Below are 54,993 nucleotides of genomic sequence, written 5' to 3'. Positions count from 1 at the left end.
AGCCGCCGGACATCTCGGCCGGGCCCAGCTTGCCTTCGCGCGCCTTCTTGGCCAGCTCGCCGCTTTCCTGCGCGATTTCGTTGACGCCCTTCTTGTCGACGTCGCGGATCACCGGCACGACCAGGCCGTTCGGCGTGTCGGCGGCGAAGCCGATGTGGAAGTACTTCTTCAGCGTGAGGTTCTCCCCGCTGGCGTCGAGCGAGGCGTTGAAGTCGGGGAATTTCTTCAGTGCCGAAACACTGGCCTTCATCAGGAAGGCGAGCATGGTGAGCTTGATGCCCGCCTTCTCGTTTTCCTTGTTCAGCGCCACCCGCAGCGCTTCCAGGTCGGTGATGTCGGCGTGGTCGTGCTGGGTGACGTGCGGGATCATCGCCCAGTTGCGCGCCAGGTTGGCGCCGGAGATCTTCTTGATGCGCGACAGCGCGACGACTTCGGTCTCGCCGAACTTGCTGAAGTCCACCTTCGGCCACGGCAGCAGGTTGAGCCCGCCACCGGCTGCGCCGGTTGCGCCCGCCGCGGCGGGCGGTGCGGCCACGCCCCCGGCCAGCGCGCCCTTGACGTACTTCTGCACGTCTTCCTTGCTGATGCGGCCACCGCGCTCGCTGCCCGTCACCTGGTTGAGGTCCACGCCCAGTTCGCGCGCGAACAGGCGCACGGCCGGGCTGGCGTAGGCGACCTTCTCCGGCAGCACGCGGTCGGCATTGAATTCGACCGGCGGCGTGCGCGGCGGCGAGGCTTCCGGGTCGATGCCCGGCTTGTCGTCCAGTACACGCGAGGCCGCGGGCGCCACGGCCGGGGCGGCGCGCTCCTGCGCGATTTCGCGCTGGGCGATCTTGTCGGGGGTCGGCGATACCGCGACCGGCTCGACCTTCGCGCCGGTTTCGGCGGTCCGCGTCGGGGCGGCCGCGGCGGCCGGCGCTGCCTCGGCCGCGCCTTCGCCGACTTCGATCAGCGCCACCACGGCGCCTTCGGCGATCTCGTCGCCCAGCTTGACCTTGATTTCCTTCACCACGCCGGCGAAGGCGGAAGGGACTTCCATCGTGGCCTTGTCCGACTCCAGCGTGACCAGGCCCTGGTCCTTCTTCACCGTGTCGCCCACGGCCACCAGGATCTCGATCACCGGCACGCCGTCGTAGTCGCCGATATCGGGGACTTTGGCTTCCTTGATGTCGGACATGGCGTTACTCCGGTGATGGCGTGAAGAAGGGGACCCCTATTGTGTCCGCAGCAGCGCCATGCGCCAACCATCCATTTCGGCCCACGGCTGTCTCCACCGGGACATCGGGCCCCGCATCATGCGCAGTGGTATCGCTTTGGTCGGGCGGCAATGTGAGTCTGCGCCGGCAGTACGCACCCGCATTGTTCATCCGCCGCGCCCTGCCGCGCGTATCTGGATGCGGCGTTCACAGGCCCGTATCTAGCATCGCCCCCCATCCGTACGAGGAGATTCCCATGCGCTGGCTTGTCCTGCTGTTGTCGCTCGCCATGCCCGCCGTGTCGTGGTTTTCCCAGCAGGGCGTATTCGGTCCCACCAATGGCGCCCTCTCGGACCGCTACCCCACGCTCATCGTCGCGGCGGGTTACGCCTTCGCCGTCTGGGGCCTGATCTTCCTGTGGGACGTCGCCTTCGGCGCCTGGCAGGCGTTTTCGAAGCGATCCAGGGCGGCCCCGCTGGATCACGTCCGCCCCTGGGCCGCAGGCGGCTTCGCGCTGACGGCGGCGTGGATGCCGGTGTTCTCGCAGCAACTGTTCTGGCTGGCGCTGCTGGTCATCTGGGCGGCGCTCGGGTGCCTGCTGGCCTGCGCGCTCCGGTTGTCGGCGGCACGAAGCGAAGTGCCCGGCCTGACCGCATGGGCCTGGGCGCCGCTGTCGCTGCATGCGGGCTGGCTGTCGATGGCCGCCTTCCTCAACACCGCGCAGGTGATCGTGGCTTACCGGCTGCTGCCGACCGATGCCATGCTGGCATGGACGCTGGTGCTGTTCGTTGCGGCCGCGGTGCTGCTGCTGTGGGCCAACCACCGCATGCGCGGCAACCTGCCGTTCGCGGCAGCCGCCCTGTGGGCATTGGCGGCGGTGTACGTGAAGCAGTCCGGCTGGCGCCTCCACGGCAGCGATACCGCCGCGCTCGTCGCGCTCGTCGTGGCCCTGGTGCTGGCGGCGCAGACCGTCTGGCTACGCCTGCGCCCGCAGCCCCGTCCCGCCGTGGGCTGATCCCTCCCGCCACGGCGCCAGCACATTCCAGGCCTCCCGCAGCGCCTCCACCCCCATCGCGGCATGCGCCGGGCTGGTGGAAGGCAGCGCGATACGCTGCACGGGCTGGCGGAGCTGGGGCAACTGCGGCTCGACATGGCGGCGGAACAGCGAGGCCGCCGTGGCGCCATTGAACGCGATCACGCGCAGTTGGCCCAACGAGGCGATCAAGGGCACGAGCGCATTGGGCCGCTCGCTGCCGCGCACGATCGCGCTGTCCAGGCTGCCGGCGCGCCGGCATTGGCCAATCACGTCCCACAGGCCGATGCCGGCCCGCTGCAGCGCGACCAGCCGTTCTTCGTACGTCGCTCCTGCCGCGACGCCGGCCAGCGTGGCCATCACCGGCCAGAAGCGGTTGCGCGGGTGCGCGTAGTAGCGGCCCGCCTGGATCGACGCCGCGCCCGGCATCGATCCCAATACCAGCACCCGACAATCGGACGCGACCACCGGCGGAAGACCGGTCAGTACCTCATCCATGCGTCAGCCGCCCGCGGCCTGCCAGGGCTTCACCACCAGCACCGCACCCGCCACCACCAACAGCAGTCCGACGATGCGGAGCGCATCGACGGGCTGTCGCGCGTGCAGCACGCCGTAATGGTCCAGAACGACGGACCCCACCAGTTGTCCGGCCACCACCAGGCAGATCAGCGACGCGGCGCCCAGACGCGGCACCAGCAAGGTGGCGGAGGCCACGAACAGCGCGCCGATCGCGCCGCCCGTCCACGCCCACCATGGCACTTTGGCCAGCGCCGCAGGCACGAACACAGGCCGCGTCAGCAGCCACCATGCCAGCAGCACGCCCGTCCCGACCATGAAGGAGGCAAGCGACGCGAACACCGGACCGAACGTCTGTCGGCCCAGCGAGGCATTGATCAGTGCCTGCAATGGCAGCAGCATGCCGATGAAGAGGGCCAGGGCCACGCCGGTCGCGTTCATGGGTCGCTCCTTGAAAGGAGCGCTACGATACGCCACCGCGTGTGATCAGCGGTGTGCGTCACCCAGGTGGCGGTCGAAGAAGCGCGCGATCAGCGTGTACGCCTCCTTCGATTCCGGCAGGTCCGGGAACACCAGGAACGCATGCCACAGGCCGTCGAAGACGACGAGGTCGGCATCGACGCCCGCGCCCAGCAAACGACGGTGCATGGTGGTCAGCGAGCTGACGGAGAAGTCGCGACTGCCCGCCATCAGCAGCGTGGGCGGGAATCGCGCCAGCAACGCGGCGTCGTTGCCGGGAAAGGCGACCGGATCATCCAGGCGCGCCGTGCGCAGGTAGGGCAGGCGCTGCAGATCGCCTTGCCGCATCGGCGCGGCGCCGGTGGCGATCTGGCCCAGCGTCAGCGCATCCCCGGAGAATGGAACGCCGGTACCGCACAGGGTGGCGACCGCGCCCGGTGCAGGAAGGCCCTGGGTGAGGATGCGCGCGACGGCCTGCGCCGCCAGCATGCCCCCGGCGGAACACCCGTACAGGCCGATGTCCTGGGCGCGGTGGTCCTTCAGCAATGCGCGATAGACGGCTTCGACATCGTCGACCGCCGCGGGATACGGATGCTCCGGCGCCAGCCGGTAGTCGACGGTGACGACGGGCATCCCCGCGACCACCGCCACCGGGATGGCCTCGACGAGGGCACCGCTGCCAGCGCCCCACATGAAACCGCCGCCGTGCAGGTTGACCAGCACACGGCCCCCTTTCGTTGCGCGATGACCGCGAGGCGTCACCCTGTGCACGGACACGCCGCCCAGCGTCGTCTCGTGCACTTCGGCGTCATACGCACGGCGTACCTCGGCGAGGCGGATGTCGTTGTAACGCTGGTAGAAGCGGCGCTGTCCGGCCAGATCACCCGGATCCGGCAGGTCGCCGGCACGCGCTTCCGCCTGCAGGGCGATGAAGCGTTCGCGCGCCGGCGCGCTGGCGAACTCGCTGAACGGCAGCGGTGTCGCCGGCAATGCCAGCGTGGCCGCATCCGGGGCCGATTCATCGCCGGCCCACGCAGGTGACACCGCGGCAACGATCAGCCACAACCCGAACGCATGCACGGCCCCTCGCCGCATCATGGCCGCGCTCCTTCCATCGTTTCCATCGGCGGCGCCAGCGCCAGGAACACCGTGCTCCACAGCTGCGCCGCGTTGGATTCGTCTTCGTGCGCGCCCTGCGCACCGAACGGCTCGACGTGGTACCGGCCGTCGCGGTAGGCCCACGTCCACAGTTCGGAGGTGCGCACCGCATCGGCACCGCGGATCGCGCGCCACAGCGCCCGCTGCGCTTCGCGGAGGCGGTCGCGCGTGGCGGCCGGCAGATCGGTGCGCGCCAGCTGCCGCTGCAGGCCGGCGGCCAGCACCGCCTGCTGCCAGGCCCACACGACGGTGCCGTGGTACGCGCTGCTGCCCAGGCGCGGCCACACCGTGCGATCCGCGTAGGCCGGATTGGCCACCAGCAGGCCGACGTCGGTCATCAGGCCGGCGGGGAACGGCCGCATCAGCGCCGCCACATCGCGATCGAGCGATGCGGCATCCGGCATGCCGAACAGCAGCCGGAAGCCCTCGTCGGAATGCAACACGGGAACCGGCGTCCCTTGCGCGTCCAGTGCGATCGCGGGGAACGCCACGCCGTCCTTGCCCAGCGCGGCGACCGCGTCCGTATCCGGTACGCCCACCTCGGCGGCATAAGCGCGCACCTGCGCGGCGGCCTGCGCCTGCGGCAGGCGGACCGCGAACAGCTTGCCGGCCTCGGTTTCCCAGCGCGTGGCCTGCGTTGCCGCTGCTCGCAGTTGCTCGCGTTGCGGCGCCGTGGTGTAAGGCTCCAGCAGGCCACTGTCGAGCAGGCCGCCGATCGCGCGCAGGGACGCCGGCATCCACACGGCATTGACGTCGTAGGGATAGCGTCCGCGTCCGATACCCTCGTTGCTGTCGCGCCACTGCCCCACCGGCTTGCCGTCCTTCAAGGCGATCAGGTGCTCGTACGAGGGCGTCTTCGCGAACGCCGTGCTCCGGCCGGCGACGAACAACAGATTGCGCGCCAACGCCGCGCCCCGCGTTTCCCCGCCCTGCGTCGCCTGCAGGAAGGCCTCGGCCCGGGCGCGGCCACGGGCGTCGTCGAGCAGCCACGCGGCTGCCACCGGCGGCAGCATGTAGTCGTCGTCGATCATCCCGTAGTCGAAGATCGGCGTGGCGTCGGTGGTCCCGCGCTCCTTGCGATGCCGCAGCACGGCGAATTCGCCGATGTCCTCCTCATGCGCCACCTCGCCGCCCGGGGACAGGCGCGCCAGCACCGCGCCCAGTCCTGCCTCCACCGCGTCCGGCTGCAATACCGGCATGAGCAGGCGCACCGACATCAGCGTGTCGCGGCCGAAGTAGGTATCGAAGCGCCAGGAGCCCGCCAGGAACTTCTCTTCATAGCTCAGGAACTGCAACGCCTGCCGGCTGCGCACGTCCGCAGCGGCCTTGTCGGTGAGCAGCGCCCCGCCCGCGAACGGTGTCAGCGGCGTCTCGCCGGTAGCCGCACGCACCTGGATCTTCATGGGGGCACCGGCCACATCGGCACGCAGCACGAGCCTGCCGGCTTCCCGGACGAAGCGACCGTTCTCCACGGCCAGCACGATGCGGTAGCCCGGTGCGCCATCCAGCCGCGCACGCTCCCAGGTCACCTCGCGCGGCGTTACCGCGGGCGTCGCCTTCGTCTCGGGCGGATAGCCCTGCCCCAGCTGGTAGTCGCGCAGCACGCGCACGCTCCCCAGCACCGCGTCGGTGATCACCAGGCGTTCCGCATCCACCGTGGTCTGCGCCCGGATGCCATGCAGGGCGCCCGCCGGCGTCGACGCATCGGCGTCCACCCCGGCCAGGGTCCACTGCACCGGCGTGGCCGTTTCCTCGAACCACACGCCCACTCCACTGTTGCCTGCCGGAAACGCCACCAGCACGCGCGGCCGGGTGCCCGAACTGAGCAGCAGGTGCGCCGCCACCGGTCCGTCCTGGTAGAAGGCGTTCTGGATGCGGCCTTCGGTGATGCGGAACTGCAGCGGTGCGGCCGGCGCGGCCTCGCGCGCGAACGCGGGCGCCGCCAGCAACGCCAGCAACACCCACGCGATGCGCCCGCGCCGCAGCGCGCGTAGACACGCCCTCATCGTCCGCCTCCCACGGGGATCAGCCCGGCATCCGGCGAGCGCGTGCTGCGATCGAGCAGCACCAGCGAGCAGAGCAGCAGCGCCATCGGCACCAGCAGCAGGTAGAACGCCAGGGCGCCGTCGAAGTGCGCGAACAACTGGCCGGTAATGAACGAGCCGGTGGTGCCCCCCAGGGCCGAAAACACCACGATCAGTCCGGTCATCGCCGCATGCCGCGCCTTGGGCAGCGCGCTCAGCACCACAGAGTTGATGGTCGGATAGATCGGCGCCATCAGCAGGCCGATCAACGGGAACACGTACGCCGCGGCCGGTGCGTTGAACCAGCTCTGGTCGGCGCGCGGCTGCACGTTGGCGGCCAGCGGCAGCGCCAGCACCACCAGCAACGCCATCGCCAGCACGCAGCCGCCCAGCAGCGGGAACCAGCGCACGCGCCGCAGCAGGAAGCCGCCCCCCAGCCGACCCAGCGCCAGCGAGCCGGCGAAAATGCCGGCCGCCTGCACGCTGAGCGTGGTCGGCAGGTGCAGGATCTCGCGATTGAACGTGGGCAGCCAGGTATTGATGGCCTGTTCCATCAGCACGTAGAGGAAGGCCGACACCAGGAACACCGCCACCAGCGGACGGCCCAGCAGGCGCAGCATGTCGAGGAAGGAGCGGCCGAGGGCGTGTCCATCCAGGGCGGCGGTCTCGTCCATGCGCGCACTGGCCAGCAGCGCGACGACCCCCAGGCAGAGTCCGGCGATCACCCAGTACACGTCCAGCCAGACCGGATCGCCCGGCGCGTCGGGATTGATGAAGGCGGCGAACAGCCAGGCGCTGCCCAGGATGCCCACCATGAACCAGCCTTCCACCGTACTGGTCAGGCCGGCGTGCGCCTTCGCGTCGCCGGTGAGCAGGCCGATGCTGGAGTACACCGACACCTTCACCAGCGCGAAGCAGACGCCGACGGTGACGAACAGCAGCTTGGTCGCCCAGAACGACTGCAGGAGCGGCATCCCGGCGCATGCGGCGGCCACCAGCAGCAGGCCGAGCATCATGGCCCGGCGATAGCCCAGCCGCGGCAGCGTGGAAGCCACCAGGAACGAGGCGATGGCGATGGGCAGGTCCTTGAACGCTTCCAGCGTGGCCGCCCCCGACTTGTCCACGCCGAAGCCCTGCATCACCTGCAGGATCACCGCGCCCACCGAGTTCAGCAACATGGCGAAGATCATGTAGGTCAGGATCAACGCCAGCACCATGCGGCTTCGCTTCATCGTCCACTCCGGGCGCGCGACGTCGGCGCGCGCCTCACTGTCCACCGCCTCGGCGGCGAATGAAATCCCCCGGTGCGACGGGGGACGCCTCCCGGGAGAGGAGGGAGACGTCCCCGGCCGCGCTTACCAGCTGTACTTGGCCTGCAGGTTGACCTCGCGGCCCTCCAGCGGCCGCGCCAGCAGCACGCCACCGGCCGTGGTCGCCGAGCCGAAGATGCGCGAATTGCTCTCGGTCAGGCCCAGCTCGTTGGTCATGTTGGTGCCGCGCAGATTGAACTGCCAGTTCTCGCCCACGTTGGCGGTCACGCCGAAGTCCAGCGTCTGGTAGGAACCCAGCTGCTGCAGCCCGGACTGGTCCTGCGTGTGGTCGCCCACGTAGGTGTAGGTGATGTAGGGCGTGACGTCGCCCCACGCGGCCTCGATCCGGTAGCTCGGCGTGAACATGGCGCGGAACTTCGGCTGGCGCTGCAACTGCTGGCCTTCGATGGTGGCGCACTGGCTCGTGCCGTTGATGTCGGTGTACGGCACGCAGGCATCGTAGTCGGTGTACTCGCCATCCAGGTAGTTGGCCACCAGCTGCAGGCGCAGGTTGTCGATCGGCGTCAGTGCGCCGATGAAGTTCACGCCCACCGAATCGGAGCCGTAGATCGCCGGATCGCCCACCGGCGTGCCCAGCCCGTTGGTCGGCTGGTACAGCAGACCGGTGAACACCCGGCGGTAGGCGCTGATATCGGCGTACAGCAGCGGCGACTGGTACTTGAAGCCCACCTCGTAGTTGCGGATCTTCTGCATGGGCGGATAGTTGTCGTTGGTCGTGCCGCGGATGCCGTTGTCGAAGTCCAGGAAGTGGCCGCCGGTGTTGACGCGCCCGTAGGCCGACATGCGGTCGGTGAAGGCGTAGTTCGCGCCGGCGGTCCACGACGGGTGCGTCTTGTCGTACACGTTGCGCGCGAAGGTGCCGTTGCACACTTCCACGTTGTTGTCGTACAGGGTGTTGGGGTCGCCGTCCAGGCCGCCCGGACCGGACGAGCTGCGGTTGCACACGTTGCTGGTGGCATCCTGGTTCTCGACGCGACCGGACAGATCCAGCAGCCATTTGCCGACCCGCCAGGAATCGGACAGGTACAGCGCGGTATTGGTGGCGCTGCCGTTCTGGGCGATGTGGTAGCCGCCGAAATCGGCGAAGCCCTGGCTGTCGGTGCGCTGGTAGGTCTGCCCGCCATCGACATAGCTGACGGTGATCGGCGTGGCATTGGGCTCGTTGGTCATCAGCATCTGGTTGCCGAGGGACCACTTGTCGCTCATGGAATAGTGGTTGACGTACAGGCCGATGGTCAGCGTGTTGCCCTCGAACAGGTCCTTGCTCAGGCGGAAGTCGTTGTTGAAGGCCTTCAGTTCCTTGTGGATGTACCACCAGCCCTGCTGGATCACGCTCTGCGTCAGCGGCACCGCGCCTCCGCCTACATAGTTGGCCGTCGCAGAACCGGCCGGCAGCTGGAAACCGCCCGGCGTGCCGGCGGTGTACAGCATGTCCTGCAGCGTCGCCGGATTGTTGCCGGAGAACAACGCGTTGGTGTCCATGTCGCCCTGGGTGAACAGGAACTTGTCGCTGATCGACCAGCCGTTGCCGAACGAGTAGTCGAAGTTGCCGCCTGCGAACACCACATCGGCGCCGCGGCCGTCGGCCAGGTCCGCCTCCACCGGGCCGCCCGGGTAGTTGGGCAGGCGCACATGCTGGATGGCGCGGCTGTAGTAGGTGTCCTTCAGCGGATCGAAGCCCGGGTAGGCGCTGAAATCGTCCTTGCCGCGCTGGATCAGTGGGATGGGGGTGATGAACTGGTTCTTGTCGTTGAGGTAGCGTGCGTACAGGGTCAGCCTGCCGTTGTCGAAGTCGCGCGACAGCGTGCCGGTCAGCTGGCCGCCCTTGTCGGCCTTGAAGCCCGGGTCGCGCACGCCATCGGACTCGCGCCAGAAGCCACCGATGCTGCCGTACCAGTTTTCCGAAACCTTGAAGCCGAAGAAGCCGTCCAGCCGCCACAGGCCTTCGCTGCCGTAGGTCAGGCCCACGCTGCCGGAGGGCTCGTCGGTACCGGTCTTGAGGAAGAAGTTGGCGCTCGCGCCCATCTGGCCATCGGCGAACACCACCGACGGACCGCCCTGCAGGATCTCGACCGATTCCACCGTGTCGTCCAGGCGGAACATCGAGGTGGTCTCGAAGAACGAGAGCGTGGGCATGCCGTACAGCGGCGAGCCCATCAGCAGCGTGGAGAAGTACGGCGCATCCCCGCCGCCGGGGAAGCCGGCGATCTCGATGTTGGCGCCGGTCTGGCCGCCGGTCGATTCGGGCCACATGCCCGGGGATATCTTCAGCAGGTCGGCGGTGCTCTTCGGATTGGCCTGCCTGATCTGCTCGGCGTTGGCCGTGACGATGTTGAAGCTGGCTTCCAGCTTGCGCACGCCGCCGGCGGTGGCGGTACCGGACACCACCACGGCATCCAGCGTCGTCGCATCGCGCGGCGGGTCCGCGGGGGCGGCCTGCTGGGCCAGCACGGCGGTGGGCGCAAGAGCGGCCGCGATGGCGGCGGACAGGGCATAGCGGATCAGGTGTGGCTTGCGGTACGGCATGGTCTCTCCCTCCGGGGTACTGCATGTTGTGATGGTGGTGGTCTGCCGCCGCGGCTTCTGTGGCCACGTGCGGTCAAGGCGAAACGAACGTCCTCAGGTCGAAATCGGCGATGCGGGGGATCACGGCATCGGCATGGCGCAGCGCGCGCGCATCGCCGATGCCGATGGCGGCCATGCCCGCCGCATGGATGGCCTCGATGCCCGCGGCGGCGTCCTCCACTCCGATGCACAGCTGCGCGGGCACGCCCAGCGCGGCGGCGACATCCAGGAAGATGGCCGGATCGGGCTTGGCGCGGACGATGCGGCCGGCGTCGGCGATGTAGTCGAAGCAGTCGGCGATGCCCAGTTTCTGCAGCAGCGCCGGCGCGTTGCGGCTGGCGGACGCCAGGCCCAGCTTCAAGCCGGCCGCACGCGCCGCATCGAGCACCCCGCGCACGCCATCGAACAGGTCCTGCGGGCCCACCTTCGCGATTTCCTGCACGTAGTAGCCGTTCTTGGTGTCGGCCAACGCGCGCTTCTCGTCTGCGCTGTAGGCGCGCGGCGCACGTTCCAGGATGATCTCCAGCGATGCCATGCGGTCGACACCCTTCAGCCGCTCGTTGACCTGCAGGTCGAACGGCACGCCGATGCCATCGGCCAGCCGCTTCCAGGCCCGGTAGTGCGTATGCGCGGTGTCGGTCAGCACGCCGTCAAGGTCGAAGATCAGGGCCTGGCAGGCGCGCGGGAACACGGCTTTCGGGGGCGACGGCACGGCGAGCGGCAGCACGACCTCCCGCCCCGGTTCCAGGACCACCTCGCTCCCGGCATGCGCGAAGACCAGCAGCCCGCCCTCATCCAGCCTGTAGCGCACGCCCCGCGCATCCACGTCCACCCGCAGCGCGCAACCGCGCCAACGCAGGTTGAACCCGTAGCCCTTCCAGGCCTTGGGCAGCGTGGGCGCGAACCGCAGATGGCCACCTGCGATGCGCAGCCCGCCGAAGCCCTGCACCAGCCCCAGCCAGCTGCCCGCCATCGCCGCCATGTGCACGCCGTGGTCGGTGTTGCCGTGCAGGTCGTCCAGGTCCACGCGCAGGCTGGCGTCGAAGTAGTGCCATGCCTTCTCGTCCTGCCCCACCTCGCTGGCCAGGATGCCGTACACCGGTGCGGACAGCGTGGAGTCGTGGGTGGTGACCGCCTCGTAGTAATCGAAATCGCGGCGCTTGGTGCCCAGGTCGATGCCGTCCCCGGCCAGCACCATCGCCATCACCACGTCGGCCTGCTTGCAGACCTGGTGGCGGTAAAGGGTGAGCGGATGGTAGTCGAGCAGCAGCGGGCGGTGCGGCCCTTCGCGCCTGGGGAACGGCCAGCGCGGCTTGGCGAGGAAATCGTCGTCCTGCGGGTGGATGCCCAGCGCCTGGTCCACCGGCAGGTACATGGCATCGGCGGCGCGCTGCCACAGCGCGACCTCCCCGCCATCCAGCCCGATGCGGGCCGCCAGCGCGTGCAGGGCCTGCGGGCGGTCCGCCGACAACCGCTGCCATGCATCCACCGCGCGCTGCAGGTGCCGCTGCGCCATGCGGTTGGTGTACCAGTTGTTGTTGACCAGCGTGGTGTATTCGTCGGGCCCGGTCACCTCGTGGATGCAGAACGCACCGCCGAGCCGCGGATTGAAGTGGCCCGCCTGCGGCCAGATGCGCGCGGTCTCGAAAAGAATCTCGGCGCCAGCCTCGCTGAGGAAGTCGAGATCATCGCTGGCGTCGAGATAAAGCCCGATCCCATAGGCGATGGCGGCATTGATGTGGTACGCCGCCGAACCGCTGGGATAGTGCGCGGAGCATTCGCGGCCGGCGATGGTGCGCCAGGGGTACAGCGCACCGCGCGGGTGGTTCATGGCGCGCGCGGTAGCGCGCGCGCCATCCAGCGTGCGGTAGCGGTACATCAGCATCGCGCGCGCCACGTCCGGTGCGGTGAACGCCATGACCGGCAACACGAAGGCTTCGGTATCCCAGAAGCAATGGCCCTCGTAGCCTTCGCCGGTGATGCCCTTGGCCGCGGTGCCATTGATGCCGTCGCGGCCGGCGGACTGCAGCAGGTGGAACAGGTTGAAGCGCAGGGCCAGTTCCGCCGCCGGATCGCCGTCCACCGACAGGCCGGCGCGCTGCCAGAACGCCCGCATCGTGTCGGCCTGCGCGCCGGCGATGCCGTCGAATCCGTCGCGCAGCGCCCGTGCCAGCACCGCGTCCACGCCATCGCCCGCCTGGCCGTTGCCATCGTCGTAGGCGACGTACTTCTCGATCACGACCGAGGCGCCAGCGGTCAGCGTCGCAGCGAAGCGCTGTTCCACCCTGCCCTCGCCCGCGTGCGCGGCGGTGGCCACCATGCCCGGCGACAGGCGGTGCCGCTGGGCGCAGACCAGAGCGACACCGCTGTGATGGGTCCGCTGGGTCAGTCGCGCGCCTTCGGCATCCGCCTGCTCTTGGGCCACCTGCAGTCCCTTGCCGCCATGCACGCCGATGCGCGGGTCGTCGCCCTGCTGCACCGCCTGGCGCCCGGTCTCGATCGACGAGCACAAGGTCAGCGGCCCCGTGTAGTCGATGGATGCGACTTCGAAACGGATCGCCAGCAAGGCCCGCTCGGCGAGCGGCACCACGCGGCGCGCCCGGATTTCCAGGGTATGCCCCTGCGCGGTCTTCAGGCGCAGGCGGCGGACGAGTGCGCCGGCAGCCAGATCCAGCGTGCGCTCGAAGTCCAGCCATTCGGCCTGGTGCAGGCGCAGCGGCGCATCGCCGATCTGCAGCCGGATGTGCTTGCCCTCGGCCACCGGCACGCGCGTATCGGTGCTGCGGGTGAAGCCGGGGAAGCGCTCGTGGTAGTGGATCGGGTTCTGTTCGAACACGCTGGACAGGAAGGTGCCGTCGCTGGCGCTGTCGGCTTCTTCCAGTGCACCGCGCACGCCCAGCGTGCCGTTGGCGAGGGCGAACAGGGTTTCGTCGCGCGCCGCACGCGCAGGGTCGAACGCCCGCTGGGTCAGCCGCCAGGGATCGGCCAGGCCTGCGCCCGATGCCGTGTCCCCCTCCGATGTGTCCGTCCGCCTCTGTTCCACCGACATCCTCTCATCCACCCGTTGCGGCCGTGGCGACACCACGGCGGGGGCACGCTAGAAGTCGTTGTTATCGATGTCAAGTTATCGATGTCAGCACGCTGTCGCCCCGGCTCCAAGGCCTGGCCGAGCGGGCTCCGGAGGCGGACAAAGTCCTTTCAATTCAACGTGCTGGGTGCGCGCCGCGCACCGGGCGGCACGGCCGGATGTCCACCGGGTGGACGCTGCAATGCAGCAGCGCAACGCGCTCAGGTCGTGCGAACGACCAGATGGGTCGGCAGGGTCTCCGAGACCGCGTCCTCGCCCTCGATCAGGGCGCGCACCTTGCGGGCCAGCAGGACGCCGGCGTCCAGGAAGTTCTGGTGCACCGAGGTCAGGGGCGGCACGTAGGTCGCGCCGAGGGGGAGTCGTCGTAGCCGATCACCGAGACGTCCTCCGGCACCCGCCGGCCGCGCTCGATCAGCGCGCGGATCGCGCCGATGGCCAGCAGGTCGCTGGCGGCGAACAACGCATCGACCTGCGGGTGCGCCTGCAGCAGGGCGTGCACCGCATCGGCTCCCGCACCGACGGTGAAGCTGGAAACGGTCGGCGCGATCGGCGTGATGCCGTGCCGCGCGAGCGCGGTGCTGAAGCCCTCCAGGCGCTCGGCGAATTCGCCGTGCGCGGGATCGCCGAGGAAGGCCGGACGGCTCCGGCCCAGCGCGATGAAACGCTCGGCGGCCAGCGCGCCGCCGCGCCGGTTGTCGCTGCCCACCACGATCTGCGATTCGTGCCGGCTCACCGCGCCCCACACCACCATCGGCCGTCCCCAGCGCTGCACTTCGTGCATGGCATCCTCGTGCGCGCCCTGGCCGAGCAGGATCACGCCGTCGGCGGCCCGCACGTTCGGCAATGCACCGCCCTGCAGCGAGGTCAGCAGCACGCTGTAGCCGGTGGAGGTGAGTTCCTGGGTGATGCCCCCCAGCAGGTCCAGCGGGTAAGGGCCGGACATCTGCCGCTCGACGGTGGGCTTCATTTCCACCACCACGGCCACGGTCATGCTGCGGCGGAGCTTGAGGTTGCGCGCACTCACGTTGAAGGCGTAGCCGTACTGCTGCGCCACCTCACGCACCCGGGCGCGGGTTTCCGCGTTCACCAGCGGGCTGTCGCGCAGCGCGCGCGAGACGGTGATCGCGGATACGCCGGCCACCTTCGCCAGGTCCGCCATCGTCAGGTGGTCGCCCGGCGTGGGCAGGTCGGTCCGGGCACGCCCGGTGCGCGACTTTCGTTTTGCGGGGGGCATGCGGGTCACTTCCGTGCGCGGCTGGCCTGGTATTGTGCAATATGCGCGTCCACCGGCGTGGAGGCGACCACGCCACCGATGACCTCGGGCAGCAGGTCGTCCAGCGCTTTGAAACGCAGGCAGCTCTTGCCCATGTCCAGCGCCTTGCCGGCATCGGCGTACGCGTTGCGCAGCGCCACGTCCTGGGTGGAGTTGGCGTAGCACGCCATCAGGTACAGCGCGTAGTACTGCTTCTGTGCGGCCAGCGCCACGTACGCCAGCGGCTGCCTGTTGTAGGTGGCGGGGTAACGCGAGAGCGGGATCTGCCAACTGATCATGCCCCAGCTCATCGCCTCCACATAGCCTGCGGGCAGATGCCGGTTGACCAGGTCGCGTACCGCCGACACCACGGCCCGGCGGTCCTCCGGAAGCTCCTTCAGGTAGTCGTCGACCGTCTTCGCCTTGCTGCTCGCCATGCGGGCCACTCCGTTTGCGCGAACAGTAGCGCAGCCGCGGCCCCGCGTCATGACGTGCGCCGCCGCCTCGGTGCGCCAGGATATCGCATGGATCACTGAACGAAGGCGCCGCGTGCGCTCAGCCACATGCACACACCGTGAAATGCGGGCGCAGGAAGAGGATATTTCCGCGGTGTTTGCGATCGGTTCACGTCGCGCAGCAGGAGATATTCATGCAGGGGTGGTTACGGTGCGCTCGCCCTGACGGCGACGGCGCATCACCCATCGCACCGCACGGAGGGGACATAAGAAAACAGAATCAGGAGATTCCTGCATGAAATCCATTCGTACCCTCACCATTGCCCTGGCTTCCCTCATTGCCATGCCTGCGCTGGCGCAGGATGCAACGACCGACACGACATCCGATGCCGCCAGCAAGCGCTTCGCCGTGGTCGGCGGCGCCGCCATCCTCAAGCCCGATCGCGATCCCGCGCCCGGCCTGAAGATCGACGGCGACGTCGCGCCGGTGATCAGCGCCAGCTGGTATGCGACCCCGAACATCGCCGTTGAACTGTGGGGCGCCGCCGACAAGTTCAACCACCGTGTGCGCGCCGATGGCACCGGCAAGATCGGCACCGTGGACCAGCAGCCCATCGCGCTGAGCGGCCAGTACCACTTCGGCACCGCCGACCAGGTGATGCGCCCGTTCGTGGGCCTGGGCTACTACGAGTCCAACTTCAGCAACGAGACCATCGGCGGCGACGGCGCCCACATCGGCCTGGAGACCGCCAAGGGCGCCATCGCCACCGCGGGCGTGGACTTCAACATCAACCAGACCTGGTTCGCGCGCGCGGATGCCCGCTACATGAAGGGCGACGCCGGCGTGCGCGTGGCCGGCCAGGGCACCGGTGAAGAACTGACGATCGACCCGTGGGTCGTGGGTGTGGGTATCGGCGCACGCTTCTGATCCATCGCTCCCTTGCGCCGATACGGCGGCGGGCTTCCCGGGCCCGCCGCCTTTTCTTGCGGGCGGATGGATCACCGCATGCCGTGACCGCGCAGGCGCTGCAGTCGCGCGACGCGCCACTTCACGCCCCACGCATAGACCAGGTAATAGCCCAGCAGCAGGCCGGCCACCGCCAACAGGCTGCCATGCCCGCTCAGCAGCGCATGGGTCGCCGGCATGCCACCGCGCTGCCAGTACTGCGCCATCTGCACGAACCCCAGCACGATGCGCCCGGCCACGATGGCGACCAGCAACAGGGCCAGCCAGGCATTGGGCTGGTAGAAGACGCCCTGCGGTGCGACCTCCCAGCGCGTGAGGCCTACGCCCAGCAGGCCGAGCAGGCTGCCCGCAGCCAATCCCAGGCCCGCGCCGGCCAGGCTGTCCGGCCACCAGAACAGGCCGAACGCGCTGACCGCCATGAAGATCGCCACCGATACCAGCAGGCTCCATGCGTTGAGCGCCAGCAGCCAGCTGCGGGCCATGCGGCGCGCCCGTCCATAGCGGTAGCGCTGCCATAGCGAGAGCGGGAGCAGCAGCGCCCACAGGGCGAGCAGCAGGAAAACGAACAGCAGGACCAGGACGATGGGCATGGCCGCATCATGCCTGAAGGCAGGTCAGCCGCATCATCGCGGGCAATACGGCGGACGCTCGGGTCGGCCGCGCAGGCGTTGGGGCAGGTAGTACTCCTGCAACAGTTGCCGTGCGTGCGCATGCTGCGCCACGGGCACCAGGTCGCCGACATCGGCAAGCCAGGCGTCGGTGCAGGCGGCGTCACTGCCGGGTCCGGCTGCGCACGCCAGCAAGCGGCCGAACGCGGTGCGATAACGCTGGAAGTCCGCCCGCCCCATCGGCTCGCCGTGGCCGGGCACCAGCACCTCGAACGGAACACCCTCCAGCGATGCGAGTCCTTCCGCCCACGCCCCGGGACAGGCGGTGTCCAGCAGCGGCACGGGCAAGGTCACCAGATCACCGGCGACCAGCACGCGCGCGCGTGGATCGAACAGCCACACATCGCCACCGCTGACCGCATCGCGCCGCAGCCCCAGGCGCAGCGCTCGTCCATCGAGGGTCCGCATGCCGTCCGCGTCCACCGGATGGGTCGGCTCGAACGCACGCGCGCCGTCGATGCGTGCGATCTCTTCGCGCCATGCCGGCGCCTGCGGATCGTCCACGTGCTCGCGCAGCAGGGTCTCGAGTTGGGCCCGGTAGCGCGCGAGGAATCCGTTCCGCTCGACCGTCGCCTGCCTGCTCGCATGCACCTGGAGCTGCGGGTGCGCTGCCCGCAACGGAAGATTGCCGCCCACGTGGTCGAGGTGCCAGTGCGTATTGACCACCGCGACCAGCGGGGCGCCGCTGCCTTGCACGAAGGCCTCGATGGCCGCCGCATGGGCAGGATGCCGGCCGGTATCGACGACGACCCAGCCGGTCCTGCCGCGCAGCATTACGCTGTTGCCATCGGGCTGCTCCCCGCCGACGAAGCGTCCGCGGATGAAGTACACGTCCGTCGCGACGCGCCTGGCGCTCGTGTCCGCCGGCGGCACCCCCTTCGGCTCCGGCGCGCACGCGCACAGCAGAGGCAGCACGGCGGCAAGACAGTGCCTTCGCAAGCTCATCGTGACTCCTCCAGGTGGCACGGCACCTCCAGTGTCATGGCTTTTGGCAGCCATCCCCCGGGCCTGAAGTCATGGATGCTCGGCCTCCACATGCACCTTCTCCCGCCGCAACAGATAGAGTCCGCTCGCCACGATGATGCCCGCGCCGATCCAGGTCACGCCATCGGGCAGCACCGACCACAGGGCCACGTCCAACAGCACGCCCCATACCAGCGCGGTGTACTCCAGCGGCGCGATCAGCGAGGCCTCGCCACGACGGAAGGCCTCGGTCAGCGCCACCTGCGCCAGCGAACCGGAGAGGCCGACGCCGGCGATGATCCAGCCGTGCACGGGCTGCAGCGGCTTCCAGGCAGGCAGCGCGAGCAGCCATGCGCCCAGCGACAGCAGCACGACGAACCAGAACACCATCGCCTGCGTGCTGTCGCGCTGGGCCAGCATGCGCACGGTGACCGCACCCAGCGCATAGCAGATCGCCGCGAGCAGGATCGCCAGCCCGCCGCCGGTCAGCATGCCTTCGCCGGTCGGGCGCAGGATCACCAGCACGCCCAGCAGGCCGATGGCGATAGCGGCCCATCGCCCCGCCCCTACCCGCTCCTTCAGCAGGGGGCCCGCCATCGCCGTCACCAGCAGCGGCGCCACGAAGGTGATGGCATAGGCCGTCGACAACGGCATGCTGCGCAAGCCGTACACGAACCCGGCCATCATCGCGATGCCCAGTACGCCGCGCAGCAGGTGCAACGGCCAATGCACGCGCAGCAGCGAGCGGGCCGGCACCGTGGCCAACACCCAGATCGCGACCAGCGGCAGCGACGAGAGCCCGCGCAATGCCGCGACCTGCAGCGGTGGGTACTGCGATGAAAGCAGCTTCAGTCCCGCGTCCATCAACGCGAACAGCAGTACGGCGGCCAGCATGAGCAGGACGGCGGACGTGAGCGAGGGACGGGGCGTGGCCATGCGCCATTATCGCCTGCGCCGGACACGTTCCCTCCCGCCTGCGCTACCCTGCGGCCACCCACCCGCGCAGGCAGGCCGATGACAGGGACCGCTCCACCCACCCGCGCGTCGCCCCGCTCCCGAATGGCCCTGCACCTGGCCTGGGCCGCGCTGTGGCTGCTGCTCGGCGTCGCCAGCCTCGAGTTCCTGCTGGCCGCCTACGGCAAGTACCGGCACCTGGATTCCGCCGCCTACGGCATGTTCATGACGCGACGAGGATGGTTGTGGATGCATCTGGCCGGCGGCCTCACCACCGTGCTGCTGGGGCCCGTGCAGTTTTTCACCCAATGGCGCCACCGCTATCCGCGCCCGCACCGCCTGGCGGGCCGCCTCTATCTGTCCGGCATGCTGGTGGCCGCCACCGGCGCCGTCGGACTGATCGCCAGCTCGCCTGCACCGTTCGCCATCCGCCTCGCGTTCTCCGCGACCGCCTTTGCCTGGTTGACCACGGCCCTGACCGGCCTGGTCGCGATCAGGCGCGGGGACGTGCAGCGGCATCGTCGCTGGATGGTCCGCAATTACGCCGTGACCCTGGCGCCGATCCTCTTCCGCCTGTCGTTGCCGCTCGCCATCGCGGGCGGGCTTGCGCCCTCGCCGGCCCTGATCGCCACCTTGCTGTGGTGCAGCTGGGTGGTGCCCCTGCTCGCATGCGAGACCGTCCGCAGGCTGGCCGGGCTGTGGCGCGCCACGCGTGTGCCGCCTCCCGGCGCGGTACCGCTTCCCGGCGCACGGTAGAATTCCGCGCCCGGTACCAGGAATCCCCCCATGCCCTCCTTCGACGTCGTTTCCGAAGTCAACATCCACGAACTGACCAACGCCGTGGACCAGGCCAACCGCGAACTGTCCACCCGCTTCGACTTCAAGGGCGTGGAAGCGAAATTCGTGCTGGAAGACAAGCTGATCACCCAGTCCGCGCCCAGCGATTTCCAGCTCAAGCAGATGACCGACATCCTGCGCGCGCGCCTGATCGCGCGCCAGATCGACGCCCGCTGCCTGGAGTTCGGCGAGGTGGAAACCAACCTGGCCGGCGCCCGCCAGAAAATCACCGTCAAGCAGGGCATCGAGCAGAAGCTGGCCAAGAAGATCGTCGCCACCATCAAGGACGCCAAGCTGAAAGTGGAAGCCCAGATCAATGGCGACAAACTGCGCGTCACCGGCAAGAAGCGCGACGACCTGCAGGACGTCATCGCCCTGCTGAAGAAGACGGAATTCGAGCTGCCGCTGCAGTTCGACAACTTCCGTGACTGAGTCTCCCGCCGCCGCCGACCGCGCGCCCGATCCCATCGACGCCACGCGCCGCTGGGTGGAGCGGGCGGTGATCGGGCTGAACCTGTGCCCGTTCGCCAAGGCGGTGTACGTGAAGCAGCAGGTGCGCTTGGTGTTGAGCGATGCCAGCACGCCTGAAGCCCTGCTGGAGGAACTGGCCGAGGAGCTGCTGCTGCTGCGCGACGCCGATCCCGAGCAGGTCGACACCACGCTGATCGTGCACCCGGACGTACTGACCGACTTCCTGGACTACAACGACTTCCTCGACAACGCGGACGCCGCGGTCGAGGCGCTGGACCTGCAGGGCGTCATCCAGGTGGCCAGCTTCCACCCCGGCTACCAGTTCGCCGGCACGATGCCCGACGACATCAGCAACTACACCAACCGCTCCCCCTACCCCACCCTGCACCTGCTGCGCGAAGCCAGCATCGACCGCGCAGTGGAGGCCTTCCCCGATGCCGACGTCATCGTCGAACGCAACGTGAAGACGCTGGACGCACTGGGGCATGCGGGTTGGGCGAAGCTGTTTGCGGATTGAGGACGACACGAACGAAAGACGACGTGGGAGTGACGTGAGTCGCGATGCTCCGACACGGGACCTCACGCCTTCGCGGTGACGCTGCTGTTCAACCAGACCGCGTCCCACCACGCGTATTCCCCGACACGAGAAGCGAGCCCGGCACGAAGCGGGTTCGCCACAACGTACCGAGCGGTCGCCAGCACCCCATTCGGATCACGCAATGCGCGATCATGAAAACCTTTCTCCCAGACCTGGCCCGTTTCCGGATGACGCAGCCTGACCATCCTGGCACTGTTGGATTTCAATCGCTGGACCAAGGTCGGCAGACTGTCCAGTGCGCCCAGCTCGATCATGCCGTGCCAGTGGTCGGGCATCAGCACCCAGCACATCAGCCTTGAGCGATACCAGAGCCGCGTCGATGTCATGGCCTGACAGGCAACCATGGCCCGCTCCGGACTCGCAAACAACGGCCGACGATCCATGGTCGCGAATGTCACCAGGTAGACCCGACCGGGCTCGGAGACGCGCCCTTTTCTCAGACCCGAGTATCCCGACATGCCGATGCTCCCGTTGAGACGTGAGCATGGCAAGCCTGGCGGAGACCGCCATGGGTGAATCACCCGATCGCATGTCGGAGTTCTGCTGAAGAGCTTCGCGACTTGCGTCGCTCCCACATCAGATGAGCGGCTCCGCTGCCAACCGCCGCTCCAACAGCCGACGCGCATCGTCCAGCGACGGCAGGATGGTGTGCCCCAGCGCACGCACGGCATCGTCCGGCTCCACCAGGTCGGGGATCTGGATCGGGTGCATGCCGGCGGCGAGCGCGGCGCGCACGCCCGTGGGCGAGTCCTCCAGCACCAGGCACCGCACCGGCTCGATGCCCAGCGTGCGGGCCGCCAGCAGATAGACATCGGGCGCGGGCTTGGGATGTTCGACATCGCTGCTGGTGCAGATGGCGTCGAACCGGTCCAGCAGGCCGGCCGCTTCCAGCTTGCGCAACGCCAGCGGGCGACGCGTCGAGGTGGCGACGGCGCGCGGAATCCTGCGGGCCTGGAGGAAATCCAGCATCTCCACGATGCCCGGTCGGTGCGGCACGCCTGCCGCGACGACCGCGTCGTACAGCGCCTGCGAACGCTGCAGCACCTGTGCGCGCTCGAGCTCGCCCACCGCCTCGTCCAGCAGGTGGCGGCAGACGGCTTCGCTGTGGCCCACCATCGACAGCCACAGCATCTCGGGCAGGTCGTGTCCGCGTTCGCGTGCGGCCTCGGCCAGGCACGCGATGATGGCGCGTTCGCTGTCCAGCATCAGTCCGTCCATGTCGAAGACCACCGCCATGGGCGTGAACGGCAATGCCGCCCGGCTCATGCCCCGGCTCCGAACAGCTGGCGCAGATCATCCTGATCGAGCAGGCGCCACTGCCCCGGCGCAAGGTCGTCCAGCGTCAGCCCGCCGATGCGGCTGCGATGCAACGCCTGCACATGGTTGCCGACCGCGGCGAACATGCGCCGCACCTGGTGGTAGCGGCCCTCGGTGAGGGTCAGCTGCGCATGGCGCGGATCGATGACGCGCAGCCGTGCCGGCGCCAGTGGCGTCTGCTCCGACTCCAGCATCAGCGTGCCGCTGGCGAAGATGGCAGCTTCGTCGCCGCGCAGGTCCTGCGCCAGCGTGGCGTCGTAGACCTTGGGCAGGTGGGCCTTGGGCGAGATGATCCGGTGCAGCAACCCGCCATCGTCGGTCAACAGCAGCAGGCCACTGGTCTCGCGGTCCAGGCGCCCCACCGTGGACAGCACGGGCGAGCGTTCGCGGAAGCGGGGAGGAAACAGGTCGTAGACGATGCGCCCGGTGTCCTTGGTCGAGCAGGTGTAGCCCACCGGTTTGTGCAGCAGGATCGCGACGCCTGGCGCGGGATCGAGCGGCTCGCCGTCCACGCGGATGTTGTCGTGGTCTACCGGGTCGTCGGCATACAGCACCTGGCCGGCGGCGTCGGTGATCCGTCCCTCGCGGAACATCCACTGCACGTCCTTGCGGCTGCCATAGCCTAGGTTGGCGATGTGCTTGACGATCTTCATGCCATCACCGCCCCGCCTTGACCGCGGCGATGACCTTGAAGCCATCGCGTTCGCCGGCCACGCGCACGTCGCCGAAGCTCTCGTTCAAGCTCTGTTCGTACGGCAGGTGGCGGTTGGCCACCAGCCACAACCGGCCGCCCGGCTTCAGCGCGGCGGCCGCGGCGGTGATGAAGCGCTGGCCGATGTCGGGCCGATCGGCACGGCTCTGGGTGTGGAACGGCGGATTGCTGACGATGAAGTCGTAGCGCTTCGGCAGCCCCGCGGTGACATCGTGCCAGTGGAAATCGAGCGCCGCGGACGACCCGGCGCCGGCCAGGTTCGCCTTCGCCAGCGAGAGTGCCCGCGCCTCGGCCTCGTAGAGATCGAGCGCGGCGATGCCGGGATTGCGCGCCAGCAGCGACAGCGACAGGAATCCCCACCCCGCGCCCAGGTCGGCGCCGTGTCCGGCGATATCGGTCGGCAGGCATTCGACCAGCAGCGCGGACGCCGGATCGATGCGGTTCCAGGCGAACACGCCCGGACGGCTGAGGTAGCGGCCGTTCTCGATCCGGCGCGGCGCATCCAGCGCCAACCATTGCGCGAGCCGCGCGTCGTCGACGCTGTCCGCGCGCTTGCGCGTCCAGAACGTGCGGCAATGGAACTTGGTCAGCGTGCCGGCCAGGCCCGCGAGCTGCTTCAGATCGGCCTCGCCCGACTTGGCGCCCTCGTTGTTGGTCATCGCGGCCACCACGATGCCGTCGGGCGCTGCCAGTTGCACCGCGCGCGCAAGCAGTGCGCGCGTTTCTTCGCGCTGGCGCGGCGGCAGAACCAGGACCAGCGGGTAACGCGTGCCCTCGAGCGCCGCATCGGCCACGACGCGCAGCCCCGCCCGCTCCAGCAGTTCCGCATCGGGACGAAAACTCTGTTCGCAGACCAGCTGCGACAACGGGAACTGGCGCAACGCGGCGCCATCGCGCGCGCGCAGGAACAGCACCGGCCCGGCGGGCCAGGCCAGCAGGCCCTGCGCGAAGGGCAGCATCAACGCGTCGAGCGCGGGATCGGAGAATCGGGAGGCCACGGACGATACGCACGGGGGAGAGGGCGCCATTCTAGCGACACGCCCTTCGCCCTATTCGTTGGCGCCGCTCATCGGCCGCGACAGAAAAAGTGAAAAAAGTGTTGCGCATCGCAAACAAGCGGCGTATCGTGCGCGCCCGTCGGCCCCGTGGCCGTTTTTTCAGCAATCGAATTCTTCCCATGAAGCCCGCCTATTCCTTCGACAGCAAGCCCGCCCTGCAGCCATCGCGCTGCGGCCTGGCGCTGCGTGCGAACGGCTGCGACCTGCGCGGTATCGAACGCGCACGGCACCTGGACTTCTGACATCCGGCTGACTCCCTGGGAGATCGGCCACCCCGATCTCCCGAGGAACGCGAACGCCCTCGGGTCGCAACACCCGGGGGCGTTCTGTTTTCAGCGTTCGCGGAGGATGCGCATGCATCGAGGTTCGTTTCTTTCCACCACGGAAGTTCCTTTCCGCCCTGGGGCATCCGGGTAGCGCGCATGCGCGCCCCGAGGCAGGGGCGCGGCTGCGACCGGCGCATGTGCGCTGCGTCGTGATGCCCCGACGCGGGCTGCAGGTGGGAAGAACAGCAACATGGGCGCAGGTCGCCCGAACGGATTGCCGGTGGGCGACCGCCGGCAATGGGGAGCATCGATCGAACACGCTACTGCGGTACGGGCTTGCGTCCCGTCCGGTGCGCGCGGCGCTGCCGTGGCGCATGCCGAAGCGTGCGAGGCGGTGTTCCTCGAGCGGACGATAGCTCAGCTTGGGAGAGCAGCGGCGCATGCCGTTGGCCACCGGTTCAAATCCGGTTCGTCCACCACTGGATAGCTCAGATGGTTAGAGCATCGGACGGTTAATCCGACTGTCGCGGGTTCGACTCCCGCTCCAACGCCTGCAAGGGCACATGACCTTTCACGTCATGACACCGGGACGCAAGTCCCACCCCGGAAACGCCCCGTGTGGCGCAACGTCTCTCCGCGATGGACTGCGGAAAGACAGTGCGCCGCAGCGGGGACGGTGCCGGCTCCGCGTCCTCGACGCGGATGCACGCCGCGATCGCTGCGATCTCCGGATCACCGCCCGCGACGACGCCTCCGCCGGCAGCGCCGGTTGTCCGCATCGCCTCCGTCCAGGGGCGTTTCCAACTTCTTCCGCTGTCCGCATGTCGCGGACGGCACATCATCGTCGCGGGAATCGGTCCTCCGCGACGGTGTTTGCCAACTGGATCGAACCACCAGAGCCAACAAGGAGAACAACGCCATGTTCTGGACCAAGAGGGTCGTGATCGGTGACGGCGAGCGCGGCCTGGTGTATCGCAACCGTCGGTTCGAGCAACTGCTCGCGCCCGGCGTGTACCGCTGGTTCGACCCGATGGGTCGGACCGAGGTGCGCACCTTCAACATCGCATCGCCGGAGTACGCCGGCCACGACGTCGACGCGCTGATCGCGCGCCTGGGCGACGGCCTGGGCGAGGTCTTCCTGCTCGCCGACATCGGCGTGGACCAGGTCGGCCTGGTGCTGAAGAACGGCAAGCTGGAAGACGTGCTGCCGCCCGGCACGCGGCGCCTGTACTGGATCGGCCTGGTGAAGGTCGAGGTGCAACCGGTGTCGCTGGCCACGGCGGACGTGGACGTCGCCGTCGCGCGGCGCCTGCGCCAGCTGGGGGCATTGTCGAAGCTGGCCGTGGTGGCCGATGTGCCGGCGGAGTTCGCCGGCCTGGTGTTCATCGACGGCAAGCTCGAGCGCACGCTCGCGCCCGGCAGCTACGCCTTCTGGAACTTCCAGAAGAACGTCGTGGTGGATGTGGTGGACCTGCGCGTGCAGTCCGTCGAAGTCTCGGGCCAGGAACTGCTGACCCGCGACAAGGTCAGCCTGCGCGTGAACCTGGCCGCCAGCACCCGCGTCACCGACGTGGTGGCCGCGCGCACCAAGGTCGCGAAGGTCGGCGACTTCGTCTACCGCGAACTGCAGTACGGCCTGCGCAAGGCGGTCTCCGCCAAAACGCTGGACGAGCTGCTGGGCGACAAGGCCTCGCTGGACGCCGACATCTTCGCCTACGTGCGCGGCCAGGTCACCGGTCTCGGCGTGGAGGTGCTGGGGGTGGGCGTGAAGGACGTGATCCTGCCCGGCGAGATGAAGGAGATCCTCAACGGGGTGGTGCAGGCGGAGAAGACGGCGCAGGCCAACGTGATCCGCCGCCGCGAGGAGGCGAACGCCACGCGTTCCCTGCTCAACACCGCGAAGCTGATCGACGAGTCGCCGGTGCTGATGCGCCTGAAGGAGCTCGAAGCCCTGGAAAAGGTCACCGAGAAGATCGACAAGCTCACCGTGTTCGGCGGCCTGGACGGCGTGCTGAAGCAGCTGGTGACATTGAAGTAGTACGGCCCGCGCGGTGGACGGACCCGCCGCGACAGGCCTTCTGCAGGAGCGCCCCACGGGCGCGATGCTTTTCATGGAAGAAGCAAGGGCAAGAGCATCGCGCCCATGGGGCGCTCCTACAATCGACAAGGACACCGCATGAACATGCAAACCCGATTCGAACTGCTGCACGCCGAGGGCAGCGCCACGCCGATCAAGGGCTGGGTGCGCGGCGTGCCCCTGGACCAGGGCGCCCACGCGCAGCTGCAGAACATCGCGGCTATCCCCTTCGTCGGCCCGTGGGTGGCGGTGATGCCCGACGTGCACCTGGGCAAGGGCGCCACCGTGGGCTCGGTCATCCCGACCCGCGGCGCCATCATCCCGGCTGCCGTCGGCGTGGATATCGGCTGCGGCATGGCCGCGGTACGCACCACGCTGCACGCGAACGATCTGCCGGACAACCTGGCGCAGTTGCGCTCGAGCATCGAGCGCAGCGTGCCGGTCGGCAACGGCCGCGGTGGCGAGCACTGGAAGCTGCCGGACAGCATCGCCACGCGCATCGCGCAGTCGGGGCTGGAGCCGCGTCTGGAAGCGATCAAGCACAAGCACCGCAAGATCCGCACCGACAAGCTGGACCGTCAGATCGGCACGCTGGGCGGCGGCAACCACTTCATCGAGATCTGCCTGGACGAGGCCGATGCGGTGTGGGTGATGCTGCACAGCGGTTCGCGCGGCACCGGCAACCTGATCGGCACGTACTTCATCGAGCGCGCGCGCGAGCAGTTGGCGCACCGCGTGCTCGGCTTCCACCTGCCGGACAAGGACCTGGCCTTCTTCATGGAAGGCGAGCCCTTGTTCGACGACTACGTGGAAGCGGTGTCGTGGGCGCAGGATTACGCCCGCGAGAACCGTGAGGCGATGATGTCGCGCGTGCTGGCCGAGATGCGCCACCGCCTGCCGAAGTTCCAGCTGGAGAAGATGGCGGTCAACTGCCACCACAACTACGTGCAGAAGGAAACGCACGCGGGCGTGGACCTGCTGGTCACCCGCAAGGGTGCGGTGAGCGCACGTGCCGGCGAGCTGGGGATCATCCCCGGCAGCATGGGTGCGAAGAGCTTCATCGTGCGCGGGAAGGGCAACGCGGACAGCTTCCACAGCTGCAGCCACGGGGCCGGCCGCGTGCTGAGCCGTACCGCCGCGCGCCAGCAGATCACGCTGTCGCAGCACCGCCAGGCCACGGCGCACGTCGAGTGCCGAAAGGACGCCGGGGTGCTCGACGAGTCGCCGGCAGCCTACAAGGACATCGACGCCGTGATGGCCGCGCAAAGCGACCTGGTGGACGTGGTCCACACGCTGCGCCAGGTGCTGTGCATCAAGGGGTGAGCTCCGGCTCGCCCCTTTTTGCGGCTCACCTGTTCCTTTGTGTATGTAGGAGCGCCCTCGGGCGCGATGCTTTTTCTTGATCCTGCCGCGAAAGCAAGAGCATCGCGCCCGAGGGCGCTCCTACAACAGCGAAGGCATCAGCCCTGCAGCTCGCGCAGCGTCACCGAGGGCGGCGCATCCAGCACCTTGCGGGTAGCGAACAGGCCCGCACCCAGCGCCGCCAGCATGCCCAGCCCGCCACCGATGGCGGCCAGCTGCCAGTTCGCCTTCCACGGCAGGTCGAACACCTGGGTCGCCACCACGCCCGACAGTACCGAGGCCGCGATGGCCGCCACCAGGCCCGCCAGCAGGCCGATGGCGGCGAACTCCGAGGCCTGCGCAAGCCGCAACTGGCGGCGGCTGCCGCCCAGTACGCGCATCACGCCGCCTTCGAGCAGGCGCTCGTCCTGGCTGGCGCTCACCGCCGCCATCAGCACCAGCAGGCCCGCTGCCAGCGAGAACCAGAACACCACCTGCACCACCTGCGACACCTGCTCGGCCGTGCCGCGCACCTGCTTGAGCACCGCGTCGACGTCGATCACCGACAGGTTGGGGAACCGGTCGACCAGTTCGCGGGTGAACGCGGCGTCGCCGGCCGGCACGCCGACGGCGGTGATGTAGCTGGCGGAGTACCCGTCCAGCGCACCCGGCGAGGCGACGACGAAGAAGTTGGGGCGGAAGCTTTCCCAGTCCACGCTGCGCAGGCTGGTGATGCGGCCCTCGAAGCGCTGGCCGGCGATGTCGAAGGCCACGCGGTCGCCGAGTTTCCAGCCCAGGTCCTCGGCGAAGTCCTCCTCCACCGACAGTTCCGGCGACGACGGCGTGCGGCCGGTCCAGAACGCGCCGGCGGTCACCTTGTTGTCCTCGCGCAGCGTCGCGGCCATCGACAGGTTGAACTCGCGCTCGGCGCGACGCTGCGCGCGCTCGTCGGCGCCCGCGTAGTCGGCACCCCGGATGGGCTTGCCGTTGAGCTCGACCAGCCGGCCGCGGATCATCGGGTACAGCTCGACCGCCGACAGCCCGCGCGCCTGCATGAAGGACTTCACCGGGTCCACCTGGTCCGGCTGCACGTTGACGATGAAGCGGTTGGGCGCATTGGCCGACAACGCCAGCTGCCAGCGATCCAGCAGGTCGGTGCGCACGAAGGTCAGCAACAACAGGGCCATCAAGCCCAGGCCGAGCGCCGATACCTGGGCGATCGACGTTCCCGCGCGACGGCTGACGTTGGCCAGCCCGTAGCGCAGGCTGCCGCGCAGGCGCGACCGCACGCGGCGCACCAGCAGGATCAGCAGCCACGCCAACAGGGCAAGCACCGCGAGCGTGCCGACGATGCCGACCAGCATGGCCGTGCCGAGCGTGGGCGAACCCGCCTTCCACCACAGCAGCGCGCCCAGGCCGACGAAGCCGGTCAGCGCCACCAGCCATGCGCTGGGTTCGGTGCGGTCCAGGTCGCGGCGCAGCACGCGCAGGGCGGGCACCCGCCGCAGCGCCAGCACCGGCGGCGCACCGAAGGCGAGCAGCACGATCATGCCCACGCCATAGCCCTGCAGGGCGGGCAATACGCCCGCAGGCGGGATGTCGATCTGCAGCGATTGCTGCAGCCAGCGGCCGATACCCCACTGCAGGCCGAAGGCGATCAGCACGCCCACCGTGCAGGCGGCCAGGCCCAACAGCACCAGTTCGCCCACGTGGATGCCGACCAGCGTGCGCTGCTGTGCGCCCAGGCAGCGCATCACCGCCGTGCCGGAGAGATGGCGTTCGCTGTGGCGCCGCGCGGCCATCGCCACGGCGACGGCGGCCAGTACGACCGACACCAGTGCCGCCAGTCCGAGGAAGCGGCTGGCGCGATCCAGCGCGGAGCGCACTTCCGGTCGCGCGTCCTGGATGGTCTCCATGCGTTGGCCGCGGGCGAGCTGCGGCTTGACCGCCGCGGTGAAGCTCTCCACCGCGGCGGCGTCGCCGGCGATCACCAGCCGGTAGCGAAGGCGACTGCCTTCCTGCACCAGCCCGGTGGATGGCAGGTCGGCGAGATTGAGGAAGACTTTCGGCGCGACGTTGAAGTAGTCCAGCGCCGCATCCGGTTCCTGCGTGACCAGTGCGGCCAGCTTCAGTTCACGCGTGCCGATCCCGACGGTGTCGCCGGGCTTGGCGCCCAGCGTTTCCGCGCCCGCCTGGCTGATCCACAGCGTGCCCGGCGCAGGGATACCTCCCGCGTCGCGCTCGGCGCCCCCGGCGCGGTCGACGATACGGAAGCTGCCGCGCAGCGGAAACCCTTCGCCCAGTGCACGCAGGTCGCCCAGCGACAGCGACTCGCCCGCGCGGACCATGCTCTGCAGTTCCTGCGTTTCGGTCATGCGCAGGCCCGGTGCGGCCGCCAGCGCACGCAGCGCCTCGGTCGGCGGCGCATCGCCGCGCACCACCACGTCGCCGCCCAGCAGGCGGTTGGCCTCGATCGCCAGCGCGCGCTCGGCGCGGTCGGTGACGAAACCCACCGACGTCACCGCCACCACCGCCAGCACCAGCGCGGCGAACAGGATGCGGATGTCGCCTGCGGCCAGGTCGCGCCGCAGCTGGCGCCAGGCCAGCGCCAGCGTCCTCATGCGGCCGCACCTTGCAGGCGGCCCGCATCAAGCCGGAGCAGGCGCTGGCAGCGCGCCGCCAGGTGGTCGTCGTGCGTGACCAGCACCAGGGTCGTGCCGGCATCGGCGTTCAGCGCGAACAGCAACTCGATGATGGCCTGGCCGGTATGCGTATCGAGATTGCCGGTGGGTTCGTCGGCGAACAGCAGCGACGGACGGGTGACGAACGCGCGTGCCAGCGCCACGCGCTGCTGTTCGCCACCGGAGAGCTGGCGCGGGTAATGGCCCAGGCGTTGGCCCAGCCCGACCTTCTCCAGGATCTGCCGCGCCGGACCTTCCGCATCGGCATCGCCGCGCAGTTCCAGCGGCAGCATGACGTTCTCCAGCGCCGTCAGCGAAGGGAGCAGCTGGAAGCTCTGGAATACGAACCCGACCTTCTCGCCGCGCACGCGTGCACGGCCGTCCTCGTCCATGCCGGAAATACGCTCGCCATCGAGCGTCACCGAACCGGTGCTCGGCACGTCCAGGCCGGCGAGCAACGACAGCAGCGTGCTCTTGCCCGAGCCCGATGCCCCGACGATGGCGACCGTATCGCCATGGCCGATGCGGAAGCCGATGTCGTCGAGTATCGTCAGCTCGCCGCCGGGCAGCGTCACGTGCTTGCCCAGCCCCTGCACGTCGAGGACGGCGCGGACGGGGGTGCGGGCTTCAGTGTGGAGTCTGCTGGCGTCAGCCATGATCGTCTCGTCGGTCATTTCGTGGATCATCGGGAGTACGGATTAAATGTTTCTTAATTCAGGCAGGTATGGGGCCGCTCGCCCCGGCATCCAATGGGCGGCGGGCCTGCTCCTGCTTCTGCTCGTCGCATTATCCGCACGGCCCGTCGCGGCGCAGACCGCGCAGGCCGCACCTGCGAAGGGCGCACGCACCCTGCTGGTGATGGGCGACTCGCTGTCGGCCGCCTATGGACTGTCGCCGGCACAGGGCTGGGTGGCCCTGACCGCCGACCGGGTGGGCAAGACCCGGCCGGGATGGCGGGTGGTCAACGCCAGCATCAGCGGCGAAACCACGGCGGGCGGCGCGGCCCGCATCGCGGCGGAAATGCAGCGCCACAAACCCGCCGTCGTGGTGATCGCACTCGGCGCCAACGATGGCCTGCGCGGCCTGCCGCTGGCGCAGACGCGCGCCAATCTGGAGAAGATGATCAAGGCCGCGCAGGCAGGCAAGGCGAAGGTGCTGCTGGTGGGCATGCGCATGCCGCCCAACTACGGCCCCGACTACACGCGCGGCTTCGAGCAGAACTACAGCGTGCTGGCGAAGCAGTACGGCACCGCCCTGCTGCCGTTCCTGCTGGAACCCATCGCGCTGGACCGCAACGCCTACCAGGCCGACAACCTGCACCCGGTCGCAAGCGCTCAACCCAAGCTGCGCGACCACGTCTGGAAGGCCCTGGAGCCGCTGCTGCGCTGACGCCGGGCTTCTTACCTACAGCCGCGTAGGATTTTTCCTACGCGGATCCGGGAGTTCCGCCGAATGTGATATTTGGCACATTCGCGCACAGTCTGCATGCCGGTTCCCTGCCCGGCATGTTGCCTGGAGTCCGTCATGCCCCGCCTGCTGTTCACCATTGCCGCCAACGACAAGGGCTGGCAACTCTACGAGGGCCAGTACGGCCGCAACTGGTTCGACAACCTGGGCGATGCGCGTGAAAGCGCCAAGCTGCTCGCGGCCACCCTGCACCAGCACCATGGCATCCCGACCGCGGTGGTGGTCGAGATGCCCAGCAACGAATCCGTGCTGCTGGCCCGCCACGGCTGAGCCTGGCATCGGCGAACCCACGCTCCGATGTAGGAGCGAGGTCCATCGCGACCGGCGTACGGCGACCTCCACGACGGGATGAGCCGCGGACATCGGCCCGGGACCGGTCGTGCCGCGTCACTTCGCACCGGCACTGCGACATCCACTTCACCGGATCGTGCGGTCACGACCGAGGTCGCTCCCACGAAGGACGGCCACTCAGACTGCCGAGCCGGACATCCCCGACAGCTGCCGCAACGCCCGCTCGAACACCTCGGGCGGCTGGCCGCCCTGCACCAGGTGGCGATCGTTGAAGATCACCGACGGCACTGCGCGGATGCCGCGTTGCTGGTAGAAGTGTTCGCGCTCGCGGACCTGCGCGGCGCAGGTGTCCGTCTCGAGGAGGCGCCGCGCCTGGGCGGCATCCAGGCCAGCGGAAGCGGCGATGTCGACCAGCGTATCGGGGTCGGATACGTTGCGGCCTTCGCCGTGGTACGCCTGCAGCAGCGCGCGCTTGAGCGCGAGCTGCGCTGCAGCACCGAGTTCGCCCGCCCAGTGCAGCAGGCGATGCGCATCGAAGGTGTTGTAGATGCGGTCACGCTTCTGCAGGTCGAAGTGGAACCCGAGGGCCTCGCCCCGCTGGCGCAGCGCTTGGCCGTTCTGCGCCAGCTGCTCGGCGCTCAGCCCGTACTTCTTCGCGAGATGTCCGGCGATCGACTCGCCTTCCGGGCCCATGCCGGGATTGAGCTCGAACGGCTGGAAGCGCACCTCCACGTGCAGGTCGCCGCCCACATTCGCGATGGCCTGCTCCAGCGCCGCCAGGCCGATCGCGCACCAGGGACAGGCGACGTCGGAGACGAAATCGATCCTCACCGGCCGGGGCATGCGCGCAACCTCACTCATCGGTGGCGTTCTTGTACACACGCCCCTGCTTCATCACGAAGCCGACGTTCTCCAGCACCGCCACGTCCTGCAGCGGATCGCCGTCCACGGCGATCAGGTCGGCGAAGTATCCGGGCTTGAGCACGCCCACCTCCTTGTCGATGCCGAACAGCCGCGCATTGACCACCGTGGCCGAGCGGATGGCCTGCAGCGGGGTCATGCCGAACTGCACCATGCGCGAGAACTGGCGCGCGTTCAGGCCATGCGGGTACACGCCGCCATCGGTGCCGAAACCCATGATGGCGCCGGCCTGGTGCGCCTTGCGGAAATTCTCGCGCTGGGTAGCGCCCACGCGACGCTCCTTTTCCAGCGATTCGGGCAGGAACCCGGCCTTCTCGCCCTCGCCGAGGATGTACTCGGTGTTGTAGATGTCCATCACCAGCACGGTGCCGTTCTTCTTCGCCAGCGCGATGCCCTCGTCGTCGATGAAGCTGGCATGCTCGATGGAATCCACGCCGGCCAGCAGCGCGTTGCGGATGCCGGTGGCGCCGTGCGCATGCGAGGCGACCTTGCGCCCCAGCGCATGCGCTTCGTCCACCAGCGCCTTCAGTTCCTCCAGCGAATACTGCGGCGCGCCGACCTCGGTGCCCTTGGACAGCACGCCGCCGGTGGAACAGGTCTTGATGAAGTCGGCGCCGAACTTCACGTCCTGCCGCACTTTCTGCCGAACGGCCCAGGGGCCGTCGGCCACGCCGTCGCCCACCGCCTTGTACTCGGCCGGCAGCAGGTTGTTGTCGCTGCAGTGCCCGCCGGTGATGCCGATGGCCACGCCTCCGGCGAGGATGCGCGGGCCCTCGACCTCGCCATGGGCGATGGCATCGCGCAGCGCCACGTCGGCGTAACCGGGCGAGCCCGGTACCCGGACGGTGGTGAAGCCGGCCAGCAGGGTGGTGCGTGCGTTCTTGGCGCCCTTGATGGCGGCCGCCGGCAGCGAGATGGCCAGGCGCCGGTAGCCCTGCAGGTCGGCGTCGCCGTGCAGGTGCACGTGCGCATCCATCAGGCCGGGCAGCACGGTTCTGGCGGACAGGTCGTGCACCGTCGCGCCGGCCGGCACCGGCGTGCTCGCGGCCGGACCGATGGCGGTGATGCGCGCATCCTCGATGACGATGGCCTGGTCTGCCAGCATCCGCCCGGATTCGACATCGAGCAGGCGGCCGGCCTTGACGTAGGTGGTGGCGGCGAAGGCGGGTGCGCAGGCAACAGACAGGACGGCGGCAAGGGCACGCAGGCGCATCGGAACTCCGTATCGGGCAAAGAGGCGTGACTCTAGCAAGTCCTTCCGCCGGGGAGGGTCTGCCTTGACCGCTGCTTTTGTAGGAGCGCCACTTGGGCGCGATGCATTTCTCGCGATTGCACCAAGAGCATCGCGCCCAAGGGGCGCTCCTACGCGATCACCGGATCAAGGGATGTCGCGGTCAGACCGGCGTGGGATTGCGGTAGGCAAAGCCTGCCTGATGCCAGTACGGGTAAGGCTTGGGCCGCTGGCTGGCGGCATCCAGTTTGGCCACCTGCTCCGGGGTGAGGTTCCAGCCGACCGCGCCGAGGTTCTGCTTCAGCTGTTCCTCGTTGCGTGCCCCGATCACCACGGTGCTCACGGTCGGCCGCTGCAGCAGCCAGTTCAGCGCGACCTGCGGGATCGACTTGCCGGTCTCCTGTGCGACCTCATCCAGGGCGTCGACCACGTCGTACAGGTAGTCCATGTCCACCTGCGGACCGGCATCGTGGGCGGCCTGGGACTGCAGGCGGCTGGTTTCCGGTAGCGGCTGGCCGCGGCGGATCTTGCCGGTCAGGCGGCCCCAGCCCAGCGGGCTCCACACCACGGCGCCCACGCCCTGGTCGGCGGCCAGCGGCATCAGCTCCCATTCGTAGTCGCGGCCGACCAGCGAGTAGTACGCCTGATGCGCCACGTAGCGCGTCCAGCCGTGGCGATCGGCGGCAGCCAGCGACTTCATCAGGTGCCAGCCTGAGAAGTTGGAGACGCCCAGGTACCGGATCTTGCCGGCCTTGACCAGCGTGTCGAGAGTGGACAGCACTTCCTCCACGGGCGGGCGCGCATCGAAGCCATGCAGCTGGAACAGGTCGATGTAGTCGGTGCCCAGGCGCCTGAGCGCGCCATCCACCGCATTGATCAGGTGGTGGCGCGATGACCCCACCTGGTTCTCGCCGTCGCCGAACCGGAAGGTGGCCTTGGTGGAGATCAGCAGGCCATCGCGCGGCCGGCCCTTGATGGCCTGGCCGAGTATTTCCTCCGCTGCGCCTTTCGAATAGACGTCGGCGCTGTCGAACAGGGTGAGGCCGGCATCGAGGCAGATGTCCACCAGGCGGCGGGCTTCGGCCACATCGGTGCTGCCCCAGGCGCTGAACAGGGCGCCCTGCCCGCCGAAGGTACCGGTGCCGAAGGACAGGACGGGCACGCGGAAGCCGGACGCACCGAGGTAACGGTATTCCATGGGAAAGGTTCCAGAAGCGGGGGAGTGCGCCATTGCACTCCCCCGATCCGCCCGCGGCAACCCCTGGGCGTGGAAAACTTCGTTGCCCGCCGGCGAAGGCTCAGTTCGCGCTGGCCGCCGGTCGCACGATGACCTCGCTGACATCCACGTCGTCGGGCTGCTCGACCGCGTAGGCGATCGCGCGCGCGACGGCCTCGGCGGGAATCGCGACCTGGCGGAAATCCTCCAGCCAGGCCTTGATGCCGGCATCGCTGGTGGTCTCGGCCAGTTCGCTGGTGGTGACGCCGGGCGAGACCACGGTGACGCGCAGGTTGTCGTGCTCCTGGCGCAGGCCTTCGGAAATGGCCAGGACTGCATGCTTGGTGGCGCAGTACACCGACGCGCTGGGCCACACGCGGTGCCCGGCCGTGGAGGCGACGTTGATTACCTGCCCTCGACCCTGCGCCTGCATGACCGGCAGCGCGGCGGCGATGCCATGCAGGACGCCGCGGATGTTGACGTCGATCATGGCATTCCACTCGTCGATCTTCAGCGCGGCCAGCGGCGACAGCGGCATGATGCCGGCATTGTTGACGATCGCATCGAGCCGGCCGTGTTCGGCCTGGGCGAACGCCACGAACGCCTGCACGTCTTCCAGGCGGGTGACATCCAGCGCACGGCAGCGCGCGCTGCCGCCGGCAGCGGTGATCTCGGCGACCAGCCGCTCCAGGCGGGCGGTACGGCGGGCGCCGAGGACAACATGGGCGCCGCGGCGGGCGAGTTCGCGCGCGGCGGCTTCGCCGATGCCGCTGCTGGCACCGGTGATGGCGATGACTTTTCCTTGGATTCCGGACATGGGACACCTCGTTGGGGGAGTAGGCGCGGGCTGCGCCGGGATGCTGCGCAGTCTGGGCGCCCCCGCCGCCCGGCCGATATCCGGTTCCTCCACCATCCTTGCCTGATCCTGCGCGCAGCCTCCGCGGGCGGTTCCATCCATCGGCACCCTGCGTAGACTCGCTCCCACTCCCCACGTCCTTCCCGCAGGCCCCGCCCATGCCCGATGACACCGCTCGCCTCGATGACCGCGTCCGCGAACTGGCCTCTCTGGTTGAACGATCCACCGGCACCGACGGTTTCCATACCACGGCCATCCCCAACCTGCACTTCTCGCGGCTCAGCGCGCCGATGGCGCTACCGATGCGCGGCATGCAGGAGGCGGCACTGTGCCTGATCGTGCAGGGCGCCAAGCGCGCGATCCTGGCCGACGAGGTCTACGAGTACGACGCCAGCCGCTTCGTCGTCGCTTCGGTCGACCTGCCGGTGACAGGCCAGGTGACCGAGGCGTCGGCCGAGGCGCCCTACCTGTGCCTGATCCTGAAGCTCTCGGCCGCCACCATCGCCGAGATGGTCACCGAAGCCGAATCGGCGAAGGCGCCGCTGCCGCCGCCCTCGCGCGGCCTGTTCCTGCAGCCCAGCAGCGTGGAGATGCTCGATGCCGCCGCGCGCCTGGTGCGCCTGCTCGACACGCCGCGCGACATCCCGCTGCTGGCCCCGCTGGTGGAGCGCGAGATCCTGTACCGCGTGCTGTGCAGCCCGCAGGGCGCGATGCTGCGCCACATCGGTATCGCCGACAGCCAGGGCCAGCGCGTGGCCAAGGCCATCCATTGGCTGCGCCAGCACTACACGCAGCCACTGCGGATCGACCATATCGCCCGCGAAGTGCACATGAGCCCTTCGGCCCTGCACCATCATTTCAAGGCGGTCACCGCGATGAGCCCGCTGCAGTACCAGAAGCAGCTGCGGTTGCAGGAGGCCAGGCGCCTGATGCTCAGCGAGGTGATGGATGCCGCCAGCGCAGGGCATCGCGTGGGCTACGAGAGCCCCTCCCAGTTCAGCCGCGAGTACAGCCGCATGTTCGGCGCGCCGCCGCTGCGCGACGTGGAGCGCATGCGCAACCCGCGGACAGCATGACCCCCGCCCTGAACCGTCCGTAAGCCGGGCCGGAGTCGACGTAGCCGCCGGTTTGCGCCCGGGCGCACAATCGCCCTGGTTACCCGCCGAGGAACGCCCATGAAAGCCCCCGCCCTGCTGCTCACCGCCTTCATCGCGCTGGCCGCCGCACTGCCCGGCCAGGCGCGGCCGAAGAACGTCACCGACCCCGACATTCCGCGCAGCCTGCCCACCGACGGGGGCGCGGTCAGCGTCCAGTGGACCGACCCCGCGCAGTTCAGCGAAATCAAGTTCAGCGGCAACCGTTGGGAATCCGAACAGGGCACGTGGGTGGTCGACCTGGCGCGCTACCTGCGGGACGAAGCCGGCCAGCGCCTGGCGCGCGGCCAGACGATGGACGTCACCATCACCGACATCGACCGCGCGGGCCGGTACGAGCCCGTCGTGCGCCCGGCGATGCAGGACATCCGCATCGTCAAGGACATCTACCCGCCGCGGATGACGCTGCGCTTCGTCGTGAAGGGCCCCGACGGGCAGGTGCTGGCCGAAGGCGAGCGCAAGCTGGTCGACCATGGCTTCCTGACGGGCACCAACGTCAACAGCAACGACAACCTGCGCTACGAGAAGCGCCTGATCGACGACTGGCTGCGCCGCGAGTTCAAGGACAACGCGACGCTGACGGCCACGCCCTGATCCCACCCCCACGCCGGCGCCACATCGCGTGGCGCCGGCGACGGCAGCAGGCGCAGAGGGGGCGGCGATGCCGCCGCGGGTTGTGATGGGCACCGGCCGGCACCATATCGGCGGCACCCCTTCCCGCGGAGCACCTCCATGACGGCCTTCGACCTCACCCCGCCCACCGATGCGCAGCGCACGGCGCTGATCGCCGGCCTGAGCGAAGACGAGCGCCGGGTGCTGCTGCAGCATGGTACCGAGGCCCCGTTCTGCGGCGTATTCCTGGACAACAAGCAGGACGGCGTCTACACCTGCCGCCTGTGCGGCCTGCCGCTGTTCCGCTCCAGCGCCAAGTTCGACTCCGGCACCGGCTGGCCGAGCTTCTTCCAGCCGGTGGACGAAGCGCACGTCGGCCGCATCCGCGACACGAGCTACGGCATGGTCCGTACCGAGATCGTCTGCGCGCGCTGCCACAGCCACCTGGGCCACGTGTTCCCCGATGGCCCGCCGCCGACCGGCGAGCGGCATTGCCTGAACTCGGTCTCGCTGGCCTTCACGCCCAACGGCGCGCCGTTGCCCGATCCGCTTCAGCGCGGGGGCGCGGAGTCGCTTCCGGCGGGATGACGGCCGCCGCCTGTCACGGAACCGGCACATGGCGACGGTAGCCTGATCGTCACCCCACCGTCGCCCGGCTGTCATGCATGGCCGTCCCATCCGATCACAAGGCGTCCTTGCCGGCTTCTCCCGGATGGCCGGGTGCGCTCTGGCTATACCGGTTCGACGGCGATGGACGCGCCCATCCGCTCGATCCGGCAACGTGCGATGCGCATGCGTTGCGTCATCCCGCCGGCGATGACTGGCACTGGCTGCACCTGGACCTGAGCGATGTCCGCAGTGCGCAGTTCGTCGCACGGCTGGCGCTGCCCGAGCAGGCGCAGGCGACGCTGCTGTCGCCGGACACGCACGTCAACCTGCAACTCGAAGACACGGTGGCGCACGGCGTGTTCGTCGACTGGACGCACCAGCGCGGTGTCGATCTGGCGGCCGAGGGCCAGCTGCGCGGCGACGATGGCATCGGCTGGCTGCATTTCGCGATGGCGGGCGGCCTGCTGGTCACCGCGCGACGGCAGGCGCTGCGTTCGCTGGAGGCGGTGCGCCGTGCGGTCGTCGCCGGCACGCCCGCCGACTCGCCCGTGCGCCTGCTCGAGATGGTGGCCGCACGCTTCGCCGACACGGTCGAGCGCAGCAGCGACGGGCTGTCCGTACGGCTGGACCGCATCGAAGACCGCGTGCTGGCGGACAGCATCGGCGAAGAGCGCCGCGACCTGGCACAACTGCGCCACCAGACAGTGCGCCTGCACCGGCCGCTCACCGCCATGCGGCGTGTGCTGAAACCGTTCGAGCAGCGTCATGCGGGCGATGCCGACGACGCGCTGCTCGCCGCCATCGCACGCCTCAACCAGCGGTTCGACGACCTGGACGGCGATGTCGGCACGCTGCAGGAACGCGCGCGCCTGCTGCAGGACGAGGTGGCCGCCAAGCTGGCCGAGCGCACCAACCGCCACCTGTACGTGCTGTCGATGATCACCGCCCTGCTGCTGCCGCCCAGCCTGGTCGCCGGCGTGTTCGGCATGAACCTGCCCGGCCTGCCGTTCGCGCACAGCGCCCATGGGCTGGCATTCGCACTGCTGCTGGGCGCGGCCTCGAGCATGGGGGTCTACCTGCTGTTGCGGCGCATGGGCGTGGCGCGTTCCACCTGAGCCGGTGCGCGGGCGCGCTATCCTAGCGGCCTGATGACGCTTCCCCTGCGCACCGCCACCCGCTACGTCACCCCGCTGCGCGAAGGCGGCTCCATGCCCGCCGTCGTGGAGGCCGACGACGACGGCCTCTACGTGCTGAAGTTCCGTGGCGCCGGCCAGGGCCCGAAGGCGCTGGTGGCCGAGGTGATCGCCGGCGGCCTGGCCCGCACGCTGGGCCTGCCGATGCCGGACCTGGCGCTGATGGACCTGGATGCCGAGCTGGCGCGCACCGAAGGCGACCCGGAGATCCAGGACCTGATCAAGGCCAGCGCCGGACTCAACCTGGCGATGGACTACCTGCCGGGCGCGGTGAACTTCGATCCGGTGGCCGAACAGCCCGGCGCGGACCTGGCGTCGCGCATCGTCTGGTTCGACGCCTTCATCAGCAACGTCGACCGCACCGCGCGCAACACCAACCTGCTGATGTGGCACCGCAGGCTTTACCTGATCGACCATGGCGCGGCGCTGTACTTCCACCATGGCTGGGACGGCGATGCCTCCGGCGCGGGCAAGCCGTTCGCGCTGATCCGCGACCACGTACTGCTGCGCTGGGCCTCGCAGCTGGCGGAAATCGACGCCGGCATGGCGGCCATGCTGAGCGAAGCCGCCATTGCCGGCATCGTCGCCGAGGTGCCCGATGCGTGGTTGCAGGGACCCGACGGTTTCGGCGATCCGGCGACGCAGCGGGCCGCGTACGTCGAGTACCTGGTCCGCCGCGTGGCGCAGCGCGATGCGTTCGTGCAGGAGGCGATCCGTGCGCGCGCATGACACCTACGACTATGCGGTGATCCGCGTCGTCCCGCGCGTGGAGCGCGAGGAGTTCGTCAACGTCGGCATCATCCTGTCGTGCGAGCGCGCGAAGTTCCTGGAGGCGCGCATCGAACTGGACGAAGCCCGGCTGCTCGCACTGGACCCCACGCTGGACATGGAATCGCTGCGCCGCCACCTAGATACCATCCCGGCGATCTGCCGCGGCGGCGAAGCGGCCGCGCCGATCGGCCTGCTGCCGCCGCGTGCGCGCTTCCACTGGCTCACGGCCAGGCGCAGCTCCATCATCCAGACCTCGCCGGTGCACATGGGCCGCTGCGGCGACCTGGGGGCCACGCTGGAACACCTGATGGACCGCATGGTGCGTCCGCCGAAGGCCAGCGAGCCGCGATGAGCGTCTACGTGGACGATGCGGTCACCTTGTGGCGGGGTCGGCGCTGGGCCCACATGATGGCCGACACGCTGGACGAACTGCATGCGATGGCGGTGCGCCTGGGCATGCCAAGGCGCGCCTTCCAGGACAAGCGCAGCGGTGCGCATTACGACCTGACCGAGGAACTGCGCGAGCAGGCGTTGCGGCTGGGCGCCATTCCCGTTTCCCGCCATCGCGACCGCGAGCAGGTCCGCGCGATCATCCGCATCGCCCGCTCGCAGTGGAGCGGGCGGCCTGCGGACGACTGAACGCCCCGCTCAGAGGCGCTGCGCCTTGCCGCTGCGGATGGCGTCATCGACCAGGCGGTCGACGTCGCGCTGGGCCTGTGCGGCCGCGGCCTGCTGCCGGCGGGCGAGCGCCTCCTGCTGCCGCGCCAACGGTTCCTGCTGGCGGGCCAAGGCCTCCTGCTGCCGGGCCAGGGCCTCCTGTTCGCGCGCCAGCGCATCCATCCTGCGGTCGAGTTCCTGCTCGCGGCTTCCGCTTCCGTTCGCCGCGGCGGCGGACCGCTCCGTGGCGAGGGTGGCCATCTTCATGCCGAGTTCGCCCTGCTTCGTGCCCAACGCGCCCTGGCGCTCGCCCAGTGCGCCCTGCTGTTCGCCCAACCTGCCCTGCTGGGCGCCGAGGGCTTCCATCGGTGCGTGCGCGGCCTTCAGTCGCTCCAGCGTGGGCAGATCGCGCACGATGTACTGCTTGCCATCCTCGCGCAGCCACAACACTGGCGCCTTGCCCTGTTGCAGGGTCCGGGCGATGCGGATGTCGTCGCTGTGCCCGGCCATCGTCACTTCGTCGTCGTAGATCAGCACATAGGCATCGCCATTGCGGTCGCCACCGATGCTCCACGTGCCGCGCATGGCGGGCGGGGCGGGCGGCGCCGGGGCGGGCGGTGGCGACACGCTGGGCGGTGCGGGCGGCGCCGGGGGTGCCGGCATGTCGCGCGCGTCTGCGACCACCGTGGCTCGCGGCGCCGCCACCGGCGCCGGTGCGGGCCGGGAATCGGCCGGCGCCGGAGCCACGGGTGCGGCGACGGGCGTCGGCGCCAGGGACACCGCGGCAGCCGCCGCCGCAACCGGCGTGCTGCTGGCGGTCACGCGGTACGGCACCACGCCCAGCAGCACGATGCCGAGGGTCAGGGCCAGCGCGCTGCTGCGCAGCGGGGAAACGGTGTGCTGCAACATGAGCAGTCTCCTCTTCAGGATGCGGAACGTGGGAGAGGCGCCGGCCAGTGCCGGCGCAGGTGCGGTGGCGACGCCCAGCTTCACCAGCAGGCGTCCGTAGTCATGGGGGGCGTGCTGTTCGTCCTGCAGCACGGCGGCATCGCAGGCGACTTCGCGGGCGAAGGCGTATTCGCGCACGGCCAGGTGCGCGACCGGATGGAAAAAGAACAGGTGCTGCGCCAGCGCCGGCATCCACGCCCACCAGAGGTCGTGGCGCTGCAGGTGCGCCAGTTCGTGGTGCAGGGCCATGCTCAGGTCGTCGTCGCCCATCGTGGCCAGGCTGGAAGCCGGCAGCATCAGCACCGGACGCCAGGGCCGGGCCAGCATCGGCGAGTCGATGTCGTCGCTGACCCGCAGTGCAGGCGCAGCGGCGACGCCCAGCCGATGCGCCAGCGCGCGGTAAAGCGCCAGCACGCGGCGGTCGCGGCAGGGGCGTGCGCGCCGGAGCTGGCCACGCAGGCGCCAGGCGTGGCGCAGCGTGTTGGCCAGCATCACCGCGACGCCGGCCCACCAGGCAACCAGCAGCAGAACGCCGGTGTCGATCCGCGATGCCTGCATCGCAGGCACCGGCGCGGCCGCCATCGGGGGCGCCGCATATGTCGCCGTCCCGGCGGCCGCGGCCATCACCACCGGCGCGGCGAGGGACTCGGCCGGCAGCAGGGGCAGCGCGACCGGCGCATGCCAGAACAGGCCCACCACCATCTGCGTGGCGACCAGCCACCACAACCAGGCCCGGGTGCGCGCATCCAGTCGCGGCAGGTAACGGCACAGCGCCCACACCAGGGCGGCGAGCAACAACGACTGCAGCCCGACGGCGAGCAGCCGGGACAGCAGGCCATCGGCCAGTGCGATGAGATCCATGTCAGCCCTCCTTCCGCTTGGACTGCAGGTTGGCGACCAGCGCTTCCAGTTCGGCCAGTTCGTCGTCGCTCACCTCGGAGCGCTGCGACATCCACGCCACGAACGGCGACAGCGAGCCCTGCAGGGTCTTCTCCACGAAGCTGCCGACCGCACTGCGCATGACGTCGTCGGAGGGGGCCACCGCCGCGTAGCGGTACACCCCGGCGACCTGGCGACGCCGCAGGTAGGCCTTGGCGCGCAGCCGCTCCATCATGGTCAGCACGGTGGAGCGGGCCAGCCCGCGCGGTTCGCCGAACGCCGCGGCGACTTCGCCGACGCTGGCCTCGCCGTGTTCGGACAGGTGCTGCAGCAGCGCCAGTTCTTGGTCGCCGATGGACTTGCGGGCCTTGCCGGACATGCGGATCGCCTCATGACTACAGGTGTCGTCACCATGCCTTTGACGACACCTGTAGTCAACCCTGCCGGAGGTCATTGCCCGGGCGGGTGCCGACGAACGGTCGCCCCTCAAGAAACCGGTCGTCGCGCCGATCCTGAGGAAACCCCACCCTGCGCCCGTCGCCATGCTCATCATCGTCGGCTTCATCATCGTCACCCTGAGCGTGATCGGCGGCTATCTGGGCTCGCACGGCAAGCTGGGCGCCCTGTGGCAGCCGTTCGAACTGGTCATCATCGGCGGCGCCGCGCTGGGCGCGTTCATGGCCAGCAACCCCACCAAGGTGGTCAAGGGCACGCTGACCGCCACGCTGTCGGTCTTCAAGGGCGCCAAGTACAAGTCGTCGGACTACCTGGACGTGCTGACGCTCATCCACGAGATGCTCAACAAGGCGCGTCGCGACGGCTTCATGTCGCTGGAGGAGCACATCGAGAACCCCACCAGCAGCCCGCTGTTCCAGAAGTACCCCAAGATCCTCGCCGACCATCACCTGCTCGACTTCCTGACCGAATGCCTGCGCCTGATGGTGGGCAGCAACATCGAGCCGCACGAACTGGAGCCGCTGCTGGAGCTGGAACTGGAGAAGCACCATCACGAGGCGATGGCGCCCGCGCACGCGCTGCAGAAGATGTCCGACGGCCTGCCCGGCTTCGGCATCGTGGCCGCGGTGCTGGGCATCATCGTGACGATGGGCTCGATCGGCGGCGACATCGCCGCGGTCGGCGCGCACGTGGCCGCCGCGCTGGTCGGCACCTTCCTCGGCATCCTGCTGGCCTACGGTTTCGTCTCGCCGCTGGCCGCGGCCATCGAAGCGCAGGTGGAGCAGGACAGCCGCATGTACGAGTCGGTGAAGACCGCCCTGCTGGCCTGCCTGCGCGGCTACAACCCGGCGGTGGCGCTGGAATTCGCGCGCAAGACGCTGCCCTCGGACGTGCGCCCGCCCTTCGCCGAGTTCGAAGCGCACCTGAAGGCCAACAAGTAGGCCGCGGCGATGAGCGAGCAGCGCCCCACCATCATCGTCCGCCGGGTCAAGAAGGTCGCCGGCGGCGGCCATCACGGCGGCTCGTGGAAAGTGGCCTATGCGGACTTCGTGACCGCGATGATGGCGTTCTTCCTGGTGATGTGGCTGATGGGCGCCACCACCAACAAGGAACGCGCGGCGATCTCCGAATACTTCCGCAATCCCAGTCCGCTGAGCGGCAAGAGCTTCTCGCCCGCGCCGGGACCGGCCGGTCCGGGCGGCGCCAGCAACTCGATGATCAAGCTCGGCGGCACGATGGACCTGCCGAAGGGCGAACTGGACAACCCGTTCGACAAGCCGCCCGCCGACGCGCAACAGGCGGCGGAAGAACAGCAGAGGGCGCAGGAGAAGCAGCGCCTGGAATCGCTGATGCAGGCGCTGGAGGAAGCCATCGGCAAGAGCCAGGCGCTGGAGCCGTTCAAGGACCAGTTGCTGCTGGACCTGACGCCGGAAGGCCTGCGCATCCAGATCGTCGACCAGCAGAACCGGCCGATGTTCGACCTGGGCGGCACCGTGCTGAAGCCGTACACGCAGGCGATCCTCGCGGAGCTGGCGACCTTCATCAACCAGGTGCCCAACCACATCAGCATCACCGGCCATACCGACACCACGCAGTACGCCTCCAGCCGCGACTACACCAACTGGGAACTCAGCGCCGGGCGCGCCAACGCCGCGCGGCGTGCGCTGGTGGCCGGCGGCATGCACGAGGACAAGGTATCGCGCGTGGTGGGGCTGTCGTCATCGGTGCTGTTCGACAGGCAGAACCCGCAGAACCCCATCAACCGCCGCATCAGCATCGTGGTGATGACCAAGGCGGCGGAAGAGGCGCTGCAGGGCGAGGGCCGGCTGTTGTCGCCGGGCGCCCCTTCGCCGGATGCCGACACGGCGATGCCGCAGGCAGTCGCCTCATCCGCCCGGGTCGCCACCGCGCCGGGGCCCGGCCACCCCTGAGGCAGGTCCTTTCAGTTCGATCGTGTTGCCGTCGGGATCCTGGAAGTAGAGCGACAATCCGTCGCCCTCCGCGCCGAAGTTGATCTCCGCCGGCCCCGCCGGCGCGATGCCGAAATGCGCCAGGTGCGCCCGGACCGCGGTTTCATCGAAAGGCTCGATGCGCAGGCACAGGTGGTCGACGTTGCGCCCTTCCACGCCTGCGGGCTCGCCACCCCGCGCGCCCAGTTTTCCCGCCACGTCGACCAGATCGATCATCGAGGCGCCGGCGCACAGGTGCGCCAGGCCCAGGTGTTCGCGCTGGCGCTCGACGCGGCAACCCAGCACCTGGCCGTAGAAGCGGATGCTGCGTGCGAGGTCGCGCACGCGCAGGACGAGGTGGTCGATACGCTGGACATCGAAGGGCGGGGTCATCGCAGGTCTCCGGGGCGGTCCCGACAGCGACGAACGATCCGCGCCGGATTCGACACGGACACGGTTCATTCCACCGCGATGTCGAAGTGCATCACGTCCTCGCGCGTGCCAAGGCCCGTGTACAGGGCCACGGCGGGCTCATCGCCGTAATCCGCCTGCACGAACACGACCCAGGCGCCCCGCGCGGCGGCGATCCGGCGCAGTTCGGCGATCAGCGCGGTGGCGATGCCGCGGCGGCGGTGCGTGTCCGCCACTGCCAGGTCGTAGAGATAGACCTCGCTGCGCGCCCGCTCGAACTTCGGCAGCACGTAGGCGGCCAGTCCGCCAACCACGACCTCGCCCTGCAGCGCCGCCACGGCGATGAAGGTGTCGCTGCCCAGCAGGCGGGCGAGGTAGGCATCGTCCGGCTGCGCGGCCGTGTAAGTCGGCAGGTCGTCGAACGCCCGGCCAAACATCCTCAGCATGTCCCGCATGAGGCCGATGTCGGTGGGTCCCAGCGGACGCAGCTTCATTTCCGGATCAGGCATTGCCATCGGTGTTGTCCTCCAGCGACGAAGGTGGCCGGGCCAGCGAACGCAGCACCTGCTCGGACACCGTACGCAGGTGCAGGTCCTGCTGCGGGAAGGGAATCTCGATGCCGGCTGTCGTCAGCGCCGCGTACAGCCGGGTCATCAGCTCGCTGCGGGTCGTGCCCCAGTCGTCGAAGCGGCGCGTCCACGCACGGATGGCGAAGTCCAACGAGCTGGCCCCGAATCCGGTGAACAGCACCGCCGGGGCCGGATCGTCGGCGATGCCCGGCGTGGTACGCGTGGTCTCCTGCAGCAGCTGCATCACCCGCGTCACGTCCGAGCCGTAGGCCACGCCCAGGTCCACGTCGACGCGGCGGTTCTGGTCGACCAGCGTCCAGTTGGTCACCTTGTCCGACAAAAGCATGCCGTTTGGCACCACCACGTCGGCGCCGTCGAACGTGCGCACCGTAGTGGCGCGCATGCCGATGGTACGGATGCGGCCGGCGGTGCCGCCGATGTCCACCGCATCGCCCGGCTTGACGGGCCGCTCGAACATCAGGATCAGGCCGGAGACGAAGTTGCGCACCACGTCCTGCAGGCCCAGGCCGATGCCCACGCCCAGCGCGCCGAACAGGAAGGCCAGCTGCCCGATCTTGAAGCCCGCCGCCGACAGCGCCGCCAGCAGACCGACCAGCAGCAGCACGTAGTAGCTCAGCGACGCCACGCTGTTGTCCACGCCGCGCGGCAGCGCCATGCGCGGCAGCACCTCTTCGCGCAGCAGTGCGCGCAGGGTCCGCGCGACCCACACGGCCAGCACCACCCCGATGCAGAACACCAGCACGTGGCCCAGGCTGATGGACAGCTCGCCGTATTCGAAGCGATGCGTGACGATGGCCTTGGCCGTGTCGTACACCGGCCGGAAGGTACGGAAGCAGGTCATCGTGTAGGCGATCCAGCCGATCACCGCCGCCACGCGCGCCCAGCGCGCGAGCGTGTCGAGCAGGTTGCCGCCATGCCGGCGCATCAGCCACAGCCGACGCACCTCGGGGCGCGCGCCCAGCCGGCGCAACAGGGCTTCCAGCACCGTCACCGCCGCATACAGGACCAGCGCGAAGTAGCCGCTCTCGATGATGCCGGCAGTCAGCATTTCCGCCAGCGACACGTTGCCCAGCACGTTCGCGACGATCGCCACTGACAGGATGGCGACGCCGCCCCAGGCCAGGCCATGCACGAGTTGCCCGGCGCGGCCGGCCACGCCGGCATAGCGCTCGCCGCGCGAGCGCCACAGCAGCCAGCCGGTCGCAGCCAGCGCCAGCAGGGTGAGCGCCAGGTAGTACAGCCGGTAGAGGTAGTCGCTGGCCATCAGCAGGACAGCCAGGTGCTGCAGCAGGTAGAACGCGGTCGCCAGGTAGGGCCACGGCCCAAGCAGGCGACGGCCTTGCTGCGGCATCAGCCGCAACACCGGCACCAGGGCGACCAGCATCGCCAGCTGGTGCAGGAACAACGGCGCGTTCGGCTCGAACACCAGCACGCCGATCATGGACAGCAGCAACCACGTGGAGAACGGACGTCCGACCACGCGCGACTCGGCCTCCGTCGCCAGCACCGCGGTCGGATCGAGGCGGCGGCGCCGGTGCCGCCACGCAATCCACAGCAGCACCGGCAGCAACAACAGCTGCAGCACATGCAACAGCCGCTGATTGCCGACATCCGCCGCGGCGTACTGGGCGACGAAGCTGTTCTCCTGCTGGACCTCACGCCTCAGGCTGTCCGCCACGTCCTGCCGCAGGACCGTGCGGTCCTGCACGCCCCACAATGGCGGAGCATCCAGGCGGAACAGGCGCCGGTCGGCGTAGGCGATGGCATCGTCCACCGCCCGCTGGCCAGCCTGGATGCGCGCGGCGAGCAGGTTGGCGCGTTGCCCCAGGCGGATCTGCCCGGCCAGCGGCGTGGACAGCGCCTGCTCGGCCGCCTGCAGCCGCGCGGAGACGCCCTCCACGCGCGAGCGCAGCGCATCCGGTGTGCCGTCCGCCGCCATGCCCTGCCGGGTGAGTTCCCAGTCGGCGCGGCGCAGCGCCAGTTCCGCCGCATCCTGCGCATACGGCGCCACCGAAGCCTGCATGTCGCCGCGCCAGCGCGCGTACTGGCGCGCGTCGAACTTCCAGTGGCGCTCCATGCTCTCCAGGCGCAGCACCGGCAGCGTGCGCAGTTCCCCGTAGGCGAACAGGCCGTTCTTCTCCGCCACCGATTTCTCGATGGTCGCCAGCCGCGGCACCAGCCTGCCGAGCGGATCCGCACGCGCTGCACGCAGCGACACTTCCTCCGCATAGCGCTCGTCGGCATCGGCGCGGCCCGGGACGTCCGCCAGCGCGATGGCCTCGGGCACCCTGGGCTTGGACGGGGACAGCAGCGTGGTCGCGTCCTGCGCGTACCCGGGATGCGCGGCGAACAGCAACAGGCACGCGAAAAAGGCCATCAATACGTGCATGAGGGTCGACCCCGACACCACGGGCCGCATGGACTCCAGCGTGCGCGATGCTTGCACGTTCGCGATCAGAACGCGTCGCTGCCCGGGCGGATCTCCACGCCCATCACCGCGGCCAGTTGCTGCATGCCGTCGTCGTCGCGGCGCAGCGCCATCCAGCCCGCGTAGGCATCGCCGCCGGTATTCCAGTTCCACAGCGTATAGCCGTGTTCGCGCAGGCGGTCGTAGGCCGTGGCCATCAGGGCGGGCACGTCGGTGCCGTCGAGGAAGTCTTCGTCGCTGGGGTCGCCACCCCAGTCGATCTCGATGGCATAGCGCGACGCCAGCTGGTTGACGCAGTCGATGAAGCTCTCGGTGTCCTTCCAGTCCACGTAGAAGCCCGATGTCCAGTCGATGGCGTCCTTCAGTGTCCACAGCACCTGGTCCGGCTCGGCGCCCGCATCGCCGGTGGCGTCGCGGTAGGCGGCGAACTGGCGCAACGCCGTCTCCTCGTCGCCCGGATTGATCAGGACCAGCAGGTTCCACACCAGCGCCTCGGTGTCGTCCAGGTCCATGTCGTCTTCGTCGTCGAAGGCATGGCGGAAGTTGTCGTCGGGATCGAATTCGTGGTGGGGCGCTGTCATGGCGTGGGGCGATCCGGCGGCGTCAAGGCTGGCTGAATATTAAAGCCATGTGATGCATCCGCGCGTGAGGGCGGCGCGTAAGTCTTGCCGCAGTTCCGACACCCCACCCGACCCACCCAGGAGATCCCGATGAATCGCACCGTCCTTTCCGTTGCGCTGCTGGCCGCCTTCACCGCCGCTGCATGCTCGCCGAAGACCGCCGACGCCGAAGCCGGCGCCGCCCCCATGCCGGTGGCCGAAGCCAGCGACCCGGCCCCCGCCGAGGCCGCCACGCCCGCCGTCGAGCAGAAGGACGTGGTGGATACCGCCATCGGTTCGCCCGACCACACCACGCTGGTCAGCGCCGTGCAGGCGGCGGGACTGGTGGACACGCTGAAGGGCGCGGGCCCGTTCACCGTATTCGCGCCCGTCAACGCCGCCTTCGACGCGCTGCCGGCCGGCACCGTGGATACGTTGCTCAAGCCGGAGAGCAAGGCCGACCTGACCGCCGTGCTGACCTACCACGTGGTGCCCGGCAACGTCGACGCCGCCGCGCTGACCCAGCAGATCCAGGCCAGCGGCGGCACCGCCACGCTGAAGACGGTGCAGGGGGGCGAACTGAAGGCCCAGCTGGCCGATGGCGGCGTGACGCTGACCGATGCGAAGGGCAACGTGGCCAAGGTCACCACCGCCGATCTGAAGGCCAGCAACGGCGTGATCCACGTGGTCGACAAGGTGCTGATGCCGTAATTCCTCGACGGCAGCACACGCCGGGACGGTCGTGGTGGGCCGTCCCGGCGTTCTTTGTCTCCGCCCGCGCGGCGGTCTATCGTGGCGGTGCCGGCGTGCGTAACGGCATGCCGGGGAGGCCGCGCCATGTTCAACCCGCATCCCCAGGTCCAGTACCTGCCCCTTGGCGACCACGCTCCCTGCGTCGTCGTCGACGACGCCCTGCTGGCACCGGAGCGCCTGCCTGCGTTCGCGCAGGCGTACCGGGAGGATTTCCAGGCGGCACCGCCGGCGGTGTTCCCCGGCCTGCAGCTGCGCATGCCGGAGGAATTCACCGCTCTGCTGCACGATGTCTTCCGCGACCACGCCCGAAGGGCCCTGGGGGCCCGCCGTGTGCTGCGCAGCGCCAGCCGCCTGACCTTGCTGACATCGCCGGTGGCGGCGCTGGCGCCCGCGCACTGGATCCCGCGCCGCGAACGCGCCTTCGCACCGGAGCAGTGCGTCGCTGTGGCGGAACTGTTCCTGTTCCACGAACCCACCCTCGGCGGGACGCATTTCTTCGCCCCGCGCGTGTCCCCGCAGGCGCTGGAACAGCTGGAACACGATGCCGAAGCGTTGTCGCCGGACGCGTTCTCCCAGCGCCACGCCATCGCCGCAGGCTTTCCGCAGGCGAGCAGCGCGTGCTTCACCCATGTGCGCACGGTGCCGGCGCGCTGGAACCGGCTGCTCATCCACGACGGCGCGGCATTCCGTGCGCCGGCCATCGCCGATCCGTCCCGGCTGGCATCCGATCCGCGCCAGGGACGGCTGACGCTGCGGGCCGTACTGATGTGCAGCCGCAACCGCGTGGCGTGGTGAGCGGCCTGCTTCGGGTATCCTGTCGCCTTTCCGACCGCACGATGCACGACCATGTCCGACACGCCTCCCGACCGCCTGGCTTCCGATCCCCGCAGCCCCTTCCATGACGCCCAGGCGATGGACCGTGGCGTGGGCATCCGCTTCAACGGCGTGGAGCGCGACAACGTGGAGGAGTACTGCATCAGCGAGGGCTGGGTGCGCGTGCCCGTGGGCAAGTCCAAGGACCGCCGCGGCAACCCGATGACGATGAAGATCAAGGGCTCCGTGGAAGCCTGGTACCGCTCGCCCGCCGCCGAGTGAGCGCGGCGCCGCAGCCGTGGCATCGCCGGTCACGAGGGCGTGGCACAATCCCGGCCTGCACGGCTCGCCGGGAGGGCGCATGAAGTTCCTGTTGCTGATCTACACCGACGACACGCTGCTCGAGGCGCTGCCCGCCGGCGCGTTCGACCAGATGATGCACGGCTGCATCACCCACGCTGACGAACTGAAGACGCAGGGCACGCTGCTGGAGTCGCAGCAGCTGGAGCATGGCAGCACCGCCCGCACCGTACGCGTGCGCGATGGCAGGACACACGTCGTCGACGGCCCGTTCGCCGAGACCAAGGAAATCCTGGGCGGCTACAACCTGATCGAGGCCGACAGCCTGGACGAGGCGGTGAAGATCGCGCAGGAATTCCCGTGGATAGGCACCGGCAGCATCGAGGTGCGGCCGGTGCGCGATTTCGAGGCGGTACGCAGGCGCGTCGGCGCCTGAGCCCGTCCTACTTCCCCTTCGCGCCGCCGAGGTGGCGCGACAGGAAGTCCAACAGCCGGGTGTAGTAGGTCCGCCGGTTGGCTTCGGCATAGAAGCCGTGGCCTTCGGTACGCACGTACAGCGTCTCCACCGGCACGCCGGCCGCCTTCAACGCCTTCTCCATCCGCTCCGTATGGGCCTGCGGGGCGATCTCGTCCTTTCCGCCCGCCGCCAGGAAGACCGGGGCGCGGATGCGCGAGGCCAGCAGCACGGGCGAGACCTCGCCCAGCGTGGCGCGGTCGCCCACCCAGTCGTTCATGTAGTTGCCGACCCATTTGGCGCTGCGCGATTTCTGCCGGTGCATCAGCTCCAGGTCGTACACGCCCACGTAGCCGGCGGCGCAGCGGTACAGCGCGGGCTCCCGGGCCACGCCCATCAGCGCGGCATAGCCGCCGTAGCTGGCACCGTACAGGCAGATGCGCTGCGGGTCGGCGACCTTCTGCTCGATGGCCCAGCGCGTGGCGTCGGTCAGGTCGTCCTGCATGGCCCGGCCCCACTCGCGCGCGGCGGCCTGCATGTGCGCGCGCCCGTAGTTGCCCGAGCCGCGGAAGTTGAGCCGCAGCACGGCATACCCTGCGCGCGCGAGCATCTGCGCTTCGTCGTCGACCTCCCAGCGGTCGAAGACGCCGATCGGCCCGCCATGCGGCAGCACCACCAGCGGCAACGGACCCTGGCTGCCGCGCGGACGCGTCAGGTAGCCGTGCAACGCCATGCCGTCGCGCGCCTTCAGCGACACCGGCTGGCTGGGCGCCAGCGTGGCCGGGTCCAGCCAGTGGCGGCGACTGAAGATGAGGTCGGCCGCGTTCGTCTCGGTATTGAAGAGGTAGAAATCGCCGGGGCTGGTGTCGTTCCAGATGTGGACGATCTTCAGCTTGCCATCGCGCGTACCGGACGTGATGGAGACCGAATGGCCGGGAAAGGACCGCTCCAGCTTGCGGTAAAGACGTGCCGTCTCCGATTTTTCGTCGAAGAACACCGTGCGGAGCTTGTCGTGCATGAAGAAGCTGCCCACCGGCGTGCGCCCGTCGTCGGCGCGGATGATCCGGTACGGGTCCACCACCGCGTCGCGCAGCACCTGCGTGCGCTGCCCGCTGACGGTGTCCAGCGCGACGATCGCGTCGGGTCCCTCGGCCTGTTCCACCTGCAGGTAGGCCGTGCGTCCATCGGCGGCGAACCCGAGCGGCACCTCCACGCGAAGGCTCTCGTTCTCGTCATTGACCAGGGTCCACGGCGCCTTCGCGCCGGCACGGTGGTAGAGCTTGCTGGCGTTGTCCTCGCCGGCACCCAGCGCGAAGCGGGCCTGCCCGGTGGCGTCGACCGCAAAATCCGCGCGGCGGATGGGGGCCGTCGACACGGTATCCAGCGTGCCGTTGTACGCGTCCAGCGTCATCAGCCGGGTGTTCGGCATGGAGGTGTCCAGCGCGTACATGCTGATCAGCACCTTGCGCGGATCGTTCGGCATGGGATCGACCAGCTCGGCGGCGCGCGGCTGGATGTCGTTGCCGTCCAGGCCGTAGCGGGCGAAGATCTGCCGGCGCGTACTGCCGTCGACATTGGTCGCATAGAGTTCGCCGGTGGCGTAGGGTTGGTCGCGCGAGCCGTACTTCTTCGCCACCGACACGACGACGCGCTCGTCGCTGACCCACCAGACATCGTCGATGATGCTGTCGGCGCCGGCGCTGATCTTGGCGGTGATCTGGCGGTCGCTGCGCCGCTGCACGGCGAGGATGGTCTGGTCCTCCAGCGGCACGGTCAGCGCGTAGTACTCGCCGGTGGGCGAGATCTTCAGGGTTTCCAGCACGTCCTGCTTCAGGAACGGCTCCAGATCCACCTGGGCCTGCGCCAGCGGTGCCAGCAGGCATCCCAGCAGGATGCCCGCACGCCGTGTTCCCCATCCCATGGATGCCTCCCTTGGCATCGTTGTCCCCGGTCGGATTAAACCGCAGGGCGATGGGACGCGACAAGCGCAGGCTCAGCGTGCGAGCGCGGCAGGCTCTGGCTGTGGTGCCACCGGCACCGCAGGCAGGGCCGGCTGCAGCTCACGAAGACGCTGCTGTCCTTCCCGCAGCCACGCCTGCCCTTGTTCGCTGTGCAAATGGTCGCGCCCGAGCCGGTCGATGGCGGCGGCATCGCCTTGCTTCGCCGCCTGCAGCAGCTGTTCGACCCTGTTCGCCGGCGAGGCCGCGCCCGGCGCGGGCCCGATCTCGACCGGACGCCAGCGCAGACTCTCGGCCATCGCCGCATTGCGGGGCTGGGCATCGAGGCAATCGATCCTGCACAACGTGGAGGGCGCAAGCTCCTCCTGCCTGCCGCGGACCCCCTCCTTGTCGTACACGGAGGTGCGATAGAAGAACTGATGGTCCTCGGAGCGATGGATGACGTTACGCGAGGGATCAATGGGTTCCTCCCGCTTCTGCAGGAACGGCGGGTCGCTCAGCGCGTTGAGGTAGTCGATCATCAGGTTGCCGCTGCGGATGGACAGGCCGTCCAGCGCGTAACTCCCGCCGATGTCGCTGTGCGCACCCGCCACGGTGACGTTGAGGAAGCGCCCGCCCTCGGTCGCGCCGGGATCCAGCACGCGCGTGGACTGGAAGAGATTGCGCCGCTCGTCCTCGGCGGTGATCTGGAACCCCGACACCGCCGAGGGCGGCAGGCGACGATCGTGGTCGCGGGGCTCGCCGGTGCCGACCGGATCGAACAGGCCGACGGCCTGGACGACGGTGCCGGGTTCGCGCAGGGGTGGGCGGGTGAATTCGAGACGGTCGATGAAGCCGTTTCGATCCCGGACCACATTCATGCCCGCGGGATCCTGGATTCCCCTCTCTTCGATCAGCCGGGTGAATCCAGCGGCCTGTTCTGCGCCACGACTGAAACCGATGGCGGCGATGCGTATGTCGGCGTTGGGGTTCTCCCGCAGCCATTCGGCGGCCTTCCGGGTGAACTGGAGGTACATCTCCTCCATCCTGGCTTCGTAAGTGCCGCCACGTATCGCATCCGAGACCCCGCGCAAGCCACCTTGGGTTCCGGGCCCTTCGACATACCCCGTTGCGATCTGCGAAGCCTCGCCTCGCTTGTGGAGCGCCTCAACCTGCTCACGGATCCTCGCTACATTCGTGAGGTTCTCCGGAGCATCCCTGTGCAGGCTGTTGCCGGTTCCATCGAATGCCGCGACGAATAGTCGCTCCCGAGTCCGTTCTCCATCCACCAGGACAGGAGCCTGAAATGCCGCAAGTTGCGCCCGCGCCTGCGTGTAGGTCGCCAGGTCTTCCAGCGTTGCCGGGTAGGTTTCCACGCCATCCGGATGTCGTTCGCCACCCATCTTCACACTCCTTGTGCGTCTTTCCGCTAGTAGGTCTTGCTCCACGCCAGAATCAGGTCATCCCGGAAACGGCTGTACTCGTTTCCTGGGATCTGCGGGACCCGGGTA

55 protein-coding genes, 2 tRNA genes and 1 pseudogene (2 of these 58 only partly in view) are annotated in these 54,993 nt (G+C 69.2%); 25 read left to right on the top strand and 33 right to left on the bottom strand.

Annotation, left to right across the window (positions count from 1 at the left end):
* Window positions 1-1,177: the 5' portion of a dihydrolipoyllysine-residue acetyltransferase gene (locus MUU77_RS02040; RefSeq protein WP_245091053.1), read on the bottom strand. 254 nt of this gene lie to the left of the window's left edge; 1,177 of the gene's 1,431 nt are visible here — the first part of the coding sequence; the start codon lies at window positions 1,175-1,177; its stop codon lies off the left edge, out of view.
* Between the two features lie 275 nt (window positions 1,178-1,452).
* On the opposite strand from MUU77_RS02040, the gene MUU77_RS02035 reads away from it, so the two are divergent.
* On the top strand, window positions 1,453-2,211 hold the full coding sequence (locus MUU77_RS02035) for a hypothetical protein (protein ID WP_245091052.1): 759 nt from the start codon (window positions 1,453-1,455) through the stop codon (window positions 2,209-2,211).
* Here the strand turns inward: MUU77_RS02035 and MUU77_RS02030 are convergent.
* From MUU77_RS02030 to MUU77_RS01985, 10 genes are all read right to left on the bottom strand, one after another.
* Window positions 2,173-2,727 (bottom strand): DNA-deoxyinosine glycosylase, encoded by a 555-nt coding sequence (locus MUU77_RS02030; RefSeq protein ID WP_245091051.1) that lies wholly within the window; start codon window positions 2,725-2,727, stop codon window positions 2,173-2,175. The two genes, MUU77_RS02035 and MUU77_RS02030, sit on opposite strands and share 39 nt — an antisense overlap.
* Window positions 2,728-2,730: 3 nt before the next feature.
* Window positions 2,731-3,186, bottom strand: a complete 456-nt coding sequence (locus MUU77_RS02025; protein ID WP_245091042.1) for a DMT family transporter — start codon at window positions 3,184-3,186, stop codon at window positions 2,731-2,733.
* A 45-nt stretch (window positions 3,187-3,231) separates the two neighbouring features.
* Window positions 3,232-4,302 (bottom strand): alpha/beta hydrolase, encoded by a 1,071-nt coding sequence (locus MUU77_RS02020; RefSeq protein WP_245091041.1) that lies wholly within the window; start codon window positions 4,300-4,302, stop codon window positions 3,232-3,234.
* On the bottom strand, window positions 4,299-6,368 hold the full coding sequence (locus tag MUU77_RS02015) for a hypothetical protein (protein ID WP_245091032.1): 2,070 nt from the start codon (window positions 6,366-6,368) through the stop codon (window positions 4,299-4,301). The genes MUU77_RS02020 and MUU77_RS02015 overlap by 4 nt, the downstream gene beginning before the upstream one ends.
* Window positions 6,365-7,618, bottom strand: coding sequence for an MFS transporter (locus tag MUU77_RS02010; RefSeq protein WP_245091030.1), 1,254 nt, complete (start codon window positions 7,616-7,618; stop codon window positions 6,365-6,367). The genes MUU77_RS02015 and MUU77_RS02010 overlap by 4 nt, the downstream gene beginning before the upstream one ends.
* A gap of 123 nt (window positions 7,619-7,741) precedes the next feature.
* Window positions 7,742-10,243: a TonB-dependent receptor gene (locus MUU77_RS02005; RefSeq protein WP_245091028.1), complete on the bottom strand. Its 2,502-nt coding sequence runs from the start codon at window positions 10,241-10,243 to the stop codon at window positions 7,742-7,744.
* 73 nt (window positions 10,244-10,316) lie between these two features.
* Complete coding sequence (gene pgmB, locus MUU77_RS02000) at window positions 10,317-13,331, bottom strand: beta-phosphoglucomutase (RefSeq protein ID WP_245091026.1); 3,015 nt, start codon at window positions 13,329-13,331, stop codon at window positions 10,317-10,319.
* 239 nt (window positions 13,332-13,570) lie between these two features.
* Complete coding sequence (locus MUU77_RS01995) at window positions 13,571-13,708, bottom strand: hypothetical protein (RefSeq protein WP_245091024.1); 138 nt, start codon at window positions 13,706-13,708, stop codon at window positions 13,571-13,573.
* Window positions 13,696-14,604: a substrate-binding domain-containing protein gene (locus tag MUU77_RS01990; protein WP_245091022.1), complete on the bottom strand. Its 909-nt coding sequence runs from the start codon at window positions 14,602-14,604 to the stop codon at window positions 13,696-13,698. Before MUU77_RS01990 ends, MUU77_RS01995 begins: the two co-directional genes overlap by 13 nt.
* 5 nt (window positions 14,605-14,609) lie before the next feature.
* Window positions 14,610-15,059, bottom strand: a complete 450-nt coding sequence (locus MUU77_RS01985) for a DUF1801 domain-containing protein (RefSeq protein WP_245091020.1) — start codon at window positions 15,057-15,059, stop codon at window positions 14,610-14,612.
* Window positions 15,060-15,372: 313 nt separating this feature from the next.
* On the opposite strand from MUU77_RS01985, the gene MUU77_RS01980 reads away from it, so the two are divergent.
* Window positions 15,373-16,005, top strand: coding sequence for an OmpW family outer membrane protein (locus MUU77_RS01980; RefSeq protein WP_245091018.1), 633 nt, complete (start codon window positions 15,373-15,375; stop codon window positions 16,003-16,005).
* A 71-nt stretch (window positions 16,006-16,076) separates the two neighbouring features.
* On the opposite strand, the gene MUU77_RS01975 is transcribed toward MUU77_RS01980, so the two are convergent.
* The 3 genes from MUU77_RS01975 to MUU77_RS01965 all read right to left on the bottom strand — a co-directional run bounded on the left by MUU77_RS01975 (window position 16,077) and on the right by MUU77_RS01965 (window position 18,611).
* Window positions 16,077-16,634: a DUF1453 domain-containing protein gene (locus MUU77_RS01975; protein ID WP_245091016.1), complete on the bottom strand. Its 558-nt coding sequence runs from the start codon at window positions 16,632-16,634 to the stop codon at window positions 16,077-16,079.
* 33 nt (window positions 16,635-16,667) lie between these two features.
* The gene (locus MUU77_RS01970; RefSeq protein ID WP_245091014.1) at window positions 16,668-17,657 is read right to left on the bottom strand and encodes an MBL fold metallo-hydrolase; all 990 of its coding nucleotides are present in this window, start codon (window positions 17,655-17,657) and stop codon (window positions 16,668-16,670) included.
* 69 nt (window positions 17,658-17,726) lie between these two features.
* Window positions 17,727-18,611 (bottom strand): DMT family transporter, encoded by an 885-nt coding sequence (locus tag MUU77_RS01965; RefSeq protein ID WP_245091012.1) that lies wholly within the window; start codon window positions 18,609-18,611, stop codon window positions 17,727-17,729.
* Between the two features lie 123 nt (window positions 18,612-18,734).
* Here MUU77_RS01965 and MUU77_RS01960 point away from each other — a divergent pair, with 123 nt between their 5' ends.
* The 3 genes from MUU77_RS01960 to MUU77_RS01950 are packed head-to-tail and all read left to right on the top strand — an operon-like array spanning window position 18,735 to window position 20,454.
* Window positions 18,735-19,385, top strand: coding sequence for a DUF2306 domain-containing protein (locus MUU77_RS01960; RefSeq protein WP_245091010.1), 651 nt, complete (start codon window positions 18,735-18,737; stop codon window positions 19,383-19,385).
* A gap of 30 nt (window positions 19,386-19,415) precedes the next feature.
* Window positions 19,416-19,898 carry a YajQ family cyclic di-GMP-binding protein gene (locus MUU77_RS01955; protein ID WP_245091008.1) on the top strand — a complete coding sequence of 161 codons (483 nt, stop codon included), beginning with the start codon at window positions 19,416-19,418 and terminating at the stop codon, window positions 19,896-19,898.
* A complete protein-coding gene (locus tag MUU77_RS01950; RefSeq protein ID WP_245091000.1) occupies window positions 19,891-20,454 on the top strand; it encodes a DUF1415 domain-containing protein in 564 nt (187 codons plus the stop codon). Before MUU77_RS01955 ends, MUU77_RS01950 begins: the two co-directional genes overlap by 8 nt.
* 62 nt (window positions 20,455-20,516) lie before the next feature.
* On the opposite strand, the gene MUU77_RS01945 is transcribed toward MUU77_RS01950, so the two are convergent.
* The 4 genes from MUU77_RS01945 to MUU77_RS01930 form a co-directional block, all read right to left on the bottom strand.
* Window positions 20,517-20,993, bottom strand: a complete 477-nt coding sequence (locus tag MUU77_RS01945; RefSeq protein ID WP_245090998.1) for a transposase — start codon at window positions 20,991-20,993, stop codon at window positions 20,517-20,519.
* Between the two features lie 118 nt (window positions 20,994-21,111).
* Window positions 21,112-21,801, bottom strand: a complete 690-nt coding sequence (locus MUU77_RS01940; protein WP_245090996.1) for an HAD family phosphatase — start codon at window positions 21,799-21,801, stop codon at window positions 21,112-21,114.
* Window positions 21,798-22,505 carry a pseudouridine synthase gene (locus MUU77_RS01935; RefSeq protein WP_245090994.1) on the bottom strand — a complete coding sequence of 236 codons (708 nt, stop codon included), beginning with the start codon at window positions 22,503-22,505 and terminating at the stop codon, window positions 21,798-21,800. Before MUU77_RS01935 ends, MUU77_RS01940 begins: the two co-directional genes overlap by 4 nt.
* A gap of 4 nt (window positions 22,506-22,509) precedes the next feature.
* Window positions 22,510-23,523: a class I SAM-dependent methyltransferase gene (locus MUU77_RS01930; RefSeq protein ID WP_245094150.1), complete on the bottom strand. Its 1,014-nt coding sequence runs from the start codon at window positions 23,521-23,523 to the stop codon at window positions 22,510-22,512.
* A 218-nt stretch (window positions 23,524-23,741) separates the two neighbouring features.
* On the opposite strand from MUU77_RS01930, the gene MUU77_RS18470 reads away from it, so the two are divergent.
* The 5 genes from MUU77_RS18470 (at window position 23,742) to MUU77_RS01910 (ending at window position 27,288) form a co-directional block, all read left to right on the top strand.
* Entirely contained in the window at window positions 23,742-23,864 is a 123-nt protein-coding gene (locus tag MUU77_RS18470) for a hypothetical protein (protein ID WP_256452065.1), read from the top strand.
* 431 nt (window positions 23,865-24,295) lie between these two features.
* Window positions 24,296-24,367, top strand: a tRNA-OTHER gene (locus tag MUU77_RS01925).
* A 2-nt stretch (window positions 24,368-24,369) separates the two neighbouring features.
* Window positions 24,370-24,435 (top strand) — tRNA-Asn (locus MUU77_RS01920).
* A gap of 372 nt (window positions 24,436-24,807) precedes the next feature.
* Window positions 24,808-25,926, top strand: coding sequence for a slipin family protein (locus tag MUU77_RS01915; protein ID WP_245090992.1), 1,119 nt, complete (start codon window positions 24,808-24,810; stop codon window positions 25,924-25,926).
* A gap of 138 nt (window positions 25,927-26,064) precedes the next feature.
* A complete protein-coding gene (locus MUU77_RS01910; RefSeq protein WP_245090990.1) occupies window positions 26,065-27,288 on the top strand; it encodes an RtcB family protein in 1,224 nt (407 codons plus the stop codon).
* Window positions 27,289-27,425: 137 nt separating this feature from the next.
* Here MUU77_RS01910 and MUU77_RS01905 read toward each other — a convergent pair whose 3' ends face one another.
* Window positions 27,426-29,927, bottom strand: a complete 2,502-nt coding sequence (locus tag MUU77_RS01905; RefSeq protein ID WP_245090988.1) for an FtsX-like permease family protein — start codon at window positions 29,925-29,927, stop codon at window positions 27,426-27,428.
* Entirely contained in the window at window positions 29,924-30,643 is a 720-nt protein-coding gene (locus MUU77_RS01900) for an ABC transporter ATP-binding protein (RefSeq protein WP_245094147.1), read from the bottom strand. The genes MUU77_RS01905 and MUU77_RS01900 overlap by 4 nt, the downstream gene beginning before the upstream one ends.
* A 46-nt stretch (window positions 30,644-30,689) precedes the next feature.
* Between MUU77_RS01900 and MUU77_RS01895 the strand changes: the two genes are divergently transcribed.
* Both MUU77_RS01895 and MUU77_RS01890 read left to right on the top strand, forming a co-directional pair.
* Complete coding sequence (locus tag MUU77_RS01895; protein WP_280640357.1) at window positions 30,690-31,376, top strand: arylesterase; 687 nt, start codon at window positions 30,690-30,692, stop codon at window positions 31,374-31,376.
* 135 nt (window positions 31,377-31,511) lie between these two features.
* On the top strand, window positions 31,512-31,724 hold the full coding sequence (locus MUU77_RS01890; protein WP_162108305.1) for a hypothetical protein: 213 nt from the start codon (window positions 31,512-31,514) through the stop codon (window positions 31,722-31,724).
* Window positions 31,725-31,922: 198 nt separating this feature from the next.
* Here MUU77_RS01890 and MUU77_RS01885 read toward each other — a convergent pair whose 3' ends face one another.
* The 4 genes from MUU77_RS01885 to MUU77_RS01870 form a co-directional block, all read right to left on the bottom strand.
* Window positions 31,923-32,606 carry a DsbA family oxidoreductase gene (locus MUU77_RS01885; RefSeq protein ID WP_245090986.1) on the bottom strand — a complete coding sequence of 228 codons (684 nt, stop codon included), beginning with the start codon at window positions 32,604-32,606 and terminating at the stop codon, window positions 31,923-31,925.
* Window positions 32,599-33,879, bottom strand: a complete 1,281-nt coding sequence (locus MUU77_RS01880) for an amidohydrolase family protein (RefSeq protein WP_245090984.1) — start codon at window positions 33,877-33,879, stop codon at window positions 32,599-32,601. Before MUU77_RS01880 ends, MUU77_RS01885 begins: the two co-directional genes overlap by 8 nt.
* Before the next feature lie 181 nt (window positions 33,880-34,060).
* The gene (locus MUU77_RS01875; protein WP_245090982.1) at window positions 34,061-35,095 is read right to left on the bottom strand and encodes an aldo/keto reductase; all 1,035 of its coding nucleotides are present in this window, start codon (window positions 35,093-35,095) and stop codon (window positions 34,061-34,063) included.
* Between the two features lie 100 nt (window positions 35,096-35,195).
* Entirely contained in the window at window positions 35,196-35,930 is a 735-nt protein-coding gene (locus MUU77_RS01870; protein WP_245090981.1) for an SDR family oxidoreductase, read from the bottom strand.
* Window positions 35,931-36,127: 197 nt separating this feature from the next.
* Between MUU77_RS01870 and MUU77_RS01865 the strand changes: the two genes are divergently transcribed.
* From MUU77_RS01865 to MUU77_RS01835, 7 genes are all read left to right on the top strand, one after another.
* Window positions 36,128-37,045, top strand: a complete 918-nt coding sequence (locus tag MUU77_RS01865) for an AraC family transcriptional regulator (protein WP_245090980.1) — start codon at window positions 36,128-36,130, stop codon at window positions 37,043-37,045.
* A gap of 99 nt (window positions 37,046-37,144) precedes the next feature.
* Complete coding sequence (locus MUU77_RS01860; RefSeq protein WP_245090978.1) at window positions 37,145-37,717, top strand: DUF3016 domain-containing protein; 573 nt, start codon at window positions 37,145-37,147, stop codon at window positions 37,715-37,717.
* A 138-nt stretch (window positions 37,718-37,855) separates the two neighbouring features.
* Window positions 37,856-38,323 (top strand): peptide-methionine (R)-S-oxide reductase MsrB, encoded by a 468-nt coding sequence (gene msrB / locus MUU77_RS01855; RefSeq protein ID WP_245090976.1) that lies wholly within the window; start codon window positions 37,856-37,858, stop codon window positions 38,321-38,323.
* Between the two features lie 77 nt (window positions 38,324-38,400).
* Window positions 38,401-39,459, top strand: coding sequence for a CorA family divalent cation transporter (locus MUU77_RS01850; RefSeq protein ID WP_245090974.1), 1,059 nt, complete (start codon window positions 38,401-38,403; stop codon window positions 39,457-39,459).
* A 45-nt stretch (window positions 39,460-39,504) separates the two neighbouring features.
* Window positions 39,505-40,266: a HipA family kinase gene (locus MUU77_RS01845; protein WP_345779069.1), complete on the top strand. Its 762-nt coding sequence runs from the start codon at window positions 39,505-39,507 to the stop codon at window positions 40,264-40,266.
* Window positions 40,253-40,660: a DUF3037 domain-containing protein gene (locus MUU77_RS01840; RefSeq protein ID WP_245090971.1), complete on the top strand. Its 408-nt coding sequence runs from the start codon at window positions 40,253-40,255 to the stop codon at window positions 40,658-40,660. The genes MUU77_RS01845 and MUU77_RS01840 overlap by 14 nt, the downstream gene beginning before the upstream one ends.
* Window positions 40,657-40,947, top strand: a complete 291-nt coding sequence (locus tag MUU77_RS01835) for a DUF4031 domain-containing protein (protein ID WP_245090969.1) — start codon at window positions 40,657-40,659, stop codon at window positions 40,945-40,947. Before MUU77_RS01840 ends, MUU77_RS01835 begins: the two co-directional genes overlap by 4 nt.
* A 9-nt stretch (window positions 40,948-40,956) precedes the next feature.
* Here the strand turns inward: MUU77_RS01835 and MUU77_RS01830 are convergent, their stop codons facing one another.
* Entirely contained in the window at window positions 40,957-42,774 is a 1,818-nt protein-coding gene (locus MUU77_RS01830; RefSeq protein WP_245090967.1) for a M56 family metallopeptidase, read from the bottom strand.
* A 1-nt stretch (window position 42,775) separates the two neighbouring features.
* Window positions 42,776-43,171: a BlaI/MecI/CopY family transcriptional regulator gene (locus MUU77_RS01825; RefSeq protein WP_245090965.1), complete on the bottom strand. Its 396-nt coding sequence runs from the start codon at window positions 43,169-43,171 to the stop codon at window positions 42,776-42,778.
* Between the two features lie 163 nt (window positions 43,172-43,334).
* On the opposite strand from MUU77_RS01825, the gene motA reads away from it, so the two are divergent.
* Both motA and motB read left to right on the top strand, forming a co-directional pair.
* Window positions 43,335-44,189: a flagellar motor stator protein MotA gene (gene motA / locus MUU77_RS01820; protein WP_245090964.1), complete on the top strand. Its 855-nt coding sequence runs from the start codon at window positions 43,335-43,337 to the stop codon at window positions 44,187-44,189.
* Window positions 44,190-44,198: 9 nt separating this feature from the next.
* Window positions 44,199-45,122: pseudogene (gene motB / locus MUU77_RS01815) on the top strand (flagellar motor protein MotB); the annotation flags it as partial.
* 12 nt (window positions 45,123-45,134) lie between these two features.
* On the opposite strand, the gene MUU77_RS01810 reads toward motB, so the two are convergent.
* From MUU77_RS01810 to MUU77_RS01795, 4 genes are all read right to left on the bottom strand, one after another.
* Complete coding sequence (locus MUU77_RS01810; protein ID WP_245090962.1) at window positions 45,135-45,590, bottom strand: VOC family protein; 456 nt, start codon at window positions 45,588-45,590, stop codon at window positions 45,135-45,137.
* Between the two features lie 65 nt (window positions 45,591-45,655).
* Complete coding sequence (locus tag MUU77_RS01805; protein ID WP_245094142.1) at window positions 45,656-46,102, bottom strand: AAC(3)-I family aminoglycoside N-acetyltransferase; 447 nt, start codon at window positions 46,100-46,102, stop codon at window positions 45,656-45,658.
* A 7-nt stretch (window positions 46,103-46,109) separates the two neighbouring features.
* The gene (locus MUU77_RS01800) at window positions 46,110-48,575 is read right to left on the bottom strand and encodes a mechanosensitive ion channel domain-containing protein (RefSeq protein ID WP_245090960.1); all 2,466 of its coding nucleotides are present in this window, start codon (window positions 48,573-48,575) and stop codon (window positions 46,110-46,112) included.
* 77 nt (window positions 48,576-48,652) lie between these two features.
* A complete protein-coding gene (locus tag MUU77_RS01795) occupies window positions 48,653-49,138 on the bottom strand; it encodes a hypothetical protein (RefSeq protein ID WP_245094139.1) in 486 nt (161 codons plus the stop codon).
* A 294-nt stretch (window positions 49,139-49,432) separates the two neighbouring features.
* Between MUU77_RS01795 and MUU77_RS01790 the strand changes: the two genes are divergently transcribed.
* The 4 genes from MUU77_RS01790 (at window position 49,433) to MUU77_RS01775 (ending at window position 51,527) form a co-directional block, all read left to right on the top strand.
* Window positions 49,433-49,936, top strand: a complete 504-nt coding sequence (locus MUU77_RS01790) for a fasciclin domain-containing protein (protein WP_245094137.1) — start codon at window positions 49,433-49,435, stop codon at window positions 49,934-49,936.
* A gap of 126 nt (window positions 49,937-50,062) precedes the next feature.
* Window positions 50,063-50,773, top strand: coding sequence for a DUF6445 family protein (locus tag MUU77_RS01785; RefSeq protein WP_245090958.1), 711 nt, complete (start codon window positions 50,063-50,065; stop codon window positions 50,771-50,773).
* 51 nt (window positions 50,774-50,824) lie between these two features.
* Window positions 50,825-51,073: a DUF3297 family protein gene (locus MUU77_RS01780; protein WP_245090956.1), complete on the top strand. Its 249-nt coding sequence runs from the start codon at window positions 50,825-50,827 to the stop codon at window positions 51,071-51,073.
* A gap of 79 nt (window positions 51,074-51,152) precedes the next feature.
* Entirely contained in the window at window positions 51,153-51,527 is a 375-nt protein-coding gene (locus MUU77_RS01775) for a YciI family protein (protein ID WP_245090954.1), read from the top strand.
* A gap of 7 nt (window positions 51,528-51,534) precedes the next feature.
* On the opposite strand, the gene MUU77_RS01770 is transcribed toward MUU77_RS01775, so the two are convergent.
* The 3 genes from MUU77_RS01770 to MUU77_RS01760 all read right to left on the bottom strand — a co-directional run.
* Window positions 51,535-53,466 (bottom strand): S9 family peptidase, encoded by a 1,932-nt coding sequence (locus tag MUU77_RS01770; RefSeq protein WP_245090952.1) that lies wholly within the window; start codon window positions 53,464-53,466, stop codon window positions 51,535-51,537.
* Between the two features lie 72 nt (window positions 53,467-53,538).
* The gene (locus tag MUU77_RS01765) at window positions 53,539-54,885 is read right to left on the bottom strand and encodes a DUF2235 domain-containing protein (protein WP_245090950.1); all 1,347 of its coding nucleotides are present in this window, start codon (window positions 54,883-54,885) and stop codon (window positions 53,539-53,541) included.
* Window positions 54,886-54,911: 26 nt separating this feature from the next.
* Window positions 54,912-54,993, bottom strand: partial view of a hypothetical protein gene (locus tag MUU77_RS01760; protein WP_245090948.1) — the 3' end only. The gene runs 446 nt beyond the window's last position; the window shows 82 of its 528 coding nt (coding positions 447-528); its start codon lies beyond the right edge, outside the window; the stop codon is at window positions 54,912-54,914.

The sequence above is a fragment of the Pseudoxanthomonas sp. F37 genome (genome assembly GCF_022965755.1).
Taxonomy (GTDB): domain Bacteria; phylum Pseudomonadota; class Gammaproteobacteria; order Xanthomonadales; family Xanthomonadaceae; genus Pseudoxanthomonas_A.
Note: the sequence above shows the minus strand (reverse complement) of the source record. Positions and strands in the feature narration are given on the sequence as shown.

Bases quoted from the DNA above. Each gene is read 5' to 3' on its own strand.
- MUU77_RS02035 (WP_245091052.1), top strand. From the start codon at position 1,453: ATGCGCTGGCTTGTCCTGCTGTTGTCGCTCGCCATGCCCGCCGTGTCG.
- MUU77_RS02030 (WP_245091051.1), bottom strand. From the start codon at position 2,727: ATGGATGAGGTACTGACCGGTCTTCCGCCGGTGGTCGCGTCCGATTGT.
- MUU77_RS02025 (WP_245091042.1), bottom strand. From the start codon at position 3,186: ATGAACGCGACCGGCGTGGCCCTGGCCCTCTTCATCGGCATGCTGCTG.
- MUU77_RS02020 (WP_245091041.1), bottom strand. From the start codon at position 4,302: ATGATGCGGCGAGGGGCCGTGCATGCGTTCGGGTTGTGGCTGATCGTT.
- MUU77_RS02015 (WP_245091032.1), bottom strand. From the start codon at position 6,368: ATGAGGGCGTGTCTACGCGCGCTGCGGCGCGGGCGCATCGCGTGGGTG.
- MUU77_RS02010 (WP_245091030.1), bottom strand. From the start codon at position 7,618: ATGAAGCGAAGCCGCATGGTGCTGGCGTTGATCCTGACCTACATGATC.
- MUU77_RS02005 (WP_245091028.1), bottom strand. From the start codon at position 10,243: ATGCCGTACCGCAAGCCACACCTGATCCGCTATGCCCTGTCCGCCGCC.
- pgmB (WP_245091026.1), bottom strand. From the start codon at position 13,331: ATGTCGGTGGAACAGAGGCGGACGGACACATCGGAGGGGGACACGGCA.
- MUU77_RS01990 (WP_245091022.1), bottom strand. From the start codon at position 14,604: ATGCCCCCCGCAAAACGAAAGTCGCGCACCGGGCGTGCCCGGACCGAC.
- MUU77_RS01985 (WP_245091020.1), bottom strand. From the start codon at position 15,059: ATGGCGAGCAGCAAGGCGAAGACGGTCGACGACTACCTGAAGGAGCTT.
- MUU77_RS01980 (WP_245091018.1), top strand. From the start codon at position 15,373: ATGAAATCCATTCGTACCCTCACCATTGCCCTGGCTTCCCTCATTGCC.
- MUU77_RS01975 (WP_245091016.1), bottom strand. From the start codon at position 16,634: ATGCCCATCGTCCTGGTCCTGCTGTTCGTTTTCCTGCTGCTCGCCCTG.
- MUU77_RS01970 (WP_245091014.1), bottom strand. From the start codon at position 17,657: ATGAGCTTGCGAAGGCACTGTCTTGCCGCCGTGCTGCCTCTGCTGTGC.
- MUU77_RS01965 (WP_245091012.1), bottom strand. From the start codon at position 18,611: ATGGCCACGCCCCGTCCCTCGCTCACGTCCGCCGTCCTGCTCATGCTG.
- MUU77_RS01960 (WP_245091010.1), top strand. From the start codon at position 18,735: ATGGCCCTGCACCTGGCCTGGGCCGCGCTGTGGCTGCTGCTCGGCGTC.
- MUU77_RS01955 (WP_245091008.1), top strand. From the start codon at position 19,416: ATGCCCTCCTTCGACGTCGTTTCCGAAGTCAACATCCACGAACTGACC.
- MUU77_RS01945 (WP_245090998.1), bottom strand. From the start codon at position 20,993: ATGTCGGGATACTCGGGTCTGAGAAAAGGGCGCGTCTCCGAGCCCGGT.
- MUU77_RS01940 (WP_245090996.1), bottom strand. From the start codon at position 21,801: ATGAGCCGGGCGGCATTGCCGTTCACGCCCATGGCGGTGGTCTTCGAC.
- MUU77_RS01935 (WP_245090994.1), bottom strand. From the start codon at position 22,505: ATGAAGATCGTCAAGCACATCGCCAACCTAGGCTATGGCAGCCGCAAG.
- MUU77_RS01930 (WP_245094150.1), bottom strand. From the start codon at position 23,523: ATGCTGCCCTTCGCGCAGGGCCTGCTGGCCTGGCCCGCCGGGCCGGTG.
- MUU77_RS18470 (WP_256452065.1), top strand. From the start codon at position 23,742: ATGAAGCCCGCCTATTCCTTCGACAGCAAGCCCGCCCTGCAGCCATCG.
- MUU77_RS01915 (WP_245090992.1), top strand. From the start codon at position 24,808: ATGTTCTGGACCAAGAGGGTCGTGATCGGTGACGGCGAGCGCGGCCTG.
- MUU77_RS01910 (WP_245090990.1), top strand. From the start codon at position 26,065: ATGAACATGCAAACCCGATTCGAACTGCTGCACGCCGAGGGCAGCGCC.
- MUU77_RS01905 (WP_245090988.1), bottom strand. From the start codon at position 29,927: ATGAGGACGCTGGCGCTGGCCTGGCGCCAGCTGCGGCGCGACCTGGCC.
- MUU77_RS01900 (WP_245094147.1), bottom strand. From the start codon at position 30,643: ATGGCTGACGCCAGCAGACTCCACACTGAAGCCCGCACCCCCGTCCGC.
- MUU77_RS01895 (WP_280640357.1), top strand. From the start codon at position 30,690: ATGTTTCTTAATTCAGGCAGGTATGGGGCCGCTCGCCCCGGCATCCAA.
- MUU77_RS01890 (WP_162108305.1), top strand. From the start codon at position 31,512: ATGCCCCGCCTGCTGTTCACCATTGCCGCCAACGACAAGGGCTGGCAA.
- MUU77_RS01885 (WP_245090986.1), bottom strand. From the start codon at position 32,606: ATGAGTGAGGTTGCGCGCATGCCCCGGCCGGTGAGGATCGATTTCGTC.
- MUU77_RS01880 (WP_245090984.1), bottom strand. From the start codon at position 33,879: ATGCGCCTGCGTGCCCTTGCCGCCGTCCTGTCTGTTGCCTGCGCACCC.
- MUU77_RS01875 (WP_245090982.1), bottom strand. From the start codon at position 35,095: ATGGAATACCGTTACCTCGGTGCGTCCGGCTTCCGCGTGCCCGTCCTG.
- MUU77_RS01870 (WP_245090981.1), bottom strand. From the start codon at position 35,930: ATGTCCGGAATCCAAGGAAAAGTCATCGCCATCACCGGTGCCAGCAGC.
- MUU77_RS01865 (WP_245090980.1), top strand. From the start codon at position 36,128: ATGCCCGATGACACCGCTCGCCTCGATGACCGCGTCCGCGAACTGGCC.
- MUU77_RS01860 (WP_245090978.1), top strand. From the start codon at position 37,145: ATGAAAGCCCCCGCCCTGCTGCTCACCGCCTTCATCGCGCTGGCCGCC.
- msrB (WP_245090976.1), top strand. From the start codon at position 37,856: ATGACGGCCTTCGACCTCACCCCGCCCACCGATGCGCAGCGCACGGCG.
- MUU77_RS01850 (WP_245090974.1), top strand. From the start codon at position 38,401: ATGGCCGTCCCATCCGATCACAAGGCGTCCTTGCCGGCTTCTCCCGGA.
- MUU77_RS01835 (WP_245090969.1), top strand. From the start codon at position 40,657: ATGAGCGTCTACGTGGACGATGCGGTCACCTTGTGGCGGGGTCGGCGC.
- MUU77_RS01830 (WP_245090967.1), bottom strand. From the start codon at position 42,774: ATGGATCTCATCGCACTGGCCGATGGCCTGCTGTCCCGGCTGCTCGCC.
- MUU77_RS01825 (WP_245090965.1), bottom strand. From the start codon at position 43,171: ATGTCCGGCAAGGCCCGCAAGTCCATCGGCGACCAAGAACTGGCGCTG.
- motA (WP_245090964.1), top strand. From the start codon at position 43,335: ATGCTCATCATCGTCGGCTTCATCATCGTCACCCTGAGCGTGATCGGC.
- MUU77_RS01810 (WP_245090962.1), bottom strand. From the start codon at position 45,590: ATGACCCCGCCCTTCGATGTCCAGCGTATCGACCACCTCGTCCTGCGC.
- MUU77_RS01805 (WP_245094142.1), bottom strand. From the start codon at position 46,102: ATGAAGCTGCGTCCGCTGGGACCCACCGACATCGGCCTCATGCGGGAC.
- MUU77_RS01800 (WP_245090960.1), bottom strand. From the start codon at position 48,575: ATGGCCTTTTTCGCGTGCCTGTTGCTGTTCGCCGCGCATCCCGGGTAC.
- MUU77_RS01795 (WP_245094139.1), bottom strand. From the start codon at position 49,138: ATGGACCTGGACGACACCGAGGCGCTGGTGTGGAACCTGCTGGTCCTG.
- MUU77_RS01790 (WP_245094137.1), top strand. From the start codon at position 49,433: ATGCCGGTGGCCGAAGCCAGCGACCCGGCCCCCGCCGAGGCCGCCACG.
- MUU77_RS01785 (WP_245090958.1), top strand. From the start codon at position 50,063: ATGTTCAACCCGCATCCCCAGGTCCAGTACCTGCCCCTTGGCGACCAC.
- MUU77_RS01780 (WP_245090956.1), top strand. From the start codon at position 50,825: ATGTCCGACACGCCTCCCGACCGCCTGGCTTCCGATCCCCGCAGCCCC.
- MUU77_RS01775 (WP_245090954.1), top strand. From the start codon at position 51,153: ATGAAGTTCCTGTTGCTGATCTACACCGACGACACGCTGCTCGAGGCG.
- MUU77_RS01770 (WP_245090952.1), bottom strand. From the start codon at position 53,466: ATGGGATGGGGAACACGGCGTGCGGGCATCCTGCTGGGATGCCTGCTG.
- MUU77_RS01765 (WP_245090950.1), bottom strand. From the start codon at position 54,885: ATGGGTGGCGAACGACATCCGGATGGCGTGGAAACCTACCCGGCAACG.